The 57,671-nt window shown below is 37.7% G+C and carries 57 protein-coding genes, 2 riboswitches and 1 other annotated feature (2 of these 60 only partly in view); of the genes, 21 read left to right on the forward strand and 36 right to left on the reverse strand.

Annotated features, from left to right (window positions below):
• On the reverse strand, positions 1 to 322 hold the 5' portion of the coding sequence (locus AC07YC_RS04480; protein ID WP_494918502.1) for a DUF7010 family protein. The gene continues 296 nt to the left of window position 1, outside the view; only the first 322 of its 618 coding nucleotides appear in the window; the start codon lies at positions 320 to 322; its stop codon lies beyond the left edge, outside the window.
• 362 nt (positions 323 to 684) lie between these two features.
• A complete protein-coding gene (locus AC07YC_RS04485) occupies positions 685 to 1,449 on the reverse strand; it encodes an SDR family NAD(P)-dependent oxidoreductase (protein ID WP_494918503.1) in 765 nt (254 codons plus the stop codon).
• A gap of 313 nt (positions 1,450 to 1,762) precedes the next feature.
• On the opposite strand from AC07YC_RS04485, the gene AC07YC_RS04490 reads away from it, so the two are divergent.
• Positions 1,763 to 3,190, forward strand: a complete 1,428-nt coding sequence (locus tag AC07YC_RS04490; RefSeq protein WP_494918504.1) for a serine hydrolase domain-containing protein — start codon at positions 1,763 to 1,765, stop codon at positions 3,188 to 3,190.
• A 492-nt stretch (positions 3,191 to 3,682) separates the two neighbouring features.
• On the opposite strand, the gene AC07YC_RS04495 is transcribed toward AC07YC_RS04490, so the two are convergent.
• Together AC07YC_RS04495 and AC07YC_RS04500 are read right to left on the reverse strand one after the other, a co-directional pair.
• Complete coding sequence (locus tag AC07YC_RS04495; protein WP_494918505.1) at positions 3,683 to 4,375, reverse strand: cysteine peptidase family C39 domain-containing protein; 693 nt, start codon at positions 4,373 to 4,375, stop codon at positions 3,683 to 3,685.
• A 235-nt stretch (positions 4,376 to 4,610) separates the two neighbouring features.
• Positions 4,611 to 5,129: an NUDIX hydrolase gene (locus AC07YC_RS04500; protein ID WP_233301766.1), complete on the reverse strand. Its 519-nt coding sequence runs from the start codon at positions 5,127 to 5,129 to the stop codon at positions 4,611 to 4,613.
• 536 nt (positions 5,130 to 5,665) lie between these two features.
• On the opposite strand from AC07YC_RS04500, the gene AC07YC_RS04505 reads away from it, so the two are divergent.
• Complete coding sequence (locus AC07YC_RS04505; RefSeq protein ID WP_494918506.1) at positions 5,666 to 6,472, forward strand: class I SAM-dependent methyltransferase; 807 nt, start codon at positions 5,666 to 5,668, stop codon at positions 6,470 to 6,472.
• A 202-nt stretch (positions 6,473 to 6,674) separates the two neighbouring features.
• On the opposite strand, the gene AC07YC_RS04510 is transcribed toward AC07YC_RS04505, so the two are convergent.
• The 6 genes from AC07YC_RS04510 to AC07YC_RS04535 all read right to left on the reverse strand — a co-directional run bounded on the left by AC07YC_RS04510 (position 6,675) and on the right by AC07YC_RS04535 (position 12,969).
• Entirely contained in the window at positions 6,675 to 7,424 is a 750-nt protein-coding gene (locus AC07YC_RS04510; RefSeq protein ID WP_008177687.1) for an ABC transporter permease, read from the reverse strand.
• On the reverse strand, positions 7,425 to 8,186 hold the full coding sequence (locus AC07YC_RS04515; protein WP_494918507.1) for an ABC transporter ATP-binding protein: 762 nt from the start codon (positions 8,184 to 8,186) through the stop codon (positions 7,425 to 7,427).
• 165 nt (positions 8,187 to 8,351) lie between these two features.
• On the reverse strand, positions 8,352 to 8,693 hold the full coding sequence (locus AC07YC_RS04520) for a DUF1048 domain-containing protein (RefSeq protein ID WP_025116274.1): 342 nt from the start codon (positions 8,691 to 8,693) through the stop codon (positions 8,352 to 8,354).
• Between the two features lie 68 nt (positions 8,694 to 8,761).
• A complete protein-coding gene (locus AC07YC_RS04525; protein ID WP_336634544.1) occupies positions 8,762 to 9,082 on the reverse strand; it encodes a PadR family transcriptional regulator in 321 nt (106 codons plus the stop codon).
• A gap of 592 nt (positions 9,083 to 9,674) precedes the next feature.
• Positions 9,675 to 11,792 (reverse strand): peptidase G2 autoproteolytic cleavage domain-containing protein, encoded by a 2,118-nt coding sequence (locus AC07YC_RS04530; protein WP_494918508.1) that lies wholly within the window; start codon positions 11,790 to 11,792, stop codon positions 9,675 to 9,677.
• Positions 11,793 to 12,552: 760 nt separating this feature from the next.
• Entirely contained in the window at positions 12,553 to 12,969 is a 417-nt protein-coding gene (locus tag AC07YC_RS04535) for an S-layer homology domain-containing protein (RefSeq protein ID WP_494918509.1), read from the reverse strand.
• Positions 12,970 to 13,165: 196 nt separating this feature from the next.
• Between AC07YC_RS04535 and AC07YC_RS04540 the strand changes: the two genes are divergently transcribed.
• Positions 13,166 to 13,636 (forward strand): DUF2975 domain-containing protein, encoded by a 471-nt coding sequence (locus AC07YC_RS04540; protein WP_494918511.1) that lies wholly within the window; start codon positions 13,166 to 13,168, stop codon positions 13,634 to 13,636.
• A 537-nt stretch (positions 13,637 to 14,173) separates the two neighbouring features.
• Here the strand turns inward: AC07YC_RS04540 and AC07YC_RS04545 are convergent.
• The gene (locus tag AC07YC_RS04545) at positions 14,174 to 15,079 is read right to left on the reverse strand and encodes an NAD(P)/FAD-dependent oxidoreductase (RefSeq protein ID WP_494918513.1); all 906 of its coding nucleotides are present in this window, start codon (positions 15,077 to 15,079) and stop codon (positions 14,174 to 14,176) included.
• A 253-nt stretch (positions 15,080 to 15,332) separates the two neighbouring features.
• Here AC07YC_RS04545 and AC07YC_RS04550 point away from each other — a divergent pair, with 253 nt between their 5' ends.
• Both AC07YC_RS04550 and AC07YC_RS04555 read left to right on the forward strand, forming a co-directional pair.
• On the forward strand, positions 15,333 to 15,587 hold the full coding sequence (locus AC07YC_RS04550; protein WP_008177675.1) for a GlsB/YeaQ/YmgE family stress response membrane protein: 255 nt from the start codon (positions 15,333 to 15,335) through the stop codon (positions 15,585 to 15,587).
• 778 nt (positions 15,588 to 16,365) lie between these two features.
• Positions 16,366 to 16,641, forward strand: coding sequence for a YqhV family protein (locus AC07YC_RS04555; protein WP_008177674.1), 276 nt, complete (start codon positions 16,366 to 16,368; stop codon positions 16,639 to 16,641).
• Positions 16,642 to 16,919: 278 nt separating this feature from the next.
• Here AC07YC_RS04555 and AC07YC_RS04560 read toward each other — a convergent pair whose 3' ends face one another.
• The 5 genes from AC07YC_RS04560 to AC07YC_RS04580 form a co-directional block, all read right to left on the reverse strand.
• Positions 16,920 to 19,076, reverse strand: a complete 2,157-nt coding sequence (locus tag AC07YC_RS04560) for an ATP-dependent helicase (protein ID WP_494918515.1) — start codon at positions 19,074 to 19,076, stop codon at positions 16,920 to 16,922.
• A 270-nt stretch (positions 19,077 to 19,346) separates the two neighbouring features.
• Positions 19,347 to 20,471: an S-layer homology domain-containing protein gene (locus AC07YC_RS04565; protein ID WP_494918517.1), complete on the reverse strand. Its 1,125-nt coding sequence runs from the start codon at positions 20,469 to 20,471 to the stop codon at positions 19,347 to 19,349.
• A 344-nt stretch (positions 20,472 to 20,815) separates the two neighbouring features.
• The gene (locus AC07YC_RS04570) at positions 20,816 to 21,484 is read right to left on the reverse strand and encodes a DNA alkylation repair protein (RefSeq protein WP_494918518.1); all 669 of its coding nucleotides are present in this window, start codon (positions 21,482 to 21,484) and stop codon (positions 20,816 to 20,818) included.
• Positions 21,485 to 21,759: 275 nt separating this feature from the next.
• The gene (locus tag AC07YC_RS04575) at positions 21,760 to 23,121 is read right to left on the reverse strand and encodes an amino acid permease (RefSeq protein ID WP_494918519.1); all 1,362 of its coding nucleotides are present in this window, start codon (positions 23,119 to 23,121) and stop codon (positions 21,760 to 21,762) included.
• An 81-nt stretch (positions 23,122 to 23,202) separates the two neighbouring features.
• Positions 23,203 to 23,454, reverse strand: a binding site (T-box leader).
• 105 nt (positions 23,455 to 23,559) lie between these two features.
• Entirely contained in the window at positions 23,560 to 24,123 is a 564-nt protein-coding gene (locus AC07YC_RS04580; RefSeq protein ID WP_494918520.1) for a GNAT family N-acetyltransferase, read from the reverse strand.
• A 782-nt stretch (positions 24,124 to 24,905) separates the two neighbouring features.
• Here AC07YC_RS04580 and AC07YC_RS04585 point away from each other — a divergent pair.
• Complete coding sequence (locus AC07YC_RS04585) at positions 24,906 to 25,526, forward strand: class I SAM-dependent methyltransferase (protein ID WP_494918521.1); 621 nt, start codon at positions 24,906 to 24,908, stop codon at positions 25,524 to 25,526.
• 140 nt (positions 25,527 to 25,666) lie between these two features.
• Here AC07YC_RS04585 and AC07YC_RS04590 read toward each other — a convergent pair whose 3' ends face one another.
• From AC07YC_RS04590 to AC07YC_RS04600, 3 genes are all read right to left on the reverse strand, one after another.
• Positions 25,667 to 25,966 (reverse strand): hypothetical protein, encoded by a 300-nt coding sequence (locus AC07YC_RS04590; RefSeq protein WP_494918522.1) that lies wholly within the window; start codon positions 25,964 to 25,966, stop codon positions 25,667 to 25,669.
• 148 nt (positions 25,967 to 26,114) lie between these two features.
• The gene (locus tag AC07YC_RS04595; RefSeq protein ID WP_494918523.1) at positions 26,115 to 26,540 is read right to left on the reverse strand and encodes a YfmQ family protein; all 426 of its coding nucleotides are present in this window, start codon (positions 26,538 to 26,540) and stop codon (positions 26,115 to 26,117) included.
• A gap of 324 nt (positions 26,541 to 26,864) precedes the next feature.
• A complete protein-coding gene (locus AC07YC_RS04600) occupies positions 26,865 to 27,362 on the reverse strand; it encodes a DinB family protein (RefSeq protein WP_336634534.1) in 498 nt (165 codons plus the stop codon).
• Positions 27,363 to 27,579: 217 nt separating this feature from the next.
• Between AC07YC_RS04600 and AC07YC_RS04605 the strand changes: the two genes are divergently transcribed.
• Positions 27,580 to 27,951 carry a nuclear transport factor 2 family protein gene (locus AC07YC_RS04605; RefSeq protein WP_494918524.1) on the forward strand — a complete coding sequence of 124 codons (372 nt, stop codon included), beginning with the start codon at positions 27,580 to 27,582 and terminating at the stop codon, positions 27,949 to 27,951.
• A 114-nt stretch (positions 27,952 to 28,065) separates the two neighbouring features.
• On the opposite strand, the gene catA is transcribed toward AC07YC_RS04605, so the two are convergent.
• From catA to AC07YC_RS04625, 4 genes are all read right to left on the reverse strand, one after another.
• A complete protein-coding gene (catA, locus tag AC07YC_RS04610) occupies positions 28,066 to 28,713 on the reverse strand; it encodes a type A chloramphenicol O-acetyltransferase (protein ID WP_494918525.1) in 648 nt (215 codons plus the stop codon).
• 210 nt (positions 28,714 to 28,923) lie between these two features.
• Entirely contained in the window at positions 28,924 to 29,922 is a 999-nt protein-coding gene (locus AC07YC_RS04615; RefSeq protein WP_494918526.1) for an NADP-dependent oxidoreductase, read from the reverse strand.
• A gap of 37 nt (positions 29,923 to 29,959) precedes the next feature.
• Complete coding sequence (locus AC07YC_RS04620) at positions 29,960 to 30,295, reverse strand: ArsR/SmtB family transcription factor (protein ID WP_036227275.1); 336 nt, start codon at positions 30,293 to 30,295, stop codon at positions 29,960 to 29,962.
• A 184-nt stretch (positions 30,296 to 30,479) separates the two neighbouring features.
• Positions 30,480 to 31,076 (reverse strand): SCO family protein, encoded by a 597-nt coding sequence (locus AC07YC_RS04625; RefSeq protein ID WP_008181322.1) that lies wholly within the window; start codon positions 31,074 to 31,076, stop codon positions 30,480 to 30,482.
• A 584-nt stretch (positions 31,077 to 31,660) separates the two neighbouring features.
• On the opposite strand from AC07YC_RS04625, the gene AC07YC_RS04630 reads away from it, so the two are divergent.
• The 5 genes from AC07YC_RS04630 (at position 31,661) to brfA (ending at position 36,192) form a co-directional block, all read left to right on the forward strand.
• Positions 31,661 to 31,996, forward strand: a complete 336-nt coding sequence (locus tag AC07YC_RS04630; protein WP_336634531.1) for a DUF485 domain-containing protein — start codon at positions 31,661 to 31,663, stop codon at positions 31,994 to 31,996.
• Complete coding sequence (locus AC07YC_RS04635) at positions 31,997 to 33,550, forward strand: solute symporter family protein (RefSeq protein WP_336634530.1); 1,554 nt, start codon at positions 31,997 to 31,999, stop codon at positions 33,548 to 33,550.
• Between the two features lie 481 nt (positions 33,551 to 34,031).
• A complete protein-coding gene (locus tag AC07YC_RS04640; protein ID WP_025116302.1) occupies positions 34,032 to 34,370 on the forward strand; it encodes a DUF485 domain-containing protein in 339 nt (112 codons plus the stop codon).
• A gap of 8 nt (positions 34,371 to 34,378) precedes the next feature.
• Positions 34,379 to 35,923, forward strand: coding sequence for a solute symporter family protein (locus AC07YC_RS04645; RefSeq protein WP_025116303.1), 1,545 nt, complete (start codon positions 34,379 to 34,381; stop codon positions 35,921 to 35,923).
• Between the two features lie 92 nt (positions 35,924 to 36,015).
• The gene (brfA, locus tag AC07YC_RS04650) at positions 36,016 to 36,192 is read left to right on the forward strand and encodes a ribosome rescue factor BrfA (protein WP_336634529.1); all 177 of its coding nucleotides are present in this window, start codon (positions 36,016 to 36,018) and stop codon (positions 36,190 to 36,192) included.
• Positions 36,193 to 36,252: 60 nt separating this feature from the next.
• Here brfA and AC07YC_RS04655 read toward each other — a convergent pair whose 3' ends face one another.
• The 7 genes from AC07YC_RS04655 to parE all read right to left on the reverse strand — a co-directional run bounded on the left by AC07YC_RS04655 (position 36,253) and on the right by parE (position 44,577).
• Entirely contained in the window at positions 36,253 to 37,002 is a 750-nt protein-coding gene (locus AC07YC_RS04655; RefSeq protein ID WP_336634528.1) for a TatD family hydrolase, read from the reverse strand.
• Positions 36,992 to 37,741 (reverse strand): ABC transporter ATP-binding protein, encoded by a 750-nt coding sequence (locus AC07YC_RS04660; protein WP_494918527.1) that lies wholly within the window; start codon positions 37,739 to 37,741, stop codon positions 36,992 to 36,994. Before AC07YC_RS04660 ends, AC07YC_RS04655 begins: the two co-directional genes overlap by 11 nt.
• Positions 37,716 to 38,489, reverse strand: coding sequence for an ABC transporter permease (locus AC07YC_RS04665; protein WP_336634526.1), 774 nt, complete (start codon positions 38,487 to 38,489; stop codon positions 37,716 to 37,718). Before AC07YC_RS04665 ends, AC07YC_RS04660 begins: the two co-directional genes overlap by 26 nt.
• Complete coding sequence (locus AC07YC_RS04670) at positions 38,486 to 38,779, reverse strand: thiamine-binding protein (protein WP_494918528.1); 294 nt, start codon at positions 38,777 to 38,779, stop codon at positions 38,486 to 38,488. Before AC07YC_RS04670 ends, AC07YC_RS04665 begins: the two co-directional genes overlap by 4 nt.
• A gap of 1 nt (position 38,780) precedes the next feature.
• Complete coding sequence (locus AC07YC_RS04675) at positions 38,781 to 39,776, reverse strand: ABC transporter substrate-binding protein (protein WP_336634524.1); 996 nt, start codon at positions 39,774 to 39,776, stop codon at positions 38,781 to 38,783.
• A 155-nt stretch (positions 39,777 to 39,931) separates the two neighbouring features.
• Positions 39,932 to 40,042: riboswitch (TPP riboswitch) on the reverse strand.
• Positions 40,043 to 40,165: 123 nt separating this feature from the next.
• The gene (gene parC, locus AC07YC_RS04680; RefSeq protein WP_336634523.1) at positions 40,166 to 42,604 is read right to left on the reverse strand and encodes a DNA topoisomerase IV subunit A; all 2,439 of its coding nucleotides are present in this window, start codon (positions 42,602 to 42,604) and stop codon (positions 40,166 to 40,168) included.
• Positions 42,601 to 44,577 carry a DNA topoisomerase IV subunit B gene (gene parE / locus AC07YC_RS04685; RefSeq protein ID WP_025116310.1) on the reverse strand — a complete coding sequence of 659 codons (1,977 nt, stop codon included), beginning with the start codon at positions 44,575 to 44,577 and terminating at the stop codon, positions 42,601 to 42,603. Before parE ends, parC begins: the two co-directional genes overlap by 4 nt.
• A gap of 536 nt (positions 44,578 to 45,113) precedes the next feature.
• Here parE and plsY point away from each other — a divergent pair.
• The 6 genes from plsY (at position 45,114) to AC07YC_RS04715 (ending at position 50,821) form a co-directional block, all read left to right on the forward strand.
• The gene (plsY, locus tag AC07YC_RS04690; protein ID WP_025116311.1) at positions 45,114 to 45,716 is read left to right on the forward strand and encodes a glycerol-3-phosphate 1-O-acyltransferase PlsY; all 603 of its coding nucleotides are present in this window, start codon (positions 45,114 to 45,116) and stop codon (positions 45,714 to 45,716) included.
• Between the two features lie 18 nt (positions 45,717 to 45,734).
• Positions 45,735 to 46,025 (forward strand): HesB/YadR/YfhF family protein, encoded by a 291-nt coding sequence (locus AC07YC_RS04695; protein ID WP_144789529.1) that lies wholly within the window; start codon positions 45,735 to 45,737, stop codon positions 46,023 to 46,025.
• Positions 46,026 to 46,173: 148 nt separating this feature from the next.
• A complete protein-coding gene (locus AC07YC_RS04700; protein ID WP_494918529.1) occupies positions 46,174 to 47,718 on the forward strand; it encodes a spore germination protein in 1,545 nt (514 codons plus the stop codon).
• 27 nt (positions 47,719 to 47,745) lie between these two features.
• Positions 47,746 to 48,945, forward strand: coding sequence for a Ger(x)C family spore germination protein (locus AC07YC_RS04705; RefSeq protein ID WP_494918530.1), 1,200 nt, complete (start codon positions 47,746 to 47,748; stop codon positions 48,943 to 48,945).
• Between the two features lie 4 nt (positions 48,946 to 48,949).
• On the forward strand, positions 48,950 to 49,183 hold the full coding sequence (locus AC07YC_RS04710; RefSeq protein WP_008178745.1) for a hypothetical protein: 234 nt from the start codon (positions 48,950 to 48,952) through the stop codon (positions 49,181 to 49,183).
• A 33-nt stretch (positions 49,184 to 49,216) separates the two neighbouring features.
• Positions 49,217 to 50,821, forward strand: coding sequence for a GerAB/ArcD/ProY family transporter (locus AC07YC_RS04715; protein WP_494918531.1), 1,605 nt, complete (start codon positions 49,217 to 49,219; stop codon positions 50,819 to 50,821).
• Positions 50,822 to 50,876: 55 nt separating this feature from the next.
• Here the strand turns inward: AC07YC_RS04715 and metA are convergent, their stop codons facing one another.
• Positions 50,877 to 51,812 carry a homoserine O-acetyltransferase MetA gene (gene metA / locus AC07YC_RS04720; protein WP_372428260.1) on the reverse strand — a complete coding sequence of 312 codons (936 nt, stop codon included), beginning with the start codon at positions 51,810 to 51,812 and terminating at the stop codon, positions 50,877 to 50,879.
• 98 nt (positions 51,813 to 51,910) lie between these two features.
• Positions 51,911 to 52,020, reverse strand: a riboswitch (SAM riboswitch).
• Positions 52,021 to 52,222: 202 nt separating this feature from the next.
• Here metA and AC07YC_RS04725 point away from each other — a divergent pair.
• A complete protein-coding gene (locus AC07YC_RS04725) occupies positions 52,223 to 52,594 on the forward strand; it encodes a nucleotide excision repair endonuclease (protein WP_494918532.1) in 372 nt (123 codons plus the stop codon).
• A 46-nt stretch (positions 52,595 to 52,640) separates the two neighbouring features.
• On the opposite strand, the gene AC07YC_RS04730 is transcribed toward AC07YC_RS04725, so the two are convergent.
• Together AC07YC_RS04730 and AC07YC_RS04735 are read right to left on the reverse strand one after the other, a co-directional pair.
• Positions 52,641 to 53,024 carry a hypothetical protein gene (locus AC07YC_RS04730; protein WP_494918533.1) on the reverse strand — a complete coding sequence of 128 codons (384 nt, stop codon included), beginning with the start codon at positions 53,022 to 53,024 and terminating at the stop codon, positions 52,641 to 52,643.
• Positions 53,025 to 53,045: 21 nt separating this feature from the next.
• Complete coding sequence (locus AC07YC_RS04735; RefSeq protein WP_494918534.1) at positions 53,046 to 53,828, reverse strand: TrmB family transcriptional regulator; 783 nt, start codon at positions 53,826 to 53,828, stop codon at positions 53,046 to 53,048.
• 126 nt (positions 53,829 to 53,954) lie between these two features.
• Here AC07YC_RS04735 and AC07YC_RS04740 point away from each other — a divergent pair, with 126 nt between their 5' ends.
• A complete protein-coding gene (locus tag AC07YC_RS04740) occupies positions 53,955 to 54,725 on the forward strand; it encodes a TSUP family transporter (protein WP_036216353.1) in 771 nt (256 codons plus the stop codon).
• Positions 54,726 to 54,768: 43 nt separating this feature from the next.
• Here the strand turns inward: AC07YC_RS04740 and panF are convergent, their stop codons facing one another.
• Both panF and AC07YC_RS04750 read right to left on the reverse strand, forming a co-directional pair.
• Positions 54,769 to 56,214: a sodium/pantothenate symporter gene (gene panF / locus AC07YC_RS04745; protein WP_494918535.1), complete on the reverse strand. Its 1,446-nt coding sequence runs from the start codon at positions 56,212 to 56,214 to the stop codon at positions 54,769 to 54,771.
• Positions 56,214 to 56,477, reverse strand: a complete 264-nt coding sequence (locus AC07YC_RS04750; protein WP_036126127.1) for a YhdT family protein — start codon at positions 56,475 to 56,477, stop codon at positions 56,214 to 56,216. Before AC07YC_RS04750 ends, panF begins: the two co-directional genes overlap by 1 nt.
• Before the next feature lie 165 nt (positions 56,478 to 56,642).
• On the opposite strand from AC07YC_RS04750, the gene AC07YC_RS04755 reads away from it, so the two are divergent.
• On the forward strand, positions 56,643 to 57,251 hold the full coding sequence (locus AC07YC_RS04755; protein WP_494918536.1) for a DUF6241 domain-containing protein: 609 nt from the start codon (positions 56,643 to 56,645) through the stop codon (positions 57,249 to 57,251).
• Between the two features lie 107 nt (positions 57,252 to 57,358).
• Here AC07YC_RS04755 and AC07YC_RS04760 read toward each other — a convergent pair whose 3' ends face one another.
• Positions 57,359 to 57,671, reverse strand: the 3' portion of a protein-coding gene (locus tag AC07YC_RS04760; RefSeq protein WP_494918537.1) for a short-chain dehydrogenase. It continues 242 nt past the right edge of the window; the window shows 313 of its 555 coding nt (coding positions 243-555); its start codon lies off the right edge, out of view; the stop codon is at positions 57,359 to 57,361.

Raw genomic sequence — 57,671 nt, forward strand, 5'->3', positions numbered from 1 at the left:
AAACAGCAATTGTAATGGCTATAGCCAAACCCTCTGCCGCAAAAATGATGTTAAACCAAAACGATGTACGCTTCCCCTGCCTTAAGTCTGTTTTTGAAACCTGATTCGTCAATTCTCTCGATGCGCGTATTAATGAAAAACCGCCGATGAACAGCGCTATACTTATGGCAACAGCAGTAACTAACAATAATGGAACTCCCCAGCCGTGCAATCCCATAATTCCCGTGTACGCCCACAGAGTACCAAAAAACGCCATAAAAAATACACCAGATGCCGTTCCGCGGACTGCGGCACCAGGAATCGCTCTAGATGTTTGTGTCATAAATAAATACCTCCTTTCAACCTAAGTATATGTTCATTACAACTACGTAACAGCCTACATCAGTATTAGATTTAGTTCATTCGAGAAAAAATCATCTATACTTTTTTATCATTATGTTCAGGCAGATGAATGAACTTCTCTGCCCGGTTATCTCAATACATCTCATTCTACTCATGGCTTTTTTAATGAAGAAAGAGGCTTTCCTTATTTCAGAAAAGCACGAGTATTAAACTCTGAAAGTATGGAACATTTCACTTCAGAATTACATTTACTATTTACACGAACAAACGGATGAAAGGGACATTAAAAGGAATGAGCCCTGCCCAATACAGAGTTCATTCCTAGTAACTTCTTATACTATTCTATAGATGAGATCCTCCACTTGCATCGAGTAATTGACCTGTTACCCAACGGCTGTCTGAGGAAGCAAGAAAGGCGGCGATATCTGCCACATCCTCGGGTTCTCCCCATCTATTGAAAATTGAAAGACCAGCCGCATATTTTTGTCCATCCAGGTTTTCCAAAGTATCAGCATTCATTTCTGTATTAATAATTCCAGGCTGGATGGCGTTTACCGTAATATTACGGCTCCCCAGTTCCTTGGCTAGAAGACGCGTAAATGTGTCGATAGCACCTTTGGACATACTGTACGTGAAGACACTTGGTGAAGCTGCACGTGTCACAAAGGATGAAATATTAATAATACGCCCCCCATCTTTTAAACGTGGCAAAGCTTGCTGAGTAATAAAAAGTGGTGCTTTTACATTAATGTTCATTACCTCGTCAAATGATTCTTCCGTCGTCTCTTCTAAACTGATAATTTGACCAATTCCAGCATTGTTGACAAGAATATCGAATCCACTACCACCCATATACTCCCGGATTGTATCATCCAAAGTAGTAAATAAATTTTGAATACCATCTAGAGTACTAAGGTCAGCGCCAATCGCGCAAGCATTCCCTCCGCTTTGTTTGATCTTGTCAACAACTTCTTTTGCCTCATTACGTCTTTTCCCGTAATGAACGACGACAAAGGCCCCCTCTTGTGCCAGACGCAATGCAATACTGCGGCCAATTCCTCGACTTGATCCTGTAACTAAAGCGATTTTACCTGTTAACTTACTCATGCTTCCATCTCCTTGTTCAAACATAGTTATATTACATAGAGAATTATATCAAGGAACATTATTTGAAATGTTGCTCTCCTATTCGGTTTCAAAGAGGTGTTTCGTCGCAACTTTAATTCAATTCTACAGAAATAGCGCCCAATTGTTGAAGATCGTTTCTTATTGAAGTAATACATCTGTTCGTGGAGTGTAACTTTTGACAATTACTTGATATTATATAGGTGAATAGAAAGGTAAATTAAAACTTAGTTTAGTAGTTGTACTAATTGCTTATTGGTTTTATTCCCTTATAACTTTTCAAAAAGGAGGGTTTATGAAGAAGATTATTGTTTTTGTATTTACGTTATTTATATTACTCTCAGGATTCCCAACACCAAGTTATGCGTTGTCAGATTCGAAATCTGCGGCAATCCAAGCGTTGCTAGATGATGCCCGTCATATATCAGGTGTGCCAGGCATGTCAATCTCTATCCTTGCTGATGATGAAGTGCACTACTTTTCTTCAGGGCTTGCAGACCGTGAAAACGGGTTGCCTGCAAGTGAAAATACACTCTATGAGTTAGCCTCGGTCAGTAAAGCTTTTACCGGTATTGGAATTTTGCTGTTGGAAGAGCAAGGGCTGCTCTCAATGACTGACCCTGTCCAAAAATATTTACCTTGGTTTACGGTAAAGTATCAAGGGAAACTGGTTGATATGCAAAGTCTTACACTAAATAACTTTCTTCACCATACCAGTGGTCTAACAAATACTAGACATATTCAAAATATTCCCCAAGGCCATACACCGGATATGTTGCAAAAAACTGTAGAAATGCTCGTAGATGCTGAATTGGAGTTCCCTCCGGGCGAACAGTATAACTATGGAACCGTTAATTATGACGTATTGGGTTTGGTTATTGAGATTGTGTCGCGACAAAGCTATGAAGACTTTATGATGGAACAGGTATTTCAGCCGTTAGGTCTTCACCAGACGTATGTGTATAAAGAAGATGCTCAAGCCACTGGACAGTTGGCACAGGGCTACCGTTCTTCCTTTTTTATGACATCTCCATTTAAGGCACCAGATTATGCTGGGAATAAACCCGCAGGCTACATCATTTCTAATACACAAGATATGGCGCGTTGGATGGGCATACAGATGGGTATCGTGCAGAACATACCTGAAATATTTCACAGGGTAATTGAAAAATCACATAAGGGTGATACGTCTGTTTCGTCTGTCAACGATATGTATTATGCGGCAGGCTGGGCGGTCAATGCCGACCAAACGATTATAGAACACACTGGGGGCAACCCAAATTTCAGGACCCAAGTAGTCATACAGCTAAATGAACGAAGAGCCATCTGCTTGCTGAGTAACGGCGCAAATACCAATATAAACCTGGTACTAAAAGTTAAAGATATATTAGATGGTAATCTAACTCAGTCCTATGAAATAAGTGGCACACAGCTTTTGGATATTATTTTATCGTCTATCACAATTATTTTTTGCCTATTGGCCGTTTTGCTATTTTTTTTAGGATTTCGCAGAAGGAAAACAAGTGAGCGACCTCCAATGACAAAAAAGCAAACAATCGTAACAGTTATTTTCCTGATCGCTACGATTGCCCTCGGTATACTGTGCTTTGCTTTCGATTGGTCAACGATACTTATTTGGCAAACATATAGTGTTCTTACAGCTTTGATTTCGTCAGTATTATTAACAGCGAGCATTACATGGTTTGTATACACTCACCGATAAAATACCTCGCTCCCATGATAATTCAATTTATCGCTATCTTTATTTGAAAAACATAAGACACTTCGGTGTCTTTTTTTATAGTCTCGACAATTTTCCCCAGCCAAACCTAATTACTATTGCTTCCCCTTATCTGCTCCGTTTGTGGAATAAGGATTATATTATTTTTGCACAAGCACCGTTAGGGAACATTATTTAAGGATTGTTATTCCACAATCTTGCTCTTTCCATGAAGAAAGACGCTTTCCTAATTTCAAAAAGCGCCTGATTGTAAAAGATTATTTTTCAGGTCCTCAAACTTTCATTTGGGAACATATTTTTGTTTAGATTTGTAAAAAGTTATGTCATTTGGCTGTATCGTATAGATTGTTGCTCCAGATTTTGACTATCTTCTTTAATTAAAGCCCCTGTTAGTTGAACAAAAATGCACCCCAAGCACCGTTTTAACGTTGAAAATCCGCATTTTTCTGACTGGACCCTCTATTAATAATAGCTTTATTTGGCGTCCACAGTTATGTAAGTATTGCTATATAGAGGCATATGAATTCTCTTTATATTCCAAAGTTTCTTAAATTCATTAATTGGAACTTTTCGATTATAGCTCTTGTTATCATCGTCACAATTCACTAGATGCTTTAATGATTCTGAAAGGTAAATATATTCTTTGTCATAGCCTACAACCGGGACAAAATGCAAATTATTACGATTCTTCTGTACTTTTATAAAAACAATTACGGGAGTACCTTTACTAACTTCATACTTTAATGTATTTATATTTCCTTTATAATAGTTTGTTTGAAAGCCCTTTCTTCTTAATATTTCACGAATTCCCTTTGGATATACAGTGCCTGCCCTCGTTTTACTAGGAAAATCCGTATATAACTCTTCACCCTCGGCCTCCATACCAAAATGGCGAAGTAGATACGATGTTGAAAATGCTGCACATTCCGTATTGATTTGAAAATCTATTCGGTTGTTTTGTAGAATAAGGTAGTTAGCAGGATAATTTCTTTTTCGTAAAACAGGTATGGGTAATGTCATTAAATAGGCATTAATGATAGTGGATATAATCATCCATAAAATAACTGTTCTAACTATAAATATATTAATTCCCCCATTTTTTGCGTCCATATCGAAACAATATTCTAAATCCTTATTGCATTTACCTGCATCATAGTTAGCTAACAACAATCTTTATGAAAACAGTCTTTCTTTAAAGTATTATGTTTACTTCTAAGTCCAGTATTTTGCGGCTCAATTCAAATGCAATATTATTAACGTGTAAATGGCTTTGACAACCTTTCAATTGCTTCATCTATAATTTCAAAAAAGATATCTAGTTCATCTATATCCTGTGTTAAAGTTTCTTCAATGTTTAAAAAAACTACTTGTAAATTACCTTTTGATGATTGCTGGAGATTAACTACAATCGAATAGAGCCTCGTTGCTTTCGGCTATCAAATAGTAATTGAATAAGGCTTTCATAATAAGGAATAAACTCTCCGTTTTTGATCATAGTCAAAATTTCTTGCTTGCTTGCCCATTTCACATTTTGTACTTCCTCATACTGTAAAGTGAGCTTATGTAGCTGCACATTTTCTTCGATTAGATATATATCGTCAAAACCGTTCTCAAAGTTAATGGTTAAATGAGGACGTATTTGCTGAAGATCTAATTGTAAACCTATTTCTTCATACAATTCTCTTTGTGCTGCAATTTGACTTGTATCCCCAGCTATCGCGCTCCCTCCCACAGTAAGGTCCCACATATTTGGCCATCCTTCTTTGAACGGCTGCCTTTGTTGAATGAGCATTTCTCCACTTGAATTAAAAATACATACATGAATAACTAAATGCCAATCATCAGGTCGAGGTTGTTCTCCACGAACCCAAATACGTTTTGTTTTAATACGATTTATATCATACACATCCCATAATTCCACAAAATCATCCATTTTCTAATTCCCCTCTCTTTTGCGCAATTTTAAAAATTAAGAAAAATGCAATTTCCATATATTTTAACATAAATAACTTCCCTAATTTAAAAATGACTCCACAACACAATCTGGCCCTTTAATGCAAATGGTAGTTTACCAATATTTATTTGTTTTCGGTCTCTTTCCAAACTTTCAATTGGGTACATTATTTTGAATGATTATGTATAGATTAAAAACCTTTAATGAACTAAAGTATCTTGAAATTAAATGAGCTACCTCAACATTTGCGCCCTTTTCCGTAATGACGACTGACAATTGTAGACAAAATGGGAAAGTAGGAATTGGAATTTCTTCTTCTAACTGACAAATTCATCGTTTTAACTTATAATATCTGGAATGATAATCGAGAGGGGAAATGAATTGATGCTGACTTTAAGAGAATACATCATTAACAAATTAAAACCATGTGAGGGTAAATGTAGCTAAGCCTCAATCCTTTACATAGCGTTCGGCAACGTTACGTTACCCAAGGAGGAGTCTATATGCAAGACCAAGTAAAATCATTTTGTCAAAAATATAATTTATATAAAGAAAATGAAATTCAACAGATACAATTACGTCATCGTTTCGCGTTAGTCAAGGCGTTTGGCATTCAAGAAGGTATGCGTGTTCTTGAAATTGGCTGCGGTCAAGGAGATACAACAGTAGTGTTGGCAGACATTGTTGGTGACACTGGGCATATACTTGCGCTTGATATCGCAGCAAGTGATTACGGTGCACCATTAACGCTTGCACAAGCCCATGCGCAAATTCAGTCATCGCCATTAGGGAAGCGAATCTCGTTTCATTTGGAGACAGATTTTTTAACGTTTCATCTCTTAGAGAACATTGATGTGGTCGTGTTGTCCCATAGTTCTTGGTATTTCAAATCAAAGGAACAGCTACTTCAGTATTTTCAACGCGCGAAGCAATTAGGTGTGAAGCTTTGTTTTGCAGAATGGGATATGGCGTATACGAGCATACAGCAGCGTAGTCATTTTTGTGCAGTTTCCATTTTAGCGCTTTATTCAGCCTTTATTGAAAACGAAGGGAACATTCAAAATGTGTGGAGTAAAAGTCAAAGTTTAGCTATTGCGGAAGCAGCGAATTTTCAGTTGAAAAAGTCTGTTATCGTTGAAGCGGACTATTTACAAGATGGTGGGTGGGAGCGTGATTATGCAAATGCCATCGCTGATGAATTTGAGATAGCACCACTTTCCATTCAAGCTTTAATAAAATCCTATATAGAAGTGATGAATGAGACACAGGAGGTCGCTTCTCTTAATAGTTTTGTTCAAGTATTTGAATAGTCGGACCTAACACAATCAACAAAGCGGTATGTTCACGCAAACATACCGCTTTGTTGTATTTATTTGTGCTATATTCAATCCTACAAACTCCATAACATATAAAATAAGAGGTGTCAGATGTCTCTACTGTATCCGTAAACAGGTACCTAATACTTAAGCAGTGATATGAATGACGCTACTGCTTTATTCTTTCATTATCTCCCTAACTTAACTGGCGCTTAAATTGTTTAATGGCGAAAAAGTAAGCGATAATCATGATGCCGACGCACCAAGAAAGAGCAAGCCAGATATCGTTGCCAACAGAACCTTCATATAAGAGGGCTCGAATCGCATTCACGATCGAGGTAACGGGCTGGTTTTCAGCAAACGTACGGACAATTTTAGGCATTGTTTCGGTGGGAACAAAGGCTGAACTGATAAACGGTAAGAAAATCAGAGGGTATGAGTAAGCTGTCGCCCCCTCCATAGTCCGTGCTGCCAATCCAGGAATAATGGCCAACCATGACAGAGCTAGCGTAAACAGACCCAGTATCCCAGCCACCGCAAGCCAATCCAGAGCTTCTGCGCTGGAACGGAAGCCCATCAAGAGAGCGACGAGGAAAACCACCACAATCGTAATGGCATTAGAAACAAGAGAGGTCAACACGTGAGCCCACAATACAGACGAGCGCTTGATGGGCATGGTCATAAAACGCGCCATCAGCCCGTTCTTTATATCCGTAAACATCCGTGCGGAAGTGTAAGCGCCGCCGGATGCGATAGCCATCAGCAAGATTCCTGGCAATAAATAATTGACGTAGTTATCTGTACCTGTCTCGATGGCGCCGCCAAATACGTAGACAAACAGAAGCATCATCATAATTGGCGTAATCGCCACTGTAATTATAGTATCCGGGCTGCGCATGATGTTACGCATTAATCGTCCTAATAATACCCATGTTTTGTTTGTCATTTATATTCCCTCCTTTTTTCCTATGATTCCGAGGAAGATTTCCTCCAGTGACGGTTGTTTTTCAATGTACTCTACTTTCGCTGGCGGGAACATCTCTTTGAGTTCGCTTAGAGTACCAGTTGTAATGATTTTTCCGTCATGTAGGATGGCAATACGATCAGCCATTTGTTCGGCTTCCTCCAGGTACTGTGTCGTGAGGAAGATGGTCGTGCCACCACCGGCAAGCTCCTTGACAGTTTCCCATACTTCAATCCGAGCTTCGGGGTCAAGCCCTGTTGTTGGTTCGTCTAGAAAAATGACTTCTGGCCTCCCAATTATGCTCATCGCAATGTCTAGCCTGCGCTTCATCCCGCCAGAGTATTTGTCTGCCCGACGATTGGTCGCTTCTATCAGGCTGAATTTTGCTATCAGATTGTCTGCGATTTGTGAAGGATTGGAAACGCCTCGCAACTTGGCAACCAGCATCAGGTTTTCCCGGCCAGTGAGCATGCCATCCAAAGCAGCGAACTGCCCTGTCAGGCTGATGCTCTGACGGACATAATCTGGTTGATGCTGGACATCATGACCGCAAATACCTACTTTGCCACCATCAGGCTTCATCAGCGTTGAAAGGATGTTGACTATCGTTGTCTTGCCTGCTCCATTTGAGCCTAGAAGTGCGAAAATTTCGCCACGATGCACCTCAAAATCCACCCCCTTTAAGACTTCCTTTTCTTGAAAAGATTTTTTTAACCCTTTTACAGAAATCACTTCATTAGTCATACTTTTTTCCTCCCTTATAAAAATCTCCTTACAGTTGCATTTATTCGACTACTCAGTCTAACTGATAATCTGTATAACTTAGTACTTATTTAAAAGTAAAACTGAATAGCGAAGGCGGTAATTAACCATTGTAATTAGCTATTCAGTCTTAATCATCGGGTCTATTTATTTTTTTCCTAATCGATTCAAAATGCTCTGATTCAAATCCTCACGATACTTGGCGATATAGGTTTTAGCGTTTGCTACTAGTTCATCAGCAAAGGATGCCACATCTTCACCTGTGATTTCCAGCACTTGTCTGCCTTCCGCTGCACCAGCTTCAAACAAATCGATCAATTCATACTGCATGTGCAGCATATCCATCCCATTGCCCGATGTAAAATTCCACATGTAGTTTTGAATTTTTTTAAATACAAATTGGTAGTCATCTGGAAGCTCCTCAACCCGTGCCATCATCATCTTGTACTCTTTTTTATCACCAATCAATTTTTTGAACATTTCTATCATGTTATTTTCCTCCTTTTTATTAAGCAAAAAAGATACCTCAAAAGTATTGGACGGAATATCCTATGAAACTAGATTGATTTTAGGACATTGATTTTCGAAGATATAAAATCCCATTTTTCCCAAAACAACTTAAGTTCTTCACGTCCTGCCTCATTAAGGGAGTAAAACTTGCGGGGTGGTCCCATATCTGACGGTTTCTTTTCAATACTTACCAGATTTTTCTTTTCTAAACGCACAAGGATGGTGTATACCGTCCCTTCTACGACTTCGGTAAAACCTAACTCATTCAAGCGTCGAGTAATTTCGTATCCGTAGGTTTCTTGGCGGCTAATGATTTCCAGTACGCAGCCTTCCAGCGAACCCTTCAGCATTTCTGTTAAATTTTCCATATTTAGAACCTCCTCTACTTTGTCTGACTTATATTCAGTACAACTTAGTACTTAGGTAAAATTTTTGTAAAACAGCTTTTGAGTAATCGAGCTATTAAGTATTACTTATTACAACTACATAGTATCAACTAGTAGCGTCCATGTCAACCGTTTTTCTTAAATACTTTTTGAATGTATTACCGTAGCTATCGACACCATTTTTCTTGAAGCCCTTTATTTTTTTCCGACCACTAACTTATACAGTGGGCATTCATCGAAGAAATTTTTTATCTTTCGGGGTTAGCGCTACCGTTCAAAAATATAACTAAATTCATTAACACTTATTATCAGTAAGCTTATTTCAATAGACATTAATTATGCAAATTCAAAAAATAAATTTTATTGAATCAAACAAAAACTACTCCAATTAATAGGATGCTCATATTCCTGATTTCATTTATGCCATAAAAAACACCCCTAAAGTTAGATTTTCAACTCAAACTTTAAAGGTGTAGGACCATTCAAGAAAATATCTAATTATAGACCTCGGCGTAGATAGAATAATAATTCAATATAAAAATTTAACAAAAACTTATAATAGCCTTATAAGTTGCTATTTAAACATAACCAAAATCTGATTAGGTCCAGTACGTTTCATCACTCGATAACCTTCATTGGAAGCTGTAGCAATCCCTTCATGATTCGGCATGCAATATTTTCCTGGTTTACATGTTCCGTCATCTCGGACTAATAGTTGCCCTAATAAACCCACAGCCGCCCATTCTGGTCTAATGAGCCTTGGAATGTATTCTTTTGTAGAATCCCATTCAGGGTTTACTAAAGGATGTGATGTGGTATGTTCGGGAGTGAGAATATTTCCTTTTTCATCTTTTTTTGCTGGAACAATAACATCCTTGTATTTTACTCTTCCCCATTCATCCAAGGCATATTTATTTTTCCACCTTAATTCTCCACTGTTACCTAATATAGCAGGAGTAGAGCTTGTAATTCCTAATATATAATCATCTTTATTATGCGCTTTTCTAATTTTATCACTTTCTTCATCAAAGGTAACAAAATACCCAACATCAATTGCATTTGAATCAACTGTTTCAAACAATTCAGCATAATCTGAAGCAGGCATACTCACCGTACCATCAATTTTTACATTTCCATTACTTAAGATTTTAGCTGCAAGTCCTTTGTTTGTTAAACTCGTTCCGTTTGCTAAATACCAAGAGTACGCAAGCTCATTGGCGTCTCCAAAACGCCCCATGATATGTGCACCTATAAGCCCATTTGTACTTGTATTATTTCCCTCTGCATGGGAAAAGGATCCGTCTGCGATTGTTTGGACTCCTTCGGCATGGGAAGCTCTTCCACTTGCTCTTGTTCGGTCTCCTTCTGCGTGGGAAATCAATCCACTTGCGATTGTAGCTGACCCTTCTGCGTGGGAAATGACTCCACTTGCCACTGTTGCTGACCCTTCCGCATGAGAATTAGAACCACTTGCCACTGTTGCTGACCCTTCCGCATGAGAATTCAATCCCCTAGCAATTGTATTAGAGCCTTCTGCATGAGAATTGGAAGCACTCGCCAATGTTGCTGACCCTTCCGCATGAGAATTCAATCCCCTAGCGATGGTATCAGAGCCTTCGGCATGGGCAGCCCGTCCACTTGCAGTCGTCCCTTGCCCTTCTGCGTGGGAAAAATCATTAGAAGCCGTAGTACGCCTAACAATCTCTCCTGCAGTATTCCTTGTTGGGCCACCCTCAGAATGAGAAGCTCTTCCTTCAGCTCTTGTTTCTTCTCCTTCCGCATGGGCAGCAAATCCTTTCGTAAGATCCCCAACTACACCTGCAATAGATCGAGCTCCTTCCGCATGAGAAGCATCGCCACTTGCAGTAGTAACACTTCCTTCCGCATGGGAGGCTCTTCCTGCAGCCCTAGTCAGTTCTCCTTCCGCATGAGAAGCTCTTCTTTCTGACCGTGTAGAATCTCCTTCGGCATGGGCAGCGATGGAACTAGCTATGGTGCCGGCCCCTTCTGCGTGGGATGAATCTCCACTTGCTGTAGAAAGGCTCCCTTCCGCATGGGATGCAATACCACTGCTTACAGCGTCTTGCCCTTCTGCATGTGAAAAGTCTGCACTAGCTGTTGTTCTAAACCCTTCAGTATGAGAAGCTCTTCCTTCGGATTTTGTTAATTCTCCTTCCGCATGAGAAATGAATCCGCTAGCTTCAGTTTCAGACCCTTCTGCGTGGGAGATATCTCCACTAGCAATAGACAAAAGACCTTCAGCATGAGATTGACTTCCTTGGGCCTTGGTCTGATCTCCTTCTGCGTGTGATATTCCACCAGATGCTACTGTTAGAGAGCCTTCGGCATGGGAAGCTTCTCCACTGGCGAATGTACCTGATCCTTCTGCATGGGAAGCAAATCCAAATCCAACCGTATTATTTCCTTCAGCATGAGAAGATCCACCTTGAGCAACAGTTTCTTGACCTTCAGCATGAGAAAAACCACCACTAGCAGTGGTATTTGAGCCTTCCGCATGGGAAGCAAAGCCAACAGCAGCGTTAGCAGTACCTTCCACTACGGAACATCCATTTGCAGGATCAACAACAATACAATTACTACAACAAGGTGTAGGTGCCATAACCTCTACTTCCTCCGCTTGCTTCTCTATCTTTTGATTTTCATTGACCTTTTTCTTGTTTGAGTTCGTCATAAATTCTCCTTTCATTAATATCAACTTATTAAAGTATTTCCTTTATCAAAGATGCTACGTAGGCCTTGTACTGCGAAAACTTTAGATGAAGTATATAAAATGCCATTTCTTAGAATGACATTATGAAAACGGTCTTAAATTTTGAGTTTAAATGCGTATCCCCATTGAACCCCCCACCCCTTTGGCAGGCGCATTTTTTGTTAGTCAGCGTTTGACATTCGCGGCTTTTGCTTTCGATAAATCAGAAATCCATTAGGTGCTATCTATCATTCCAACAACTGATAGATACAATTAATTGTAGGTTGGATAGATTTATTTACGTTGAAACAGACTGTTGATTACATAAAAAACTATTACATAAACTTTTGATTATCATTTCATTACAAGGTAGACATCATTTGTTTCAACGATAGGCAATCTATTAAGCTCCCTTGTTCCTAAATCTGATCTATCTATAAATATGCATCCTCAAATCTAATTGACTAGGATTAAATCTTATTTTTTTTATTAAGATAAAATTATCGATTATATTTGTTCTTATTTGGTAAGCATAGACTCTCCTGAACTATAGATGCACCTCAGACATTTGAACTCTGAACTATTAGCTATTCAAACTATGATTTAGTCACTTACATTATAAACACCCTATGTAAGCAGACTAGTACCATTTTGACATGGATGGTTTGATCATTTACATAGTCAATAAAAAACTACACATGTAGCGGCGGCATCTGCCTAACCGAACTTGTGTAGTCTCATTTCATTGTTTGACCATTCTTTCTGTTGCTAGCTGCCTTGATTTCTCAATGGCCCAATGTGGATTAGGAACATCTTTAAATGTAGACGTTGTAATTTCTGCTAAAGCGGGACGCTCGAATAATTGGTTGAGTACTTTCACTGCCTGTGCGCGTGTAATCGTGCCATTTGGATTGAATGTCTTTTCCGTTGTACCATTAAACAAACCAGCTTGCTGTACAACTTCAATCGCATCTTTTGAAGGATGAATTATTGTATCCTCAAAAGAATTATTTTTTATTGTAGGGATGTCTCCATTTGTTAAAAACCGAGCTAACATCGTAGCCAATTGGGCACTTGTTACCGAAACATTTGGTTTGAATGTACCATCTGGGTAGACAAGGTGAATTGTTCGTGACTCTTGTGATATAACAATTAACATTCCAAACGAGGTTTCAATATGGAGTAAAACGGTATAATTTTATTTCAAATCAACATCAAAGTACAGCACACCGTTAATTCAACAAAAAATCAATTGAATAACAACAATAATATAATGAAAAACAAAATAAATATATTGATAAACGATAATAAATAAGCTACTATCATATTATCATCAAATCAGTGAGGTGCTTCAAATGAATGTTAAACTAAGTTCAACTTTTTTCTTAAAAATCATTGCTTTTCTTATTGGAATTGGGGTACTTGCTGTGTGTGTATATTGGCTACCTCAAGCAGCTATACGAGATGCTAAAGTGCGTCCCGGTGATTACTCGATATATCCTTTATTACTATGTGCCTACGGTGTATGCATTGCTTTTTCTGTTGCGTTGTTTCAAGCATATAAACTGTTAAGCTATATCCATCTAAACAATGCCTTTTCTGAGTTATCTCTTAAATCCTTGAAGGCTATAAAAAAATGTGCTTTCACCGTAATTTTCTTCATTTTAATGCTACTAGTTTACTTAAGGATTTTTGCGATGTTCACGGGTGACGATGCAGCAGGTCCGATTGCACTTGGTCTAATAGGGATTTTAATAACAGCTATCATCGCAGCCATTATAGACGTACTTCAAAAGCCCATAAAAAATGCTCTAGAAAAAATGTAGATTTTGACTACTTTCCCTACTGAACCTTAAATGAAAAATGGGCGCCTTTTCTTTTTGAAAAGACACCACCAATTTAGACATTCCATTAAGTTATACAGCTATGAAGGATTGAATTCGGTATTGTACCGTGTTTAATCCTTTTAATTTCTCTGCACTGAAGTTTTTCTATTTAAAATAGCCATAAATGCTACATTAGTTTATTGATGATGAGCCAAGGATGGAAAGTGAAAGATATAGATTTGCGTCTAATTGGGTCCATTAGGTTGTGGTTTTTTAACAGGTAGTGGAATAGTAACTGTTTTTTTAGTTTAATGATTCAGTTCAAGTATTCAATATCTAAATCGGGGCTTTTAGTATTAAATTCTATTCTTTTATGTTTTCGAAAAGCTGTGCCATAGTTCGAAAACTTCAACAAAAAAACTTCAAACCTTCAAGCTTTTTAAACAATACGAAAAACGAATTCTAAAATCAAAATTCGTCCTTCGTAAATGGAATTTTAGCTAAGTTTTAGTTGAAGCTGCTGGTATTATGACATAATCAAAAGCGGTCCATCGTTATATCAGAATTTACTGCAACCGCAGCTTTATTACCTTTTGCAGCTGAAATCATTAAAGAGGATGGTTTAGATCTTTCGGTTTCACCTGCAATATATACATTTTTTTGGGTTGTTCTACCAACACCGTCTGTAATAACTTTCCCATTCTCATGAATTTCACAGCCAAGCTTCTCAGCAAATTGATTGGGGCGATAATAAGATGGGGCAACAAATCCACCAGATCTTACAATTGTTTCCCCTGTTTCCAATTCAATTTTTTGTAAATAACCATCATTACCTATTAAGCCTTTGATCTTTTCCGATATGATTTTAATATTGTGTTTTTGTAACTCCATTTTACCTTCTTTAGATAGTTGGGCCCCATTTGTTAAGACAACCAAATCCTTCGACCAATTATAAACTAACTTAGTCAAATGTAGTACATGCTCTTCTTTTTCTGCAATAACCACTAATGGCTTATCTCTTTGCTCCCAGCCATCACAATACGGACAACTAAATAGGCTTTTCCCATAAAACTTTCTTATACTTGGTATAGTAAATATTTCTTGAATACCTGTGGCGAGTATTATTTTTTCTGTAACAAATTCCTCACTAGTAGATGTTTTGACAGTAAATCGCTCATTTCCTATATCCTTAATAATTTCAGTTACTGTGGAAGTAAAATAGAATACGGACGGGTAATTTTCCAGCTCTTTTAACGCTATTTCTTTAAACGCTTGTGGTTTTATACCATCTCGAGTAATAAATCCATGTGATGCTTGTGTCACTCTATTCCTATTGGTTCTATCGTCAAATAATGCAATGTTTCTTCTAGCCCTTCCTAACGTTAAACTAGCACTTAAACCTGAAGGACCTCCACCTATAATGATACAATCAAGAACATTCATTATTTACCTCCATACTGATTTGGATTTGTTTTGAATTGTTATTTGCATAAGAAAACTCATTATTTCCCACATCATGGATTTCCATTCTTTACACTATATTCGTTTTCTTGTTTTTTAACGAAGAATTTTTGTTTTTCCACTATCACGCCCCGTTAGTTTAAATATTTTTTCTCTATATAGTTTAAAGATGCTTAATAAAGGTTATATAACACTATAGCGAAATATTTATAATACAAGATAGGAGATGTACAGTATGAGTTTCATTTGGTTTTTAATAATTGGCGGGCTTATCGGTTGGCTTGCAGGAATAATTTTGGGAAAAGATATCCCAGGTGGCATTATTGGTAATATTATTGCAGGTATTATTGGTGCATGGATTGGTGGTACGCTTCTAGGTAGTTGGGGTCCTAAAATTTCTGATTTCTATGTCTTCCCTGCTCTCATTGGTGCAATTTTATTAGTTTTCATTGTAAGCTTAATTATGAAATCATTGCGTCAAGCTGCGTAAGCTAGATAGATTTATGAGGTAAACGAATCAGACATAATCAACAATAAATAGTGTAAAAAAGCGGCCTTCCACAATATCTAATCTGTGGAGGACCGCTTTTACTTTGTTCTTCTTTACTTAACCATCCTCAGCTCCCTAAAATCAAGAAACAGAACGGCTTAGTATTCGCTAAAAAATAAGAAAATAATGCAGGCTATTAACGAAAAAATACCAGTCCCTAAAGCAATAGTTCCATTAGCAATGTTATATTTACTTTTCTTTCTCAGCTTAAATATGAAAAGTAGTCCCGTGGCTGTTGTAATAAGGAATATTATAAAAAACCGATAGGCACAATATACATTTAATGAATTCCTCCATTGTTAAGTTTATTTTTAATTCTCATTCTAACATGATTCATTATTCTTATCCGTTTCCTGAATATATACTACTTCAAGCATTGCTCAAATGTAGAGATAGATTCTAGTAAATGGTCTCCCCTCACTTAAAATGAAGAATTCGCAAAGTATGGTAGTGGGATAATTATGTGTATCTATGACTTACTTAACCATTGTCTAATACAATAATAAAAATCTATTTAACTAGAAAAAAAGATATATCAAATTGCTCCGATTGCCTAGAAAATCACTTATTAACTCAACTATAAAGCATTATATAACAAGAATATTTGATATGAGCCTTACATATATTGATGTTAATATTTCTATAAATCAGAAGTCTATATTGATTCTATTCGAATGATGGAATGTTCGTATAAACGAAAATTATTGATAAAGATAGGATGATGACAATTATTGATAAATCTCTTCTTGCTATGGTTATTTTACGGGTTTTGTCTGGAAGTATAGAAGTAAGTGCTGGGTTGTTAATGCTAAAATTGAATAGTTTAGAAAAAGCTTTCTATATTAATACACTGCTTGCTTTGGTTGGTCCAACCGTTTTAATCGTAACGACTGCCATTGCCTTATTTGGACTCGCTGATAAAATTCCTGTCATGAGAATCATTTGCCTATTTACAGGAATTACACTTATTCTAATTAGCTCTCATATAAAGTAAGTAAAGATATCCAACAAAAAGGATGTTATTTAAATTTTTAAAAGTATCATTTACTTTCTATCATGATCACTAAACAAAGAACCATTCATTTCTTCACAGCAACTAGATATTCTGTCCATCGATTACAAGCCCCACATAAATCTACTCTATCGAAGACAGATAATAAGATCATCTTTTAACGCGATAACCATTAATAGTCTTTTCTCGCTTTGTATTTTGCCAAATTCAATGACCGAGCGGACCCTTGTACATTTAAAAAACTCCAGAATACGCTACACTTACTCTTCCATCATTTCTAAATAGCCTTGCTGTAAACATGTATCCGTCACAAACTTCTTATTTCCTGTTGTAAATGACAATTCAATCGTGCTACTTGTAACAGCTACTATTTCCCCTTCTCCAAAAATCACATGCATTACTTTCGAGCCAATGATTAACGCTGACTCGGTTGTAATCGTCCGCTCATTATGATATTGCTTCAGTGCCTTCCTCGGGCTTTTCTCCGCTTTCTTTGGTACTTCCTGCGGTGAAACGATTTGTTTTAACTCCTTCATGAAAATCGATGGCTCCACACTTGTTTTAAAGCGCTTGCTATACGAAATTAATTCCAAATGGCGAATCGCTCGCGTGATCCCTACATAAAAGAGCCGCGTTTCCTCTTCAATTTCTTCTTCCTGCTCACTAGGTAAAATCCCTTCAATTAAGTCAATCAAATACACACGGTCAAATTCTAAGCCTTTTGAACTGTGCAATGTTGTCAGTGTAATGGCATTCAAATCATTTTCAATGTGAGACGAGCGGGCTAAATGTTCAAGCTGCTTCAAACGACCTGCAAATTCAGTCATCGTCTGCGTATGGCGCGCAATTAAACCAAGTACATCTACAATATCTAGTAAATTTTCATAATTCAAACCGAGAGTCTCACTCATTTTCTTTAAAGTACGCTCATAACCAAAGTCATAACGGATATGCTCAAGCATGGCGGTTGGCGTCGTTTTATCAAATTGAATGCTATCATACGTTTTGCGAATTCGCTTAATATATTCAGGCTGATAATCCTTTAATTCAACATGCTCTAACAACTGTGTGAATACACAGCCTTCCTCTGGCACTCTTTGTAGTGCCTTCAATTGCGCTGGTGTAATATAAGCATTCATTTTTCTATAAATTTTTTCAAAGACAGTGATGTTTTTTGTGTTGTACGCTAGACGCATGAAGTTCATAATATCCTCCACGACCCAATGCGTAAAAAAGCGAATGGTGGAATCTTTCATATAGAAGGGCAAACCTGCTCTGTCAATCGCGTCCATAAGCGGAATGGCTGACGTATTATTTCGATATAAAATAGCCGTTGAGCCACGCTTAGACAGATTTTTCAACTGATCCACTAAATATTTGGCCTGTAAATGGTAATTTTCTAGAATCTTAAATGAGATTGGCTCTGCTGCAGGGTTTTCCGTAAACATTTGTTTGTTATAACGTTTTTTATTACGCTGAATGAATGTATTGGCTGGCTCTACAATCGTTGCAGAAGAGCGATAGTTTTGTGTCATCAGTAAAACTTGCGCCTCCGGAAATACCTTTTGGAAATCCAACAAATAGTCTGGGTCTGCACCGCGCCAGCTATAAATGACCTGATCCTCATCCGCGACGACGCATAAATTTTGATGGACTGCGACAAGCTTCGCGATAATCTCATGCTGGACGGGTGATGTATCCTGACTCTCATCCGTAAAATAATAATCATAGCGACGTTGGTATTGTGCCAGCACTTCTCGGTTTTTCGTGAAAATTTCATTTGCCATTAATAGCATATCATCAAAATCAATTAACAAACGGTCACTACCTGTGCGCTTATATTCCTCATAACGTTGTAAAATCTGTACTTTTTTTGGCACCTTTACATTTGCAATATCCCACTCCTGTTCTGGCAGCATTTTATTTTTGATAAACGTTATGTACGTTAGTAGCTCGTCTAGCTGATCTTCCGTAATTTTTGTGTCATTTAATTGTTCAAAAATCTCGCGAAGCACTCTTTTTTTAGAAACGACACCCGGCTTGTCCGATTCTTCAATAATGCCGTACGAAATGCCCTGACGTTCAAGTGTCTGCCGCACCACTTGAAAAGCTAAACTATGAATCGTCGAGAAATCAACCGGTGGCAAATGCGGGAAAAACTTTGCAAAACGTGCCTTCATATCACCTGCCGATGCCTTGCTAAACGTAACAGCCTTTATGCGAGAAGGCTTCACACCAAGCTCCTCAATCATATATCCAATACGCATAATAATCGTCGTCGTTTTTCCTGAACCAGGTGATGCCAATAGTAGCAACGGACCATTCGTTTGCAGCACTGCCTGCGCCTGTACATCATTTAGACGAACGCCAAGTGAACGTTCCTTTTCCTCAAAAAACGCTTTTTGCGCTCCATTCATATCCATCGCTCCATTCAAAAATCTATACTATATTATAACCTAATGAATTCAATGATGAGGATTCTACAGAGGAAAGCCCCACAATTAGCGCCAATACTGGATCTTAATCCACAATAAAAACCGAAATCAGAAATTCCGGTTCGTCTTTTATATATGTAAATTGACATTATTTCTACCACATAATTTTGAAGTAAAACTTTTAAAGATAAACTTATTTACTTTAAGAAAAAAAGCGGATTTGAGATAATAAATCCCTTCCGCTTTTTGTTCTTAGTTGATCTCAGTTTCTAATGCTTCTTTCCAATCTTGGTCAGAGTCATCTTCATCAAGAACAACGTTATAAATTTTCCATTTACCATCATCATTTTTCTTAAGATAAGCAGTACCTGATAAGTCAATGTTCATGTTAAAAGACATATCTGGAGCTGTCATAGATACTTTATATACTAGGTTATCAATGCGAACTTCAGCAAAATGATTCGTTACAGAAACTGTTTTAATCACATGTTCACCAATCTGTTCCATTGTAAATTTAGTATCTGGATCTTCTTCAATCATACCTGCCATATCCATACTATCAAGTGCATAAGCTAGTTGGTAACCCATTGTCGTTTCACGATAAAGGGCTTTTAATGCTTCTATGTCTTGTTGTTCAGTAAACTTCATCTCATCTTTAATGTAACGATCCACTGTTTGAAGGCTTGCAGCTGGATCTTCATCTGTTCCTGGCACTAAATGTAAGGCACGGTCAATCATCACGATAGCTTCAGCGCGAGTTGCATCATTGTAAGGTTTGAAGACATTTCCATATCCTTTGATAATTCCTAAAGCTGCCGTTTTCATAACCGCTTCATAGGCAAAATTACCCTTTGGTACATCTGGGAATACTTTTCCTGTTGCTGAAAAATCAAGCGTTGACTCAAATGCACGGTAAATCATGACTGCCATTTCGTTACGTGTAATCTTATCATTCGGTCGGAAAGTGCCGTCTGGTTTACCATTGATTATGCCTTGGCTGCTAGCAACCTTCACATACTCGTAATACCATTTCGCTGGTTTTACATCAGGGAACGATTTAACTGTTTCACCTGCATGTAAATTCATTGAATTCACTAAAATTTTCGTGAATTCAGCTCGAGTAATCGAATTTTTTGGTTTTATAGAGACGTATGTATAATCATATTTCTCCCCATCTTCCTCAAACGATTCTGTTTCCACATATCCGTCAATAATATCTGCATACAGGAAACGTTCCAATTCTTCGTATGCCCAATGATCGTAATCAACATCATCCAAAAAATATAAATCGATGGGTTTTTCTGCTGCTGCTGCTGGTGAAACACAAATTAATCCAAAAAATACAAGGGAAGATAAAAAAACATAAAGTGCTTTCATTGGTGGTTCCTCTACTTTCTTCTATTAAATTTTTACCAATAGACGTAGTTTACATGACTGCTACAAATATTAATAGAGTGTAAAATATGGAAATGAATAATGTTTTTTAGAAAAATGGTTCATATAAAATTAGTCTCAGTGTATATGAAAGTCTGGCAGAGGTTTAATTAGCTAATATTTCAGTTATAGGCTAGGAGCATTCTGAATTGAAAAAGAAATTATTTCAGGAAAGCTTTTCCAGAGGCGAAGTTGATTGAATATAAGGAGGAGGAATCATTAATATCATAAAGACGCTTTCCTTATTTCTGAAAAGCGCCTCATTGTTTTGCATGAAATAGAGGTAACTAATTATTTTGACGTTTGTTCACTTCAATTGTAATGAACTCTGGTAAATAGCTGGGCGTACATCCTTTTGCTACTTTTTCATCTTTGTAAAGACCCGTTTTCTCACCAAGTTTAATACAACGTGCTCGATTCTTTTTATCATAAACACCTATCCATCCTGCGGTGAAGTTCATAGCCCACTGTACTTCCGGTTCTTCCTGCATAATAGTTGCTTCTAATGCAGATAGCAGGTGTGCAGTGTTATCAGGAGGTATTTGCCCAGTCCATCTCAATCGCCCTTGATAATACCAGAAAGCTCGCCTTTGAAGAGGTGAAGGGCTATTTTCCCATGACTCCATTAACTCAATTTTCTTTTTGTCTTTGGTAAGTTGATTCGCCATCAACCAATCCATTAAGTTATTTCGCTCATCAAAAGTGTGAGTCTGCATATCCTCATCAAGCTTATTGAGCACATCATGTGAAAGACATTTTTTGTCCATAATTAAAATCGCTAATAGTCTCGGCAAAAACTCTTCGGTTGACCAAAGATCCATAGCTAGTTCATGGTCTTTTTTTATGTCCTTCGCGATTTTTCGTAGGTCGCCTAGCTTCGTTTTACGATTGACCTGAGATAGAATGTTTTCTGCTTTTGAAGGGCGTGTTATTTCTGTATCTTTTTGTTCATCCATTTTATACAGCTCCTTTATTAAAGCATTATTTCATAATACGATATATCCAAACCTTAAGGTCGTTATACGTTTTATGGCCGCGCTATTCCTCCAAAGTTTATCTTTTTTCATAGAAAAAGTCCAAGAAATGTTGGTTTAACAGCATTTCTTGGACTTTGCTTTCTTTTTGGAACATCCTCGTTTTCTAGAGCATGAAAATGATTAATCTTAAGATAGCTGTATCCAATCGATTTACGTCCCATTGAAGGAAATATCGGTTAAATAAAATGATGTAACTATTTTTTCAATTGTATACCTTTGTATCCAACAAATAGGATTAAAAACCAAACTGGTGCGACATATAGCGCAATACGCATGTCTGGCATAAACGCCATTAACACAATCACCATTAATAAGAATGCAATGGCAATATACGTAGAAAGTGGATAAAGCGGAATTTTGAATTTCAGCTTGGCTACTTCCTCTTTCGTTTTTGACTTTCTAAATTTCAATTGTGCTAATAATATAATCATCCAGCTTGTTATGACTGCAACAGTTGCAACAGCAGAAATATAGATGAACACTTTTTCAGGTACTATATAGTTTAAGACAACCGCCAATAATAACACCGCTGAAGAAAATAAAATCCCTCTACGTGGACTACCGTTTTTGCTGACTGTTTTGAAATAGGCTGGACCATTCTTCTGTACCGATAAGTTATGTAGCATACGTCCTGAACCGTATAAACCACTATTAAATGCAGACATCGCTGCTGTAATGACAACAAAGTTAATAATGTGAGCCGCAGCAGGAATGCCGACGTAATCGAAAATTTGAACAAACGGGCTACCCTCTGAACCAACTTCGTTCCAAGGATAAATAATCATCATAACGCCTAATGCACCAATATAGAAAATTAATATACGCCAAACGATGTTGTTAATAGCTGAAGGAATGGACTTGCTAGGATTTTTTGCTTCTCCTGCAGAAATACCAACTAATTCAACCCCACCAAATGAGAACATAACTAATACGAGTGACATTAAAATACCATGGAAACCGTTAGGCATGAAGCCACCGTGTGCCCATAAATTATCGAAGCCAATTGCTTCACCTTGGTTGCCAACACCGAAGAAAATAATGGCTAACCCTAGAACGATCATACCGATAATCGCAACAACTTTAATCATTGCAAACCAGAATTCGAATTCTCCGTAAGCTTTTACATTTGCTAGGTTGACAAGCGTCATGATAACAAGTACTACAAGGGCAGTTACCCATTGTGGAATATCAGGGAACCAGTAGTTAATGTATACACCGACTACTGTTAATTCAGCCATACCAACGACAATCCACATGAACCAATACGTCCAACCCGATAAGAATCCAGCAAAGCGCCCTAAATATTTATTCGCGTACGTACTGAACGAGCCTGAAACAGGTTCCTCTACTGCCATTTCACCTAATGCACGCATAATTGTGAAAATAACTAATCCGCCAATTAAATAAGCTAGTAAAATAGATGGTCCAGCCATTTGGATGGTTGAACTAGAGCCATAAAATAAACCGACTCCAATGGATCCGCCAAGTGCAATTAATTGCATATGACGTGTGCTTAATCCGCGCTGTAGCTGTGAATCTTGATGATTGTCTTTCATAATGTCTAACTCCTATTACGTTTAGATTTTCAAATACTTTGCTCAAAAAAGGAATAAAAAAAAACGCCCTTTTGGATTAACCAAAAGGACGATTCAACTCGTGTTACCACCTTTAATTTATAAGCAATTCACATTACTTACCTTAAGAAGTACGGTCATTTGACGATACTCTCGCACATGATTACGGGTGCTTACCGGTGTAGCCTACTTAGAATAATCTTTTCGGTACACAGCTCCAAGATGAATTCTCAATCGTTTTACATGCACCTCTCATCAACCGGTAACTTTCTGTTCGTAAAAATAATTGATACTATTTCTTTTCATAGCCTTTGTTCTATACAAATATTTTTGAATTGTTTTTCATTTTACAGCAAAAAAATATTTTGTCAATATAAAGTTTCTTATGGCAACTGACATTTTTCAATACAACTCACCAAGTTAATTTATTTTGGAATAAATACAAGTGTCAGTCAGCTTGCTGCCATCTGCGGATAAATCCTCATTCCTTAATATCCCTTCCAACATAAAACCAAGCTTTTCCGGGATAAAACGACTTTTAAAGTTTGTGGAATCACATCTTATTTCAATTCTCTTACATTCGAGGCGATTTAATCCGAGGTTCACTAACTCCTTTACCGCTTCCGTCATATAGCCATTACCGCTATATTTGGTATTAATCCAGTATCCTATTTCACATTTAGGAAGGCTCCAGTCGATCCCATGAAGGCTCGCAGTTCCAATAAGGTCCTTGTCGCTTTTATCAAAAATAAGAAAACGAAAGCTTTCTCTTTTTAAAAAATTTATATGAGCATCCCTTAACAAGATGTCTGTTTCTTCAACGGTAGGAAGTTGTTGGAAAAGTGACAACCACTCTTTCAATTCGGTAAAGGAATCTTTAATGGCTTGGTTCACCACTTCTCCGTCTCCCGTTAGTAGTGGTGCACGAAGAATTAACCTTTCTGTTTCTAATTCTAAAGGAATATCTAATAACAAAGGGTTCATTTGATTTGCCCCAATCCTTGATTATTTTAGAATAATTAGTCACCACATCAAACTCTTCAATGATGGCAATAAAACAATGATTATACTCGATCTCAGTAATGAGAGATAGAATCAAAATTACTCTTCTCATCACCGCCATACGTACATTCCCTATTGATTAACAAATCATTTTATCCAAAGCCACAGCTTTAGTCAACGACTATTGTTCGACAATATTTGGCCTTGTAGAGGTCCAAAAAAAGATGCTTTCCTAACTAAAGAAATACGTCCAATTGCGAAAAAATGACTGTCCCATACTATTATGTTTTTCATTTCTATTGGAGCTGTCAAAAGCTATTCATTTTTATTGAATTTTCGTCTCCCTCATACGCCAAGATACACCTAGCTGGCAATTCAAAGTCTTGCTACTAAATGCTGAAAAACAAACCCCGCTTTTGCTTTTCCATTTTCACAATAGGAAGATGCGCCATTGGCATTCCAAGCTTTTCAATATTCATAATAATTGCCAAATCATCCACCACTCAGACCGTCCAATCATTTTCTGAATATATTATTATTGTTTCTTATATATAATACCTAAAATTTCAACTCAACGATAATACCCCGCTTTCTAAGATCTTCTTCCACACTGCACAGTCCTTGCCTTTACGCTCATTTAAATTTTAATGGGAATTTTTTTATTTTTTGATATGATGACAGTAAGGTACTGCCATTTTCCGAGGGTTCACACAATTATAAAAAATCATATGCTTAAATACTCTGTTGAAAGGTTGGATAATACATTGAATAATACGTGGAACAAGATTATATACAAATTGGGCTCTTCCTTCTACGATAAATTTTTTAATACAGGTATTTTTCTAAAAGCTAGAGGAAGGATTTTTCAAGAAGTACCTTTTAAAAGCAAACAAAAAATATTGTATGTGGGCATTGGGACTGGAGCAGATTTAGAATTAATTGATTACGCTAAATATGATATTACAGCCATTGATTATTCTCCTGACATGCTAGCTAAAGCTAAAAATAAATTCAAGAACTCTACTATTCATTTTTTAGAGATGGATGCTCAAAAAATGACGTTTGAAGATGAAACCTTTGACTATATCGTAGCGAGCTTAATTCTTTCGGTTGTTCCTGATGGGCGTAATTGTTTTGGAGAGATGATCAGAGTTTTAAAAAAGGATGGAAAAATACTGATTTTTGATAAATTTGCTCCTAAAAATCAAAAAATCACCTTCACAAAAAAGTTGTTACGTCCATTTATCAGCTTGTTAGGAACTGATATTGGTAGAAATTTCGAAGAGCTCATTAATCAAAACAAACATCGGATAAAAATAGAAAAAGATCATCCTGTCATGTTAAATGGCATGTATCGGTATATTGAAGTAAGTAGAGTATCTTAGCTACTACTATACTAACTATGGGCCCCAGCATTATGTCCATTGTTAGTTAACCTTAAATATATTATGTGAACTTAAAATAAAAAACAACAAGCATGGTTTCTTAACCATGCTTGTTGGAAAATTAAGCGGCAAATCGCTTTTTAAATTACCCCAATTATTTCAAAAAATAATATGCCCAAAAACATACCTAGTAAAAAGAGAACTAAGTATAAAAATTTAACTGTATAAGGTTGATTATTAAACACCATTCCAGAGTAACGATAAATCCAGTATATAATTGGAAGCAAAATAAAGGCACACAAAATGGATTCTATTGAAAATGTAAATTGAAAATCACTGTTCCTCACGGAAATAAAAAAGGTAAATCCCCCTACTACAAATCCAATTGTATAGCTACCCAAAAATAGATGTGTTAAAGTTTTATTTCTTTTTAATTCCACTCTCTAGTCCACCCAAGTCTGTTAGTAAATCCTCTCCAGTATAATATCTACAAGAATCTATATCAATAAAAATGAGATTTAATCTAAATTAGCTGTTTGTCCCTGCCTTAAATATAAATCTATTCGTTCAAACCGGTGATAAACTTAGTTATATAGTAAACTTTTGCAGATTTTCTGAACTAAGACTATATGAAATCACTTTTTCTTTACGCTTCTTGACTACATCCACATGATCATCGTAGGGAAAAATGAAGAAATCCACATCTTTTTTGCCACTTTTTAAGTTGATGACAAAGGGTGTAACATTCGTCTCAGGTCGTAAAAATAATTTTTCATTGCCCGGAAATATATAATATTTTTTTAAAAAGATAGCTTTATTAAAAAAATCTATAAATCTTATTTTTTCTCCTTCTTTCAAATTATTTCCATTAAACGTGACCGTAACTTCCTTTGAGTCTAGTTCTTTGTGAAGCTCAAATTTATTTACTACCCATGCCACAGCTATACTTGGTGGACTCATTAACAATTTAATAATAGATCCAATTACTATCGTAATAATCAATCCCGTTGTCATCTTCTATCAACTCTTTCAGCCATTTTTTCATAGCTATTACTTTATTAATAATTTCATTTCTCATTAATATGTAATGTGGCTATTTGGATGTTTGATCATCCGCCTTTCAATGATAAAGGATTTAAATTTTTTATCACCATCCAATTTTAAAATTTTTTGACCATCCACTTAGAATTAATACAATTTCATCAAAATGAAAGGAGCGTCCAAAACGCCTTGTCCTTTATAAGACAATTAGCTGTGGACGCTCCTTTATTACTGTAAGGTGCTAAAATATGAGCCTTCAAACTATGTTTCTACCCTTTTCGAATGAAAAATCTTCGCTCAGGATGTTTGTTCGTCAGCCGAGGGACCGTACATGCCAGGGACGGGAATATCGAGAAGGCGTAAATATACTCCGAGTTGCGCTCGGTGATGGACCATATGGCTTAATCCGAAGGTACGGAATGCGAGTGCACGTGGCTCACGGCGAATGATATGGTCACCTTGACGCAAGGTCCATTCTTGACCTAGCATTTTCTCGTCACATTCGGCAAGCATTTGTTCCAGCTTGTCAACGTTTCCGTCAAACTCATTTAGAATTTCCGATTGTTTTTCTAAAGGTTCTCTTCTTAGCGGAACAGTTAAAAGATCAAACTCTGAGTATTGAAGTATAGCCATTTGCCAGTTCAGTATGTTAATCAAATGTGTGGCTAGCCCACCGAGCGTCATCGACTTCTTGTGAGGTTTCCATGACAGATGCTCCTCAGGCAAACGTTCCAAAATGAGACGTGTAGCGGCCAATTCATGCGATGTGTCACCGATGATCAGTTGTTTAATCATGATTTCTCTCCTCCCTTTTGGTTAGTTTACTATAAATTGCATTTAAATAGAAAGGTCTCTGGTTACTAGACTGTTATTGATAGAACAGTGGTTTCAGTAAATGGAACTACCTTATCCAACTAACCTCATGAGGGTGAATTTCGGAGTAATTTCTGGAGTAGTGTATAAATTGAAGAATATAATAGAGTGACCAAATTTTTTACAAGGAGGCTTTAAATTGGAGGCAAATTTAATTGATGAATATGAAGAAAGATTACGAAATGCTATGGTAAATGGAGATGTAGAAAGTATTGATTTACTTATCAGTGAGGAGCTTGCATTTGTTAGCCCTTTTGGACAAGTATTAACGAAAAAAGACGATATTGAATCTCACCGATTAGGAATATTCGATATTGCTGAAATTAAGTTTTTAGATCAAAAGGTGATTCTATTAGAAAATGCTGCTGTTACGATTACACAGGCAAAAGTGAAAGGAATCCTAGCTGGGGAATATACTGAAGATGACATGTGTTATACAAGGGTTTGGCAAAAAGATAAAAACAACGAATTAAAGGTAATTTCAGGTTCTTGTAGTATTGTTCAAAAATAAATCTTTGACTATATTGGTGTCTTCAGCTCGACGGACGCTTCCACCTTCTCCTTACAAATAAACTGCTATGTCCAACAAAAAAAGAAGCTGCAATCACAGCTCCTTTTATAAAAACTATAGCCACTCTGCACTATTATCAGCAAGTTTTTGCAGCTCATTCATAAAAATACCCGCATGATACCCATCACAAACAGCATGATGAAACTGTAGTGAAATTGGTAATCGGTACTCCCCATTTATAGAAGCATATTGAGCACCCGTTATAATCGGTAATAGATAGTCTCCACCATTATGAATATTCAAATTAAATCCGGTAAAAGAACACCATGGTATCATGGAGATAGGTATATTATTTTCAGGTATAGGCATTTTGGGAAACATTCGATCTGTACCATTATATGTTTCTATATCTTGCTCATATTGCGTGCAGAATTCAGTAAATGTAGTGAAATTGGATGTCCAAACGGAAGAAAATGTGCATGACTGTTTATCAAAAATTGTGTATGAAGGCAACATTTCCTCCCAATACCCTAGCTGTCCTTCTGCGTTAAAGGTAGTTCTGAATTCTTGATGTGCATTGACTATTTTAGTAATCATAAAAATAAACGCGGGATATAGTTTCAAATTCTTTTTCTTTAAATTCTCCATTAAAACAGTAATATTAATATCATTCGTTATACTGAATGATGTTTGTTGTTGCAAATAGTGTTCAAAATACTCTTTTCGTTGCCAATTCTCGCGGTCTATCAAATAAAATTTCATTTTTTCACGCCTCCTAAAATGTTGGTTGGTTTTAGGAGGCTATTTTCACTGCTTTCTTCATTTAAATCATCCTTTTTTTTCTAAATCGATCTTAATCATCTTCCTAATTCTAGATCTTATTTTACAGCAAAATTAGCGGTAATAAAAATAAATTTATAAGTGAGCATTTGCTTTACCAACATGGGATACCAACCTGAATCGCTTAGAGCATTACTTGATTTTGACAATGATCTTCCCCTTAGCCCTTCCAGACTCGGCATATTCCATTGCTTGTTGAGCTTCTTCAAATGAAAAAATTCTATCGATGACAGGTTTGATTTTACCCGACTCAATATAATCCGCAATTATACGTAATTGCTCACCACTTGGCTTCATAAATAAAAATGAATAGTGAGCATCATGCTTCTTTTCAAGTGCAGTCAGTTTATAACTTGCTGCTGAAAATAATAATCTTTTAAGAAACCCTGAGCCATACTCTTTTGCAAAGCGGGCATTCGGTAAGCCTGAAACTGAAACGATTTTTCCTCCACGTTTAATGATCTCAAAGGATTTTTCGAGTGACGTTCCTCCGAGTGTGTCGAAAACTGCATCGTAATTTTCTAATAGCTCCTCAACCTTTTCTGTCTTATAGTTGATTACTTCATCAGCACCGAGCGTTGTTACTAGATTTGCCCCAGCCTCACTAGCAGTCGTTGCCACAGTTGCCCCCATTAATTTAGCTAATTGAATAGCAAAAGTACCGACACCACCAGACCCTGCATGAATCAATACTTTTTGTCCGCTTTGTAATTGCATGATGTCATGCAATGCTTGGTATGAAGTTAAGCCAACGAGTGGGATGGACGCAGCTTCCTCAAAACTTAAATTTTTAGGCTTTAACGCTATGTCATCCTCATGAATTGCGATAAATTCGGCAAAGGTGCCAATTTTGCTTTTACGTGGCCGTGCATATATTTCATCCCCTACTTTAAATCGACTTACCTTTGTACCAACCCTTACCACAACTCCTGAAAAATCATTTCCGAGGATTAGGGGCATTTCATACTTAATTAATAGTTTTACTTTCCCATCCCGTATTTTAAAATCGATCGGATTAATACTGGCCGCATGAATTTCTGCTAGAATTTCATATTCACCAATATTAGGTGTAGGCATTTCTGCTAAATGCATGGGAGCATTGCCATATTTATCAATTACCATTGCTTTCATTGTTGATTCCTCCAATTCATGTCTGATACCAGCCGTTTCAATAATATTCCTTTAACAACGATTCAATATCTGTAACCAGTGTTTTTAGTAAACCTAATTTCGTACGTATATCTATATAATAAAAATTTTTTGTCCCTTCTTTACGCATTAAAATAACGCCAGCATCTCGTAAAATTTTAAGGTGGTGTGACACAGCAGGTCTAGAAAGATGTGTTTGCTCTGTGATTTCACCAACGCGCAAGCCTGATTGACAATCTGTTGCCATTAGAACAAGTAAAATAGATTGACGTGTTTCATCACCGATTGCCAATAATACCTTTTGACAATTCATAAAATTTTCTTTAATGGTGTGCAGTTGTTCCTCTTTAGTCATTGAGTCAATACCTCCTGTAATTAGTTGAATAGTTTAAGTTATTGAACCGTTGTGAATACAACAATATAATACAGGGCTATTCCGTGCAATATTGAGAAAGTAAATCGAGACGAATCAATTTTCGAAGCTTGTCTCTAAACAACAAAAAAACACAGAGGTCACATGGACCTCTGTGTTACTTGAGTTACTTGCTTTCCTTAATAAGAGCTTTCATATCTCCAACGATTGTTTCAACTGGTACGTTTGTCGCGCCATCATAGTCTTTTACAACTGTGCCATCTGCATTCACTAAATAATAGCTCGACATATGTATGACTTGGTCTGAGTTAGGATCATTCTTGACTAATGAATTGAATGATTTACGTGCAAATTGCTCGATAAATTTCTGCTGATAGCCTGTTAATAGCTGCCATTTACTTTCATCTACAACATTATACGTTTTTAAGTAGTTTGTTAATACGTCTGGCTTATCCACTTCCGGATCTACACTAAATGCAACAATTTGATAATCCTCAAGACCTTCATCCTGTAGGGCCTGCTGTACTTCTGTCATATTAAATGTCATAGGTGGACAAATTGTCGTACAGTTTGTAAAAATAAACATGGCCAACCAAGGCTTGCCCTTTAAATTATCAAGACTCACTTGTTCATTTTTTTGATTGGTTACATTAAAATCTTGAACCTCAATATTTAGAGATGGCTCAAACTTGTAACTTCCACAAGCAGCTAAAATGCTACTGAATGCTAGTACTAAAACTAGCAGCATGCTCTTCTTTTTCATTTATTTTGCACACTTCCCTTCATTTCTTCACCTTATTTTATGCATTCTAGATGCCAAATACAAGATAATGAACTTATCCAAGCGATGCATTTTGTGTAAGTTGTGAACATTAACTATTTTTGGCATTACATCACTCCACTTCTCCTAAATGGCTCTCCTTTTTTAAAAAATTTTAAAAGCTTTTTTTTATTATTTTCGTTATTTCCCAAAGAAAAAATTCAGTGTTATATAACAAATGATTTCACACTGTTAATCAACACTGGATATTAATAGCAGAATAATAAAATGCAGAAAATTCTCTTTTAAGTGATTATTTTCTCCCACAGTCATTTTTATTCGCAGTAATCTATTTTAAGAATATTATATCAATAGAAATAAACACTCTCTTTCATACAATAATTTTCTAGTAAACCCTTAATATTTCTATGTTATTCCCATAAAAATGAAATGACTAAAAATTATAAAAACTCAAAAATTAGTATTGCATTATAAGAATATCCCCCATAAAATAAGTGAATATAACGGCGAACGAAAAAGAAATATGTCGTTTAAAACAGAAATATATAACTTTAGGGGGAATAATAATGGCGAATGTTTCTAATGAAAAACAAGCACAATCCGTTGATTATCATGCAATTGAGGCAATGGAATCGTTCAATAGCTTTGTGAAAAAGAAAAACACCTTTCTTTTCTCGATGACCGCAGTGTTTCTTATTCTTTATATTTTGCTTCCGATCCTTGCATTCCAGCCTGTACTACAACAAAAAATCTTCGGAAATATTACTGGAGTATGGGTTTACTCAGCTGGATTATTTATCATGACCATCGTGCTCTGTACAGTATATGTAAAAAAAGCTGCTTCATTCGATAAAGCTGCAGCTGCTGTGCTCGCCGAGTATCATGCGAAAGGTGGTAACTAAATGAACATTGTATCCGTAGGTTTCTTTTTAGCTATTGTTGGTTTAACACTTGTTGTTACCTATATTGCAGCAAAGCGCACTTCCTCAGCGGCTGATTTTTATACAGCCGGTGGCGGATTAAAGGGGTGGCAAAATGGCTTTGCGATTGCTGGTGATTATTTATCAGCTGCAGCCTTTCTTGGGGTGTCTGGAGCGATTGCTTTAACTGGCTTTGATGGTTTCTTTTTCTCTGTAGGCTATGTGGTAGCCAACTTAGTTCTTCTATATGTCATTGCTGAGCCTATGCGTAATTTAGGCCGCTATACACTAGCTGACATGTTAACCGCTCGTTTTAATGAAAAGCGAATTCGTGGCGTTGCGGCATCAGGTACGATTATTATTGTCATTCTTTATATGATTGCACAGCTAGTAGGTGCTGGTGCATTAATTAAACTACTATTCGGTATTGAATATTGGATTGCCGTGTTAATTGTCGGTGTGATGATGACTACCTATGTATTATTCGGTGGCATGACAGCAACTTCGTGGGTACAAATTATAAAAGCTAGTTTACTATTATTCGGCACAGGCTTATTAGCTACATTAGTATTAGTGAAATTTGATTTCTCTCTCATGAAAATGTTTGACACTATTGCTGTCGATCATGGGGAGGAATTCCTTGTACCAGGAATTAAATACACAAGCACGATTGATTCCGTATCGATGATGATGGCCTTAGTTTTAGGAACATCTGGTTTGCCACATATTTTAATGCGCTTCTTTACTGTAAAAGATGCCAAAACAGCACGCTCGTCTATATCATGGACAACTTGGATTACGGCTATCTTCTTCTCATTAACAATATTTTTAGGCTTCGGTGCGTTAAACTTTGTAGGTTTAGATCAAATTTTAGCTGAAAGTAAGGCTGGTAACACAGCTGCCCCACTCCTGGCACATTATTTAGGTGGAGATGTGTTAATGGCCTTTATCGGTGCTGTAGCTTTTGCGACAATTTTAGCGGTTGTTTCTGGCTTAGTTTTAACAGGTGCCTCAGCGATTTCACACGATATATATGGAGAAATTATTAAAGGTGGAAAATTAACAGAAAAGCAACAGGTAGTAGCAGCACGGACAGGCTCTATCTCAATTGCAATTGTCTCCATTGTTTTAGCGCTGTTTGCACAAAGCTTAAACGTTTCGTTCCTAGTGTCATTTGCGTTTTGTATTGGTGCATCCGCGAATTTACCTGTCATTCTTTTTACTATCTATTGGAAGAAGTTCAATTCTACTGGTGCGGTAGCAGCGATGCTAACAGGGTTAATTTCTTGTTTAATTTTAGGAGCGATGGGACCAAATGTATGGAGTCCTGTTGAAGGTGCAGCTATTTTTGTTGGTAAACCACTTGTACCACTAGCTGTTCCAGCCATTATTACCATTCCATTAGGCTTTATTGCAGGCTATTTGGGATCAGTCCTTTCATCTAGTAAAGTACCGACTGAAGAGGCTGAACGAATTTATAAAGAAATTCGTGTAAAAGCGAATACTGGTGTTTCTGTATCTGATATTTCTCATTAATTTTTATACACCATATGCATAATGAATGGAAATTCAAAATATACAAAAAAATAGGCAAAAAATTCGATTTTTGGTCGAGTTTTTCGCCTTTTTTGTTATTCTTCAACTAGCAAATTACTTATCGAACAATATTATTTGACTTCCAAAATACAGAAAAAAACCAATTTTCACTAAGGCAATAGTATTTAAATTTGGATAAAAAACCAAGGTAATTTTACGGATTTATCGTTCTTTTTTTGTCAAGAATCTAGATTTCTCTTTGCTTCATTTATTTATCTGAATATTCTAAAACCCTGTATATTCTTGATTTCAGAGGATTTTTTCTCTTGCAGGACTATTTTCAGAAAAATTTTTTTTACATAATTTTTCTGAAATGTATTGCAATTTTGTGAACTCTTTCATAAAATGAGAATGTGAATTCACTAAACTAGCAAAATCAAGTCTTAAGGCAGAAAAAATATACACAAAATGGGGAATGTTAATGGCGAACAATCAAGCAAAAAAAGGTGTCGTGATTGACTATGATGCAATTGCAAACCAAGAATCGTTTAAGTCTCTTGTACGCAGAAAGAATTCTTTTCTTTGGTCTATGACTGCCATATTTTTATTGGCCTACATGTTGTTACCAATTCTGACATCGTACACAACAATTCTACACCAAAAGGCATTTGGGGAAATTACTTGGGTGTGGATTTATTCCGCAGGGCTATTCATCATGACATGGGGGTTATGTCATTTATATGTAGCTAAAGCAAACAACTTCGACAGAGAAGCAAAAGCGATTATCGCAGAATACGAGAACGGAGGTGGCCGCCGATGAATAACGGAATGAGTTTTACAGCCATATTCTTCTTCGTAGCCATTGTTGGTTTAACATTAGTTATCACATGGTGGGCATCTAAACGTACATCTTCTGCAAGTGACTTCTATACAGCTGGCGGGGGCTTAACAGGCTGGCAAAATGGACTAGCTATCGCAGGTGACTATTTATCAGCAGCCTCTTTCTTAGGAATTGCAGGTGCAGTAGCATTATTTGGATTTGATGGATTCTTCTTCTCTATTGGTTATTTAGTAGCTTACTTAGTGGTTTTATACATCGTAGCTGAGCCTTTACGTAACCTTGGAAAATTCACTTTAGCTGATATGATTACAGCGCGTTTCAATAACTCAAAAGTACGTGGAACAGCTGCTTTAAGCACGATTACAATTGTTTTATTCTACATGATTGCACAACTAGTTGGTGCAGGAGCACTTATTCAATTACTTTTAGGTATCGACTACTGGGTAGCTGTATTGATCGTAGGTTTCATGATGACAACTTACGTATTATTCGGTGGTATGACAGCGACTTCATGGGTTCAAATTATTAAAGCTTGTCTTTTAATGCTAGGTACAGTTATTATCTCATTCTTAGTATTAAAAGAGTTTGGCTTCAGTATTGCAACAATGTTTAAAGAAATGACTACTGCAACTGACAGTGGTGCCGCATATTTAAACCCAGGTCTAAAATATACAAATGGACTTGACACAATTTCCATGTTAATTGCTTTAGTATTAGGTACTGCGGGTCTTCCACATATCTTAATGCGATTCTTCACAGTAAAAGATGCAAAAACGGCTCGTTCATCTGTTATTTGGGCTACTTGGATTGTAGGTATTTTCTACGTTTTAACAATTTTCTTAGGTTTCGGTGCAGCAGCATTCGTTGGAAAAGAAGATATTATTGCGGCTAACGCTGCTGGTAATATGGCTGCCCCACTTCTTGCAGAAGCACTAGGTGGCGACATTCTATTCTCATTCGTTTGTGCGGTAGCATTCGCAACAATTTTAGCGGTAGTAGCAGGTCTTGTACTTTCAGGTGCCTCTGCCCTATCACATGATATTTATGGGCAAATCATTAAAAAGGGTAAAATTACTGAAAAAGAGCAGGTTCTTGCAGCTCGTATCGGTTCGATTACAATCGCTATAATTTCCATTTTATTAGCACTTGGTGCACAAACATTAAACGTTGCGTTCTTAGTATCTTTAGCATTCTGTATTGCAGGCTCTGCAAACCTTCCAGTTATTATTTACACAATCTATTGGAAACGCTTTAATACAGCTGGTGCTGTTACAGCGATGTTAACAGGTTTAATCTCTGCTTTAGTATTAGTAGCTATGTCACCAAACGTATGGAATCCAGTTGAAGGCAAGGCGATTTTCGTGGGTGATCCGTTAATTATGTTAACAAACCCTGCCCTAATCTCTGTACCGCTTGGTTTCCTTGGTGGTTTCATCGGCACATTACTTTCTAAAGAAACTGATGATGCAAAATATCGTGAAGTTGACGTGAAAGCAAACACAGGTATTTCTGTACAGGACGTATCTCACTAAATCTATATCATAAACCTCGTAAGTTCTTGCTTACGAGGTTTTACTTTTTCTTTCATTTTCGTTACTATAATGGTTAAAAGGAGGGAATGAAAATGGCTCAATCTAGGGCAAAAAAGAAGCGGATGCATATAAAAAGAACTGTGGGCAAGGATGTAGAGAAAAATCGCCAATCCAATTCCTTCAGTACACATGAACGCACTACCAAAACAAAGACAGAGAAATTGAAGCAGGATTTTACTAAACATAAAAAGCAGTATACGGATAATTAATTTGTATCCTATACTGCTTTTATTATTGTAGAAAACATAAGTGTTACTTACAAAATTAGTTTAAAGTCGATAAAAGTTTGTCGTATTTTGAGTGATAATTTGAGCCGCTTCTTGTATAGACAATCCCTTAATAGCTGCAATTACCTCAATCGTCGAATGCATCATCCACGGCGACGTAGGTTTATTTGTAAATGGACCTTCAAACGGCCATGGACCATCTGTTTCAACCATCATCAATTCAATCGGGTAGATTTGAATTAACTGTTGAATTTCCTCTTCATACAATGCATCAGGTGTAATGGAGATAAAATAACCTTGCTGAATCATGCGTTTCACAACTACCTCGTCCCCTTTAAACCAATGGAAATGTGCCTGACGAAGCTGATGCTTTTCTAGTAAATCGCACACAACGGTAGCATCCTCATACACAGCATGCAATACAATCGGTTTGTCCAACTCCTTCGCCAATACGATAAATCGTTCCAATAAAGCCTCATACGGACGAACATCCAAAGCTTGTTCTTGCCTTAAATAATAGGGTAAACCGACCTCACCGATTGCTATCATCTCATCACTATGGGAACGAATCCAATCAAATAAAGCCTTCTCTTCTATTTCACTCGGTAAAGGTTGTTCCGGATGGAAACCAAAAGCTGCCTTCACTTTGGGATAGACCTTCGCTAAATTTAATGTCTTTTGACAGGAGGATAGCTGCATACTCACCGCTATTAATGCCTCTACTTCTTCCAAGATAGATGGTATTTCTACGTCCTTATACTGATCCAAATGGATATGGGCATCAATCAACATGCAAATCCCCCTTTTCTTCCTGTAAATACTTGAATAACTGTTGCTTCAAGGCTGTGAATGTGGCCGAATGACGAATTTCTTCTTTGCGAGGACGCTCAAACGGCACAATGATTTCTTTTTTCACCGTTGCAGGCCGTTTCGATAAAACAAGTATACGATCTGCTAAAAAGAGTGCTTCCTCAATACTATGTGTGACAAATAGGATGGATTTCCGATGTTCTTCCCAAATGGACAGTAGCCATGCCTGCATTTCCAATCTTGTAAATTCATCGAGCGCAGAAAATGGTTCATCTAGACATAAAATAGGTTTATCACTGACAATGGCACGGATGAAGGATACACGTTGTTGCATCCCTCCAGATAGCTCGTTTGGATAAGCATTGCTAAAGGAAGCAAGTCCTACCTTTTCTAGCCACCCCTTTGCACGTTCAACATTAGGCTTTTGCTGCAATTCCTCAACTATAGTTACATTCTCTAAAATAGTACGCCAAGGCAGTAGACAGGGCTGCTGTGGCATATAGCCAATTGTTCCTCGTTTACGTTGGATATCCTCTCCATTTAATAAAATCTCCCCTTGATCAACCGAAGAGACCCCACCAATTAATTGAAAAAGGGTACTTTTACCACTGCCGGATGGACCTACAATGGCTACAAACTCACCATCCTTGACATCAAAGGAAATAGTATCAAGAACATGTAGACTATTAAAGGACTTAGCGATGTTTTGAATGCTGAGCATGATAACCTCTCCCCTTTACCATTAATTTTTCAAGCAAACGAATACTACTAAATAACAATAAGCTTAACAAGACAATCGCAAAAATTGCGACAAACACTCGATCTGTACGGAAGGAGGATTGTGCTAAGGTCATGTATACACCAATTCCCTTTTTTGCACCAAGCCACTCTGCAATGACTGCCCCCATTACGCTATAAGTTGCAGCAATTTTTACACCTGAGAAAACAGCTGGGTAGGCATGTGGCCATTCTAGCTTCCAAAACGTTTGGGCCTTCGTTGCACCAATCATTTCAAAGTAATGCTTTAACTCGGGTGCTGTTTGACGAAAACCGTCCATTGCCGCTATGACAATAGGGAAAAAGCACACTAGACAAATAATGATGAGCTTTGGTAATAAGCCAAAGCCAAACCAAATAATAAGCAGCGGTGCTAATACAAGAATAGGTATGTTTTGCGACATAATGAGAATTGGATAAAATAACGACCGAATGAACGTATAACGATGCAAAACAATTGCCACTGTTAGACCACAGCCAACTCCAATAGCAAGTCCTAGTAAAGCTAATTGCACAGTAGCCAGAGCATGTGGCAGGAACGTCTGATACGATTGAATGCCTTCTACTACAATTATGCTCGGTGCTGGAAGGAGCCAAGGAGGAACATCAGCGATATGCACAACAAGCTCCCATATGAATAAGAGGAAGGCGATAAAAATTATCGTCCTTCCCTTTTGTAATGCCCGTTTCATGACTGATATTTCTCCGTTAATGTAGCCATTGTAATTCCATTTGGTTGATATAAAATTTTCACTTGTGTAATGACATTAATGGCTCCTAGCTCGACCATCTTACTATTCATTTTTTCAATGATTTGAAGAAGCGTTGTAAGCTCACCCTCCATCGTTGTTTCAAGTGGATGAACCTCATATTTCACACCAGATGCATCAATAACTGCAATGGCCGCATCTACATAAGGAATGACATCCTCATACTTTTCTGTTTTCGGAATGATTTGGACACTGATTAATGAATTTGCCATGTTAATTGGCCTCCTTTTTCGGTAAGAACTCATTCGTAAACGCTTGTTTAGCATCAAATTCGCCCTCTAATACTTTGTTGCTCGACATCCATTTAGCATAGTTTTCCCATACAGAAAGCTTTTGCTCACCCCATTGTTTAGCGTCATCCTGATACTTATCAGCCAACCACTCCTGGCTTTTATGCACCAATTCCTTATCTAAGTCTGGGGCTGCTTCTAGTAAAATATCAGCAGCTTCATTCGGATGCTCTATGGCATATTCATAGCCCTTCGATGCAGCCGCAACAAAAGCTTTGACGATGTCTGGATTGTTTTGAAGCATTGTTTCATTAGTTGCTAAAACAGGTGTATAGTAATCTAACTGATCACTGTAGTCTGTTAAATACAGCATATTAATCTTTTCCCCACGAAGCTCTGCCTCAATTCCTGTCCAAGCATAATAAATCCAAGCAAAGTCGATATCTTTTTTCATCATTGTGAAGAAATCTAAATCTCCTGCATTGACAATATCTAATTGATTAATATCAGCATTTTCTTTTTGCATTAATGATTGTAATACTGCTTGCTCGAGTGGCGCTCCCCAGCCACCATACGTTTTTCCTTCAAAGTCCTTTGGAGATGTAATACCCTTTGATGCTATAGAAGCAAATCCAGATGTATTATGCTGGATGATGGCCGCTATTGAGACAAGTGGCACATCCTGAACACGAGCCTGTGTAATGCCCTCCTGATAGCTCACGCCAAATTCTGCCTTACCTGAAGCTACGAGCTGATCGGCTCCTGCCTCTCCTGGCATAATGATATCAACATCTAAGCCCTGTTCTTCAAAATATCCGAGCTTTTTCGCAGCATACAATCCTGTATGATTCGTATTTGGTGTCCAATCGAGAACCACTGACACCTTTTTCTTTGTATCAGCAGCCTGCTTGTCCTCCTTGTCGCTACAACCTACTAACGTCAATAGTACAGCTAATAGAATAAATAACCATTTTTTCATGCTAGGTCCTCCCAGTTTGTAATATGAAAGTGTTCATGAATGAATGTTGTCACCAGAAGAAAGCGTAATATACGGTTGGTGAGATATTGCTTGAAAAACAAAAAAACGCCTAGGATTCCTCCCAGACGTATTACAATCAATCTCCAAAACTTTTGCTTTTTTGAATAGATGTTCCCTACGCTGGTACGAGCCAAATCAGGTTCAAAGGGTCAGTGTCTATCGGACACAATCTCAGCTAGCCATAACTAGCCCCCCTACATTCTTTCGCTATGAACTTTTCGATGATTATTATACCCATAGTTGATCGTAAATGACAAGATGCTATTTTTGGATAGTTGTTCCACTCCAACAAATAGCCCAGCTCTACTATAGAGAGACTGGGCATGATTTTAGCTTGGTTTTTGTTCTTTTTTGGCCGTTAAGACATGGGAAATGGCTCCATCTGTGGCAATATCCACTTTAAATGAACCATTAGAATGGCGGTCAGCACGCGTCAATGCATGAACATCAATAAATTCTTGGACGCCTTTTTCAGTTTCAATCACAACCTGCTCATCGTCTGTCGCTTGAATCACAGCGACAATTCGGTGAGGATTTGCTTTTAATTCTGTTAGGACTTTAAGGCCACGTTTGGCACGACCTGCTACCTCTACCTCTGCGACATTCATTTTCTTGACAGCCCCTCGCTGTGTCACAATAACGACATATTGTGTTTCATCTGGCTGTAGAACATTGACCCCTACTAAAGCTTCTCCATCTTTTAACGTAATCCCTTTAACGCCGCCTGTTTTCACACCAGTAACTGGTAATTCCTCGATAGGGAATCGAATAGCATACGCCGTATCAGTTGTTAAAAGTAATTCCACATTATCCGTCATAAACGATGCATAAATCATTGCATCGCCCGCTTTAACATTCATGGTTTTAATCGGCTTCGAGTAACGCGTCACTGCATAATCTGCGAGCGGTGAACGTTTAATTTGTCCATCTTTCGTAGCAGTTAAAATATACGTATTTGGTTGTTCAAATGTTTCAAAGCCATAGACTGCAATAATTGATTCATCTTCACTTGTTGGCACAATACTAGAAATATGCTGACCAAGGTCCTTCCAACGAATATCAGGCAATTCGTGGACTGGTTGATAAATATAATTCCCTCTATTTGTAAATAACAATAGATGATGCTGCGTATTCAAGTTTGCTTCATACAATAAGTAATCGGAATCCTTCATCGCAAAATCCTGACCATTGGAAGCGGCATGGGATCGTGTAGATGTGCGTTTAATATAGCCATCTTTCGTAACAGTCACCACAACCTCTTCGCTTGGAACAAGGACATCTAATGTAATTTTAATTTCTTCTATTTCTTGTTCAATTCTCGAGCGACGTGGCTCTGTGAAGCGTTTTTTAATATCTAGTAATTCTTGTTTAATGACACGTATTAGCTTGGCCTCGCTTTGTAAAATTCCTTCTAGCTTGGCAATCAATTTATTTAAATCATCCTGTTCTTGGCGGAGCTCTGTAATATCGGTATTCGTTAAACGATATAATTGCAGGCTCACAATCGCCTCTGCTTGTACCTCAGTAAAATCGAACTTTGCTTGTAAATTGAGCTTGGCATCCTTCTTATCATTAGAAGAACGAATTGTCGCAATGACTTCATCTAAAATAGACAATGCTTTAATTAAGCCATCTACGATATGTGAACGATCCTTTGCCTTTTGTAAATCATATATAGAACGATTTGTCACCACTTCTTTTTGGTGAGTAATATACGCATCCAATAATAAGGGCAATGTCATCATCGTTGGTCGACGATTATGAATCGCAATCATATTAAAATTGTAAGCTACTTGTAAATCTGTTGTTTTAAATAAGTACTGTAAAATCCCTTGTCCAGGAACATCCTTTTTCAGCTCGATTACGACACGTAACCCTGTACGGTCAGATTCATCACGAATTTCTGCAATCCCTTCAAGGCGTTTATCTACACGCTGCTCATCAATTTTTTTTACAAGATTCGCTTTATTCACATCGTATGGTAATTCGGTAACAACGATTTGCTCTTTACCGCCCTTAATAGGTTCCACCACAGCCTGCGCACGGACAATAATTTTACCGCGCCCTGTTTCATATGCCTTTTTAATACCGTCCACACCTTGAATAATACCGCCCGTTGGGAAATCAGGACCTTTGAGTACTGTCATCAATTCATCCACTGTTGCAGTAGGCTTGTCTAAGCGCATCAATACAGCATCTAGCACTTCATCTAGTGCATGAGGTGGAATATCTGTTGCATAACCTGCAGATATCCCTGTAGAGCCGTTTACTAATAAATTTGGGAAACGGGCTGGTAATACGGTTGGCTCCATATCCTGATCATCGAAGTTTGGTACGAATTCAACCGTTTTCTTCCCGATATCTCGTAACATTTCACCCGCAATCGCAGATAGTCTTGCCTCAGTATAACGCATGGCAGCCGGCGGATCTCCATCAACTGAACCGTTATTCCCATGCATTTCAATGAGCATATGACGAGCTTTCCAATCCTGACTCATACGTACCATCGCCTCATAAACAGAGCTATCTCCGTGTGGATGGTAATTACCGATTACATTACCGACTGTTTTAGCCGATTTACGGAAAGGTTTTTCTTGTGTATTACCTTCTGTAAACATCGCATATAGAATACGACGCTGTACAGGTTTAAGACCGTCACGTGCATCTGGCAACGCGCGGTCTTGAATAATATATTTACTATAGCGACCAAAACGGTCACCCATTACTTCTTCTAAAGGTAAATCTTGAAACTTTTCTGTGCTACTCATGCTTGGCCCTCCTCTTGTTGGATGAATTCATTTTCTAAAATGTTAGCATCATCCTCCATACCGAAGTCTACATTGGCTTCGATCCATTTACGACGTGGCTCTACCTTATCGCCCATTAATGTCGTGACACGTCTCTCTGCACGTGCACCATCCTCGATTGTGACACGAATTAATGTACGTGTGTCAGGGTTCATTGTTGTATCCCATAGCTGGTCTGCATTCATCTCACCAAGACCTTTATAGCGCTGCAATATGTAACCCTTTCCAACTTGTTTGATGGCCTTTTGTAAATCGTTTTCTGTCCAAGCATATTCAATTACTTCTTTTTTGCCAGTCCCTTTAGAAACTTTATAAAGTGGCGGTAACGCAATAAAGACTTTACCAGCCTCGATGAGGGGACGCATATAACGGTAGAAGAACGTTAATAGCAATACTTGTATATGAGCGCCATCTGTATCAGCATCGGTCATTATGACTACTTTATTGTAGGCTGAATCCTCTACTGCAAAATCCGTACCAACACCTGCACCAATCGCATGAATAATCGTTGAAATCTCTTCGTTTTTCATAATATCCTGGAGCTTGGCTTTTTCCGTGTTTATCACTTTCCCGCGCAGTGGTAGTATTGCCTGGAAAGTACGATCGCGACCTTGTTTTGCAGAACCACCCGCTGAATCACCTTCGACTAAATATAATTCATTTTTCGCCGCATTTCGTGACTGTGCAGGCGTTAATTTACCTGACAGAATCGTACTACCTTTTTTGTTTTTCTTACCATTTCGCGCATCCTCACGAGCTTTACGAGCCGCTTCACGTACTTGCTGCGCACGAATCGCTTTACGCACAAGGGACGCTGACAATTCAGCATTTTCCTCTAGCACATATAAAATTTGCTCAGACACCACACTATCTACTGCTGAACGAGCCTCACTTGTACCAAGCTTGCCCTTTGTTTGTCCTTCAAATTGTAATAAGTGCTCTGGAATACGGACAGATACGATAGCTGCTAAGCCCTCTCGAATATCCGTTCCTTCCAAGTTTTTATCCTTATCCTTTAATAGGCCAATTTTTCTTGCGTATTCATTAAAGACACGCGTCAGAGCTGCTTTTGCACCGGTTTCATGGGTACCGCCATCTCGTGTTCGGACATTATTAACAAACGACAAAATCGTTTCAGAATAACCATCGTTATATTGGAAGGCAAACTCTACTTCAATATCATCTTGAATACCTTCCACATACTTCACAGGATGAAGAACATCCTTCTCTTCATTCAAATACGCAACGAAAGCTTCAATGCCGTTCTCATAAAAGAACACATCATTTTTGCCTTCCTCGCGCTCATCAATTAATTCAATTTTTAAGCCCTTTAATAAAAAAGCTGACTCCCTTAAACGTTCTGCTAACGTATCATAATTATATTTTGTAACAGAGAAAATCGTTTCATCAGGTAGGAAATGAACAAGCGTACCTGTCTGCTTCGTTTGACCAATTTCTTCAAGTGTTGTCACTGGATGTCCACCATGCTCGAAGCGCTGGCGATATTTCTTACCATCACGATGGATAGTTACTTCTAAAAATGTTGATAGCGCATTCACGACAGAAGAACCTACACCGTGCAAGCCGCCACTCGTTTTATAACCGCCTTGTCCAAACTTACCACCTGCATGAAGGACGGTAAAAATAATTTCAGGAGTAGGTTTACCCATCTTATGCATACCAGTTGGCATTCCACGGCCAAAGTCGCGTACGCTAATACTCTGGTCTTTGTGAATCTTGACAATAATATGAGATCCAAAGCCAGCCAATGCTTCATCCACCGCATTATCAACGATTTCATACACAAGGTGATGAAGTCCACGGCCATCTGTGGAACCGATATACATGCCTGGTCGTTTGCGCACCGCTTCTAATCCTTCTAATACTTGTATAGCGTCATCATTATAGACGCTAGGTGACTGTTTATTCGTCAAAAAAATTCCCCTCCAAAAAACAAACACTTGTTCTATTTATGTTCTCATCCTAATAATAATAGCATTTCCTGTCAATAGTTAGCGACAGGTCCAATTAAATTTTTAAAAATTGCTCACAGTTTTAATATACACTTTAAATAGTAAACATCTTCAACAGTTGCTTAAAATTGGAATTTAAGCAAGACAGACTACCACTAGTATCCGTAAACACCTGACGCATCGTAGCTTATTTAGTTGCAATATAGTTGATGCGTCAATGTCATGTAAATGAATAAAGTTAGACTTCTATTCTACCAAAGGAATGAACGAATGACAAAATTGCCTTTTTGCCTATATTTTAATAAAGAATTTTTTCGTTCTTTCATCAATCATGCCTAAAAGCCTATCTCTAACTTACTTTAGTTTCTTTTGTATTGAATTCAAGACTCCTTACGAAATCTCCTTCATAACATTGTAGATTAGCAAGAAAAAGTGTAAAATACTTGTTACAAACTATTAGTACCAAGTGATGGACTATGAATGAAAGGAGTCCAACTATGATCAATGGACTTATTATTTTATGTGCTTATCTAATCGGCTCTATACCTTCAGGGCTATGGATAGGTAAAATTTTTTATAATACCGATATCCGAGAACATGGAAGCGGTAATCTTGGAGCAACCAATACGTTCCGAACATTAGGAAAAAAAGCTGGTATTGTTGTGACTGTGATGGATGTTCTAAAAGGGACTGCCGCTGTCTTACTAGCTGCACTTCCAATATTCTCAGACAGTTCTATCCATTCCTTAATCCTAGGTCTTGTTGCAGTGATTGGTCATATGTTTCCAATCTTCGCCAATTTCCGTGGTGGAAAAGCCGTTGCCACATCAGCAGGTGTTTTATTAGGCTATTCATGGCCATTGTTTGTCTTGCTCCTAATTGCCTTTCTTGTGACATTGAAAATCACAAAAATCGTCAGCTTAACATCTATGATAGCCGCTTTAGTAGCACTTATCTATTCAATCGTTTATTATTTTGTTACAGGTGACTTTGCATTAAGCATCTTGGTAGCCTTTTTATTTACCTTTATCATTTATCGTCATCGTGCCAATATTGCACGTATAAAAAACGGCACCGAGCCAAAGGTAAAATGGCTGTAAGAAGAGAGGAGCATTCGCATGAAAATTGCACTGACAGATGAGGCCATTCAATGGTTCAAACATGAGATGGAAGTAGAACCAGGCGATACGATTCGCTTTTATGCACGCTATGGCGGTTCAAGTCCTTTTCACGAAGGCTTTTCACTAGGCATGACGCGAGAAGAGCCCATCGCCATTGGAGCAGAATCAGTCATTGATGGCGTAACCTATTACATCGATGAAAAAGATTTATGGTTCTTTAACGATCACAATCTACATGTAGACGTGGATGCGAGTTTGGATGAATTACAATACGAGTATCTTACATAAAGCAGTATTTTCCTTTCAGTCTCTGAAAGGGAAATACTGTTTTTTTATTTGAAAAATAGTAGCTAGAATTTCATTCTTTTTTTCGTTTATCTCCGCACAAAGTTGTCCATTCTATAAATAATGAACATCCTTTTGAGGAGGAAAACACATGTCCATATCAAACAAGATCGATCCCTCCCCATCCCTTACAACGGACGATTTACTCAATACTTCCCTTGCCAAAAATATAAAAGTCATTCAAAACACTCTCGGTCATAGCAATGACATTATTATTCGAGAAATTACGATTGGTGAAGCTGAACCCCATCGACTGGCCATTATTTCCATTGATGGCTTATCCGATAAAACGATGATTTCGGATTCAGTGATTGATAAATTAATGGCGAATCTTGAGGAAGAACAAGAAATTGAAATTACTACCATTAATCAATATGTTCGAAGTTCCTATTTAACTGTTGGTGATGTGATGAATATCGAACATTTTACATCACTGTATTATGCCATCCTTAATGGTGAGACCGTTATTTTATTAGATGGCTTTGCGGAAGGCATCGTAACAAGCACGAAAAGTGCAAAAGATAGAGCTGTTACAGAGCCATCAACTGAATCCGTCATTAGGGGACCTCGAGAGTCCTTTACTGAAACTTTGCGTACGAATACCGCACTCATTCGACGCAAAATAAAAAGTCCAAATCTTTGGATTAAGTCCCGAGTCATAGGTGAAGTGACACAAACTGATGTCGCTGTGATGTATATACATGGTATCGCCAGTGACAAAATTGTTGCGGAGGTGTTAGCGCGGTTAGATCGCATTAATATCGATGGCATTTTAGAAAGTGGGTATATTGAGGATTTTATTCAAGATTCTAAAAATACCATGTTTCCAACCATTTACAACTCAGAACGGCCAGATGTTATTGCTGGTGAATTATTAGATGGGAAAGTGGCGATTCTAGTAGATGGTACCCCCTTTGTATTAGTGGTGCCTGCATTATTTACTTCCTTTTTGCAATCAGCAGAAGACTACTATCAACATTGGATGATTAGTTCCCTCATTCGTATTTTACGTTTCTTTGGTATTAGTTTGGCATTGGTAGCACCATCTCTCTATGTTGCGATTACGACGTTTCATCAAGAAATGCTACCGACGGCCATGCTAATTAGTATCGCCTCACAACGAGAAGGCGTGCCCTTCCCTGCCGTAGTGGAAGCACTTATTATGGAGCTTGCCTTTGAGATACTACGAGAGGCAGGGCTTCGAATGCCGCGAACAATCGGTCCAGCTGTGTCCATCGTAGGTACGCTGGTAATTGGCCAGGCAGCGGTAGATGCCGGTGTTGTCTCGGCTGTAATGGTTATTATAGTGGCATTAACGGCCATTTGTAGTTTTTTATTCCCTGCTTATGGTTTGTCCAATACGATTCGTGTACTGCGCTTTCCATTAATGATCTTAGCTGCTATGTTTGGTCTTTTTGGAGTTATGTTTGGCATTATTATCATTATTCTTCATTTATGCAGCATTCGTTCATTTGGTGTACCGTATTTAAGCCCGTTTGCTCCTTTAATTTTACAGGATCAAAAAGATGCATTTTTATTGCTTCCTCGTAGACGTTTATTAACACGTCCACGTTTAGTCAATCAGAAAAACGTTGTTAGAGGGCATAAATATGTCCCAAGAACAGGTCGGAAATAAAACTACTGAACAAATGAGGAATAAAATATGGCAAAAGTAAAAGCAATCTGCTTACTATGCATCCTCACTTTACTGTTAAGTGGTTGCTGGAGTAAGCGTGAATTAAATGAATTAGCCATTGTTGTAGCGCTTGGTATAGACAAAGTAGATGATGAGTATGAGATTACCGTTCAAATAGTTGATCCTAGTGAGGTTTCCATGCGACAAGCTTCCACTCAGCGCTCCCCTGTTGTCAGCTATCATTCTAGAGGGGAAACAATTTTTGAGGCCATCCGCAAAATGACGACCATTGCTGCACGGAAGCCATATTTTGCCCATCTACAGGTAGTCGTTTTAGGTGAAGATCTCGCTAAAGATGGAATCAGTGATTCATTAGATTTAATTGCACGAGACCATGAGTTTAGAAAAGATTTCGATGTCATCATGTCTTATGAGGCTACAGCTAAGGAAGTGCTAAATGTTCTCACACCTATCGAAAAAGTTCCTGCTAATAAAATCTTAAACTCCCTCAAAGTTTCTGAAAAAGTTTGGGGCTCTACTATTGCTATTAATATAGACGAATTGGTCACAAGGCTCAGTGAAAAGGACAATGGGGCTTTGATTTCTGCGATTGAAGTTCATGGGGATAAACGGTTAGGGGCCGACCAAACAAACGTCCAACGTGTTAAAACACCTGTGTTGTTAAAATATGCAGGATTGGCCATCTTTAAAGGAGATCAATACATTGGTTTACTGTCAGAGGGTGAAAGTAAAAGTATTAGTTTCCTCAGTGACAAAATACAAAGTACGATTGAAATCGTCACCTGTCCAAAGCAAGGTACACTCTCAACTGAGATTACGAAATCCTCCACAAAAGTAAAGGGGTCATTTAAGAATGGGAAACCGCAAATTGATGTCCAAATAAATGTGGAACAAAATGTAGGAGAGGTCGAATGTGATATCAATCTAACGAAAAATAAAACGGTGGATTATATCAATAAAAAAACAGCACAAGGCATTGATGAACGTATTGAAAAAACATTAGAGAAAATACAGCAACAATACCAAGTGGATGTCTTAGGTTATGGTGAAGCCCTCCATCGTGCAGATGCAAAACAGTGGAAAAAAATCAAAAAGGATTGGTCAACCATCTATCCTGATCTACCAATCCATGTTCATGTAAAAGTAACGACACAAGGTTTAGGAACAATGCAAAATTCATTATTAAAAAAGCCAAAGGAGGGATAGTGGATTGGTACTAGCAATAGCCATCTTAATCATTTCAATCATTATTGCGATACTATATATCCCGAAACTCAAAAAGCAACAAGAGACCAAAACCATTCTTGTTTTTTCAATCCTATTACTAATTGGAACAGCGCTTAATATGGGCATTGCTCTCAAAATAAATATCCCGAGTCCTCTAGATTTTATAACCTTTATTTTTACACCAATTAAAGATTTTATCGTTTCACTCACAAAATAGTAGACACATCGTCATGAATTGGAGGACACTTATATGGAAAAAGAAGTAATTAGTTCAAGACAATTTACAATTATCACATTCCTCCTTTCTATCGGTACTGCCATATTAATCATCCCTTCAAGTATTGCAAGCTCTAGTAAGCAAGATGCGTGGATTGCTGCAAGTATTGGTGTTGTCCTTAGTTTGCTTGTTGTGAAATTATTTGTGACGTTAGGGGACCAAACACCGACACTGAATTTTATTGAAGCAAATGAAAAACTTCTCGGGCGCTTTTTTGGAAAAATCACAGTGGTGGGCTTCCTTTCTCTTACCCTATTTGCGGGAGGAGAATTACTGTATTTTATTGGTGCTTTTATGAAAACAGAGGTAATGCCAGAGACGCCTACTATGGCATTTGCCTTGTTGTTTATTATTATAATTATGTATGCTACCTATTTAGGGATAGAAAACTTTGCTCGTTCAGCAGAAATACTTTTCCCTATGTTTGTCTTAATTTTTATTTTCTTTGTTGTAAGTATCACCCCACAAATTAAGTTTGAAAATATACAACCGATTATGGAAGCATCCAAAACATCCATCTTATATAGTATCATACGCTTTGTAAGTGTCTTTTCTTTTTCGTTAGTTATGTTATTAATGATTTACCCTGCTAGTGTCAATGTCCAGCAATCCTCAAAGAAAGGATTTTACATAGGCATGCTTCTCGGTGGATTTGTTCTAGTAACATTGATTACTCTATCTATTTTAGTATTAGGGCCAGCCAACACGGCTTCGCGTACTTTCCCTAGTTATGCCCTAGCACAAAGAATCTCTATCGGAAATTTTTTACAGCGCATTGAAATTATCATGGCTTTTATGTGGATTGTATCCATTTTTATTCGAACGTTTATGTACTTCTATACAACTGTTGTCGGGATTGCACAAATTATGAAATTGAAGGATCACCGTCCACTTATCCTACCAATGGGTATTATTATGGTCGGACTTTCGCAAATTGTTCACCCAGACATCGTCCATTCCAACATTTATAATGATGAGATTTGGCCAATTTATGCATTTGTTTGCACCATATTATTACCCATACTTCTACTCATTGTAGCTGTTATTCGTAACCGAAAATCACAAGGTAATTCGACTGAAATGGGTCATGCGGATTCTAATCAGGGGCAAATGACTGATGCGAGTAATGCGAATTCTAATCAAGGTAAGCAAACGAAACCGGAAAATACGGAGTCCAATCAAGGCAATCAGACCAAACCTTATAATACGGAGTCCAATCAAGATAATCAAACCAAACCTGATAATACAGATTCCAATCAGGAGAATCAGACGAAACCTGTTAATACGGATTCCGATCAAGATAATCAGGCTAAACCTGCGACTATGGATTCCAATCAAGATAATCAGACTAACGATGCTAATACAGATAGCACTCAAGACAATCAGGCGAAACCAGATAATACAGTTTCCAATCAGGAAAAAACAGATAATCCAGTCTCTACTAAAGACAATCAAGATAAATCTGCTACGTTGAATTCCAGCCAAGTGATTCAGTCTGAAGCTGGCAACGCTACATCCAAACAGGACGACCAGGCGCCACCGGATAAAACGAGTTCTGACAAGAAAAATCTAGAATAACAAAGTCTAATTTCTTCAAGCTACTTAGCGAAGAAATTAGACTTTTTAGTGTTATTTAAATATGATATTCAATTTCGTCCACAAAGTCCCATTCATATGGTGTCTCTTGGTATACGTAGTAGTTCAACCAGTTGGAGAACAATAAATGCGTATGGGCACGCCATGTATTCATCGGTGCCTTTGCGGGATCATCATTTGGGAAGTAGTTTACTGGAACGTCTATATGGATGCCCTTGGCAACATCGCGACTGTATTCATCGGCTAATGTTGTTGCATCATATTCTAAATGACCAGTAATCATAATGTTTTTATTATCTTTTGATTGCACAATAAACACACCCGCATCCTCTGAATAGGACAATAAGCGTAACTCTGGATGATTGCGAACCTCGTCAATCGAGACAGATGTATAGCGAGAATGAGGGGCTGTAAATAAATCACTAAAGCCTCGTACTAAATCTACTGTTAAATCAGTAATCACATGAGAATACACGCCGGAGCATTTAGCAGAAAGCTCGACCTTTCCAATCCCATAATGATGATATAACGCAGCCTGTGCCCCCCAACATATATGTAGCACGGATGTCACATTCTTTTTGGACCAATCCATAATTTCAGCAATTTCCTGCCAATAGTTAACCTCTTCAAACGGCATTTTTTCTACAGGCGCACCCGTAATAATCATACCATCATAGCGTCGATGACGAATTTGGTTAAACGTTGTGTAAAATAATTGTAAATGAGATTTACTGACATTTTTAGATTCATGAGTAGCCGTGTTTAAAAAAGTAATATTCACCTGTAATGGCGTATTTCCTAGTAATCGTAGTAATTGTAGCTCCGTTTTTTCTTTTTCGGGCATCAAATTTAAGATTAATATATTTAATGGACGTATTTGCTGTGTTCTCGCACGGTCCTCTTCCATCACGAAGATTTTTTCCTCACGTAAATGTTCTCCAGCAGGTAAATTTTTCGGAATATTAATTGGCATCTTGCGTTCCCCTCTCTTTTTTTGCTCCTTTTTCGAAAAAATTAAAAAATCCTCCACATTCCATATGAGATAGAATGAGAAGGATTTTTTCACGTTCACTCTTATCTCTCAAAGGAAAAACCTTTGCTGGAATTAGCACCTTTCTAACATTTGTTAGAGGTTGCTGAAGCGTCATCGGGCCAAATCCCTCTGCTTCTCTTGATAAGATTATTTAATTATCTTGAATTGTAACATGGACTAGTTAGAATATCAATAATTCATAGAATATTTTGTTATTCCTATGCATGTTCTCCCATCATTTGATAAACACTAAGCTTGCTGTATATGGTTATTCTACATGAAATTTTATGGTAAACATGCCGCTATTATGTTACCATATATCTTTAGTAATAGAGAGGAACGTGAATACTTTGATTAATATTGAATTTCCAAAACCAGATGTAGTCATTCGCCAACGCGAACAAGATGTAAAACCAGGTGATGTCCCAATTACACCATACTTTGGTTTCATCGACTTCCACAAAATCACACGTGATAAAGGCGGCATTTTCTTATTCTACAATGAAAAGAATGAGCTATTATTTGTCGGTAAAGCACGTAAAATTCGCCAACGCGTTAAAAAACATTTTGAAGACAATGTATCTCCGATGAAAAACTATCGTGACGAGGTCTTCAAAATTGAAATCTATGAAGTAGAAGATCCTATGGAACGTGAAATTTATGAAACGTATGCGATTAATACGTTCCGCTCCAAATACAATGTAGATAAAGTATTTTATTAATATCAACAAAAACCGAAATCTCTTTTTTAGGGATTTCGGTTTTTTATTACATCCTAGTCATGCGATCTATCGGCATGCTTTGGTCGTTAATATATAGTTCAATAATCGTCAGCTCCGGGCTTTTGTTGATGGCATAGACATACGGTTGAGCTTCTTTCTTTTGCTCGCTTCCTTCCTTGAAATGAATGACTAACCGATCTTCATGAGCTGCCACACTTGCTAGCACATTTCCTTTCGAAAACATGACAAGATAGTACGTCATGTCATCTTCATACAATAACTGAATTCTGTCTTGAGCTATAATATGCTGTTGGATATGGTCAGGAACGATGGTTAGCTCCTGAATCTTAGGTGGAACTGGCAGCGGTGCAGAATCACACCCGCCAAGCCATAATACATAAAATAATACTGGCAACATCCATTTTTTCAAGATGCTCCCCTTCCCTTATAGCTACTCTAAGAAAAATGCTTTACGTTCTTTAGCGATCCAGTCCTCAAGCTCTTTATCATCACGCTTCACTAGTCGATTGATAAGAACATCATGCCAAACATAATCCTCTAATAAATAAATATGGACAGGATCATTCGTTATAAAAGCGGTTTCCTGGTTCGACGGCGAGTGACCATAAATCATTTCTTGTCCATCAACCGATAAAATAAACCAATGGGGTGTAGAAGTCTTTCTCGTATAATGAGTGGCTCTGTGCTGATCGATAGATGCCAGATGTTCCCCGACATATAAGGTAATGCCATGCACCTCTACATGCTGTGATACCCCTTCGATATCCTCGCGTAAGGCATCGTACATATCTTCCCACATCGATAGGATGATTTTTGTCTCTGCTTTTTTTAATAAGGTTTGACAATAATGGATGATTGCCTGCTTCCCTTTTAGCATTAACACTTTAGGTTCTGCTTCCTGTTCTTTCGTTTCTAATTTTTCTAATTGATCACTAATCGACGTAAAATTCGATTGCCAGCGCTGTTGAATTTGCTGCAAAAACATTTCGACAGGAATAGAGGAATATGTCGTTTGATCCGCCGTTTCCTCTTTCAGTACGAATCCCTTTTCAACAAGACCATTTAATATGTCATAGATTCTAGCTCTTGGTATCCCAGAGTTTTTGCTAACTTGGTAGGCACTGACATGACTATTTTGTACGAGTGCTGTATAGGCCTTTGCCTCATATTCTGTCAATCCCAGTTCTTTTAATTGGGCGATTAATTCATTCATATCATCCCTCCATATTTTTATTATAGGCTACTATTGTGAACATTTGCCAATGAAAAAATTAGGCTTTACAGCACCGAATAAATTAGTTACTATTTCAGTAGTAACTAATTAAAAAGAGGTGTAAGCATGGTTTTTGATGTGGATGTACATATTTTAATACTATTAATTTCCTTTGGATTTCTGGCAGCATTTATCGATTCTGTCGTTGGTGGTGGTGGTTTAATTTCCTTACCAGCCTTATTGTTTGTTGGCTTAAATCCCGCCGCTGCTGTAGCAACCAATAAATTAGCTGGCGCGATGGGCTCACTCACATCGACCATTTCCTTTTACCGTTCTGGTCAGCTTGAAATTCGATCTGTCCTGAAATATTTCCCTCTCGCCTTCATTGGATCATTATGTGGCGCATGGACTGTTCATTTAATTAACCCAGCCCTATTAAAACCGTTAATGCTTATCATGCTGGCGGCTGTTGGGATTTATACGATCTTTAAAAAGGATTGGGGCGCTGTCTCAACGGTTAAAAATCTATCTAAAACGCACTTATTTTTATTTATGATGCTATTATTTGCTATTGGGTTTTATGACGGGTTTCTTGGTCCTGGTACGGGCTCTTTTTTAATCTTTAGCTTCTTGCTTGTTGGCTTTGATTTTTTAAAGGCGGCAGGAAATGCGAAATTTTTAAATTTGGCGAGTAATGTGGCAGGTGTTTGCATGTTTGCTTACTTAGGTCAAATCCATTATGTATATGGTTTAGTCATGGGGGTTGCTCAAATTGGTGGGGCTATGCTTGGCTCTCGCATGGCCATTCAAAAAGGAAGCGGCTTTGTCCGTACGCTTTTTATCATTGTGACGATGACGCTCCTTGCAAAAAATGCCTACGATTATATGATTCATTAAAAAAAACAACGCCACAGTCAAAAATCTGCGGCGTTGTTTTACATTATATAAGGAAATGCTCGTCCTTAAATTTATGACTAGTAGCAAGACTGACGATTACAAAAATAATGAAGGAAGCTACAATAGGAATCGTCACGGTATGCATACCGAAAACGGTCGGATAGAACCGGTCGATGAAAATATACAAAGCCATACCTGAAATCATTGACGAAATGGCGCCATATTTGTTTGCTTTCCTCCAGTATAACCCGAGAACTACCGTCCAAATAAAGACTGCCTCAAGTCCACCAAATGCAAATAAATTTAACCACACTAATAAATCAGGTGGATGGAGTGCAAAGAGGACAACCGCTAAGCCAATGACCGTTGTCACTATAAAACTGGCACGCTTAATCTCTGCATCACTTGCCTGTGGCTTCATGTAATTTAAATAGATGTCTTTGACAACCGTAGAGCTTACTAGCATGAGCAGTGCATTGACAGTAGACATGGTTGCGGCCATTGGTGCTGCTAAAACAATCCCTGCTAAAAATGGTGGCAGTACCTTCAATGTTAAGAGTGGCATGACTTTATCACCAATATTAATGCCCGGTAGGACAGGTCGTGCTAACACACCGATTAGATGCATCCCAAACATGATCGTCCCGATGGCAATCGTGCCTATAATAATTGCCAAGTGCATACTTTTAGAATCCTTATAACTCATTGCGCGCACGGCGATTTGCGGAAGTCCGACCACACCTACACCAATTAATATCCAAAATGTTGAAACATACAGAGGCGTTAAATCCCCTTCTGCTCCAAATGGAGATACGAAATTGGGATTTTCTGCGACCAGCGAGGTCATAATTTTATCGATGCCTCCACCCGCAATAATAGTACCGATTAATAAAATGACAGTCCCGATAACCATGATTGAGCCCTGTACAGTATCCGTTAAAGCAACCGCTCGGAATCCACCAATAATCACATATACTAACACTGAAATCGCAAATATAAACAATGCTGCTGTGTAGTTTAAGCCAGTTAAAGACTCAATTAAACGGGCTCCCCCTACCCACTGTGCCATCATCGCTGAAAATAAAAAGACAATAATACTAATAGCAGACAGAATGACAATGACATGGCTTTTATAGCGTTCTCGTAAAAAGTCGATAAGCGTAATAGCTTGGTAACGACGAGCAATAATCGCAAATTTTTTCCCTAAAATCATCAGGACAAAATAGCCCGCAGGTAGCTGTGCCATGGCGAGTAGCACCCAGCCGAGCCCCTTCGTATAAGCTACTCCTGGCCCTCCGATAAAGCTACTCGCACTACCATATGTAGCTATCATTGTCATCGCTAGGATAAATCCACCCATTTCTCGACCACCAAGGAAATACTCCTGTAGAAACGAGTTAGAAGAGCGGACATGTTTATTGGCCCATAAACCAATTCCAAAAATAATAATTAAAAATAATAGCAATGGAAATACAACTTGCCAATGCATTAGCGCTCCTCCTCCTCATCTTCAAATGGAACCTCTTTAAAAAAGAGCTTCATAACAATCCAGATGAGCAGGATCATAAAGCCTGTCCCTGCGATACAGCTATAGAAAAACCAAGCAGGAAAGCCCAAAACATACGAATAATTTGCAGGATCCCCTGAACCTAGTCCATAAGCAAAGCCAAACCAAATCGCAAAATTGACAAGGACTAGTCCAATTCCAATAAGCGCCTCCCGATGCGCAATTTTAAAGCGTTGATCTTTCACAAGACAATCCCCCTAACCTTCTCTATTTTACTGATATGTTGGTCTGATGGGAAGAGATGTGAAAAAATAAGCGTCCCTGACTTCACGACAATTTAATCATCAATATATTTACACATTTCATTACACATGCTATGTTGGTAGTAATTGTAAAAGGGGGGATGATAAATGAGATGGATACGAATTGTAGGAATGGTTGTTTTAACCGCGCTGTTAAGCATAAGCGCAACATATTTTGTCATGGACAAGAATTATAAACAAGAAGCCTCTAATAAAGGGACTGACAGTGAATTAAGAAACAGTCCAAAAAAAGAGGTGAAGGAAAAATTTGTATCGACAGTAGATACGAAATTTGGTTGGGAAAACCCCGTATTCTCTATGAGGATTGATGAATGGAAAAGTGGAGATGAACCATTTGTTGGCAATCTAGTAGAAGAAGTACTTCAACAAATGTCGCACCAAAAAATAATTGCTGATGAAAAAGAATCATCCATCATGATTACACCTGAACGAATTGACATATTGCTGCAAATGGTAGAGGAAAATAAAGATGAATACGAACGCAGTGAACAATATTTGGATGTATTAAATCGTTGGAAATTAGGTGATTTTTCTTCTGTAGACCAAGACCATAATGATATGTGGTATCTTCAAGGATCAAAGCAAGGAGGGATGGCTTACGGGATTGCAACAAAAGAACAAGAAATCGATTATATTTTTCGAGTCTTCGCTAAAGAGGTAGTAGAGGTGTTTGGGAGTTCCATTCATACGAACTAAGCAACTAGCTTCTGTATTGTAAATTCTACTAATGGTGAAGGTTTAGCCTATAAAATACAGTAACCCCCGTCTACAAATAGTTAGACGAAGGTTAATTGCCGCAATAATTATGACGGCCGCTTTTCCCAAGGCTGTAATGTGCCAACAATAGTGATAAGACGATTTCGTCGAATTGAATCAATAACACCTTGGGAGATTTCCTCATGGGTAAGCCACCTAGAATGGCCATTTTCAATGATAAAACCTAGCTGTATTTGGTAGTATAAAGCTGAATTAGGCAAATTTAAATTATCTTGAATTCCACTTAGATTCGCACGACTACCTAAGACATGAAATAATTTCCATGGTCCATTACTACAAGGTGAAATTTCACGAACTATACTTTCTAAAGTCCTTCCAGCATATGAATGAATCCACGCA

This window comes from Lysinibacillus sp. GW247-5R2A (assembly GCF_059424475.1).

Excerpts from the sequence above, each read along its gene's own strand:
- AC07YC_RS04595 (WP_494918523.1), bottom strand. The coding sequence starts at position 26,540 with ATGACAACGGGATTGATTATTACGATAGTAATTGGATCTATTATTAAA.
- AC07YC_RS04525 (WP_336634544.1), bottom strand. The coding sequence starts at position 9,082 with ATGGAAAATTTAACAGAAATGCTGAAGGGTTCGCTGGAAGGCTGCGTA.
- plsY (WP_025116311.1), top strand. The coding sequence starts at position 45,114 with ATGATCAATGGACTTATTATTTTATGTGCTTATCTAATCGGCTCTATA.
- AC07YC_RS04670 (WP_494918528.1), bottom strand. The coding sequence starts at position 38,779 with ATGGCAAATTCATTAATCAGTGTCCAAATCATTCCGAAAACAGAAAAG.
- AC07YC_RS04505 (WP_494918506.1), top strand. The coding sequence starts at position 5,666 with ATGCAAGACCAAGTAAAATCATTTTGTCAAAAATATAATTTATATAAA.
- AC07YC_RS04660 (WP_494918527.1), bottom strand. The coding sequence starts at position 37,741 with ATGCTCAGCATTCAAAACATCGCTAAGTCCTTTAATAGTCTACATGTT.
- AC07YC_RS04735 (WP_494918534.1), bottom strand. The coding sequence starts at position 53,828 with ATGAATGAATTAATCGCCCAATTAAAAGAACTGGGATTGACAGAATAT.
- AC07YC_RS04640 (WP_025116302.1), top strand. The coding sequence starts at position 34,032 with ATGGCGAACAATCAAGCAAAAAAAGGTGTCGTGATTGACTATGATGCA.
- metA (WP_372428260.1), bottom strand. The coding sequence starts at position 51,812 with ATGCCAATTAATATTCCGAAAAATTTACCTGCTGGAGAACATTTACGT.
- AC07YC_RS04510 (WP_008177687.1), bottom strand. The coding sequence starts at position 7,424 with ATGACAAACAAAACATGGGTATTATTAGGACGATTAATGCGTAACATC.
- AC07YC_RS04620 (WP_036227275.1), bottom strand. The coding sequence starts at position 30,295 with ATGACTAAAGAGGAACAACTGCACACCATTAAAGAAAATTTTATGAAT.
- parC (WP_336634523.1), bottom strand. The coding sequence starts at position 42,604 with ATGAGTAGCACAGAAAAGTTTCAAGATTTACCTTTAGAAGAAGTAATG.
- AC07YC_RS04695 (WP_144789529.1), top strand. The coding sequence starts at position 45,735 with ATGAAAATTGCACTGACAGATGAGGCCATTCAATGGTTCAAACATGAG.
- AC07YC_RS04515 (WP_494918507.1), bottom strand. The coding sequence starts at position 8,186 with ATGACTAATGAAGTGATTTCTGTAAAAGGGTTAAAAAAATCTTTTCAA.
- AC07YC_RS04485 (WP_494918503.1), bottom strand. The coding sequence starts at position 1,449 with ATGAGTAAGTTAACAGGTAAAATCGCTTTAGTTACAGGATCAAGTCGA.
- AC07YC_RS04645 (WP_025116303.1), top strand. The coding sequence starts at position 34,379 with ATGAGTTTTACAGCCATATTCTTCTTCGTAGCCATTGTTGGTTTAACA.
- AC07YC_RS04715 (WP_494918531.1), top strand. The coding sequence starts at position 49,217 with ATGGAAAAAGAAGTAATTAGTTCAAGACAATTTACAATTATCACATTC.
- AC07YC_RS04540 (WP_494918511.1), top strand. The coding sequence starts at position 13,166 with ATGAATGTTAAACTAAGTTCAACTTTTTTCTTAAAAATCATTGCTTTT.
- AC07YC_RS04580 (WP_494918520.1), bottom strand. The coding sequence starts at position 24,123 with ATGAACCCTTTGTTATTAGATATTCCTTTAGAATTAGAAACAGAAAGG.
- AC07YC_RS04700 (WP_494918529.1), top strand. The coding sequence starts at position 46,174 with ATGTCCATATCAAACAAGATCGATCCCTCCCCATCCCTTACAACGGAC.
- AC07YC_RS04520 (WP_025116274.1), bottom strand. The coding sequence starts at position 8,693 with ATGATAGAAATGTTCAAAAAATTGATTGGTGATAAAAAAGAGTACAAG.
- brfA (WP_336634529.1), top strand. The coding sequence starts at position 36,016 with ATGGCTCAATCTAGGGCAAAAAAGAAGCGGATGCATATAAAAAGAACT.
- AC07YC_RS04560 (WP_494918515.1), bottom strand. The coding sequence starts at position 19,076 with ATGAATGGAGCGCAAAAAGCGTTTTTTGAGGAAAAGGAACGTTCACTT.
- AC07YC_RS04665 (WP_336634526.1), bottom strand. The coding sequence starts at position 38,489 with ATGAAACGGGCATTACAAAAGGGAAGGACGATAATTTTTATCGCCTTC.
- AC07YC_RS04545 (WP_494918513.1), bottom strand. The coding sequence starts at position 15,079 with ATGAATGTTCTTGATTGTATCATTATAGGTGGAGGTCCTTCAGGTTTA.
- AC07YC_RS04575 (WP_494918519.1), bottom strand. The coding sequence starts at position 23,121 with ATGAAAGACAATCATCAAGATTCACAGCTACAGCGCGGATTAAGCACA.
- AC07YC_RS04635 (WP_336634530.1), top strand. The coding sequence starts at position 31,997 with ATGAACATTGTATCCGTAGGTTTCTTTTTAGCTATTGTTGGTTTAACA.
- AC07YC_RS04550 (WP_008177675.1), top strand. The coding sequence starts at position 15,333 with ATGAGTTTCATTTGGTTTTTAATAATTGGCGGGCTTATCGGTTGGCTT.
- AC07YC_RS04655 (WP_336634528.1), bottom strand. The coding sequence starts at position 37,002 with ATGTTGATTGATGCCCATATCCATTTGGATCAGTATAAGGACGTAGAA.
- AC07YC_RS04630 (WP_336634531.1), top strand. The coding sequence starts at position 31,661 with ATGGCGAATGTTTCTAATGAAAAACAAGCACAATCCGTTGATTATCAT.
- AC07YC_RS04600 (WP_336634534.1), bottom strand. The coding sequence starts at position 27,362 with ATGATTAAACAACTGATCATCGGTGACACATCGCATGAATTGGCCGCT.
- AC07YC_RS04490 (WP_494918504.1), top strand. The coding sequence starts at position 1,763 with ATGAAGAAGATTATTGTTTTTGTATTTACGTTATTTATATTACTCTCA.
- AC07YC_RS04705 (WP_494918530.1), top strand. The coding sequence starts at position 47,746 with ATGGCAAAAGTAAAAGCAATCTGCTTACTATGCATCCTCACTTTACTG.
- AC07YC_RS04555 (WP_008177674.1), top strand. The coding sequence starts at position 16,366 with ATGATGACAATTATTGATAAATCTCTTCTTGCTATGGTTATTTTACGG.
- AC07YC_RS04675 (WP_336634524.1), bottom strand. The coding sequence starts at position 39,776 with ATGAAAAAATGGTTATTTATTCTATTAGCTGTACTATTGACGTTAGTA.
- catA (WP_494918525.1), bottom strand. The coding sequence starts at position 28,713 with ATGAAATTTTATTTGATAGACCGCGAGAATTGGCAACGAAAAGAGTAT.
- AC07YC_RS04625 (WP_008181322.1), bottom strand. The coding sequence starts at position 31,076 with ATGAAAAAGAAGAGCATGCTGCTAGTTTTAGTACTAGCATTCAGTAGC.
- AC07YC_RS04530 (WP_494918508.1), bottom strand. The coding sequence starts at position 11,792 with ATGACGAACTCAAACAAGAAAAAGGTCAATGAAAATCAAAAGATAGAG.
- AC07YC_RS04615 (WP_494918526.1), bottom strand. The coding sequence starts at position 29,922 with ATGAAAGCAATGGTAATTGATAAATATGGCAATGCTCCCATGCATTTA.
- AC07YC_RS04565 (WP_494918517.1), bottom strand. The coding sequence starts at position 20,471 with ATGAAAGCACTTTATGTTTTTTTATCTTCCCTTGTATTTTTTGGATTA.
- panF (WP_494918535.1), bottom strand. The coding sequence starts at position 56,214 with ATGCATTGGCAAGTTGTATTTCCATTGCTATTATTTTTAATTATTATT.
- AC07YC_RS04570 (WP_494918518.1), bottom strand. The coding sequence starts at position 21,484 with ATGGATGAACAAAAAGATACAGAAATAACACGCCCTTCAAAAGCAGAA.
- AC07YC_RS04535 (WP_494918509.1), bottom strand. The coding sequence starts at position 12,969 with ATGTTAATTGTTATATCACAAGAGTCACGAACAATTCACCTTGTCTAC.
- AC07YC_RS04740 (WP_036216353.1), top strand. The coding sequence starts at position 53,955 with ATGGTTTTTGATGTGGATGTACATATTTTAATACTATTAATTTCCTTT.
- AC07YC_RS04755 (WP_494918536.1), top strand. The coding sequence starts at position 56,643 with ATGAGATGGATACGAATTGTAGGAATGGTTGTTTTAACCGCGCTGTTA.